Genomic DNA, 43947 nt, shown 5'->3' with positions numbered 1-43947 from the left:
GTGGGCGGGTGGGTGAGGAGATCCGTCTGGTGTCGATCAGCGTCGATCCACAGCGTGACGATTCCAGGCGCCTGGCCGGTTACGCCCGGGCATTCCAGCACGGGCCGGGGTGGAGCTGGCTGACCGGTTCACCCTATGCCATCAGCGAAACGCTCAAGGGGCTGGGCAGCTTCAGCGCCAACCTCAGCGAGCACCCGCCGTTGATCCTGGTGGGTGATGGGCGCAGCGGGCACTGGACGCGCTACTACGGCTTCACCGACCCCAACGTGCTGATCGGCGAGGTCAACCGCCTGAGCGCGCGTCGCGTGCACGCCAAGAGCACCGCCATCGCCGGTCAGGAGGTACAGCCATGAGCGCCCACACCTCCCGCCATGCCAGTATGCGCAGCCTTGACTGGCTGGTGCTCGGCGCCTGCCTGTGGATCCTCGCCTCGGTGGCGTTCGCCCACGAGGGCCACGCGCCGACGCCACAACCGGCGCCGCAGACCATGACCAGCGGCGGTGGCACCCGCGATGCGCAGACCTGGTTCACCGACACCGTGCTCAAGGACCAGGACGGCCGAGAGCTGCGTTTCTACAGCGATGTGCTCAAGGACAAGGTGGTGATGCTCAACGTGATCTTCACCCACTGCAACGATGCCTGCCCACTGATCACCCGCAAATTGCGCGAGGTGCGCGAGGCCATGGGCCCGGCACTGGCGGCGCAGGTGACGTTCGTGTCGCTGAGCAGCGATCCTCTGAGCGACACGCCAGAGGTACTCAAGGCGTTTGCGCAGAAGCAGGGGGTGGATGGTCCGAACTGGCTGTTCCTGACCGGCGACAAGGCCAGCGTCGATCTGGTGCTGGGGCGGTTGGGCCAGTTCCTGCCCAGCCCCGAGCAGCACTCGACGCAGTTGATTGCCGGTGACGTGGCGGGCAAGCGCTGGAGCAAGATCCGCCCCGACGCGCCACCCGCGGCGATCGCCCAGCGCATGCAACTGCTGGCACAGCCGTTGGCGGGGCGCTGACATCATGGCCGCCGCTGCCAAGTGGGTCCTGCTCCTGTTGTGGTGGTGCCTGTGCGGGGCAGTGCAACTGAGCGAGCAGGAACTCGCCGGCAAGCGCCTCTACCGCGAAGGCGTCTCCAGCAGCGACGCCCAGTTGCTGGCCCGGGTCGGCCCCGGGGACATGCGCGTGCCGGCCAGCGTGCTGCCCTGTGCTGGTTGCCATGGCAACGACGGGCGCGGCCGCAGCGAAGGCGGAGTGCGCCCGCCGAGCCTGGACTGGCAACGCCTGGCCCTTGGCTCCGGCAATCGCGAGGCCAACAACCGGCGCTACCCGGCCTACACCGATGCCAGCCTGGCGCGGGTCATCCGCAGCGGCACCGACCCCGCCGGCAATCGCCTCGACCCGGCGATGCCACGCTTCGACCTGAGCCTGGCCGACCAACGCAATCTCACCGCCTACCTCAAGCGCCTGGGTGAAGACCGTGACCCCGGCGTGGAGGAGGGCACCTTGCGCCTGGGCACCTTGCTGCCCGAGCAGGGCCCGCTGTCCGAGGCCGGGCGGACAGTGCGGGCAGTGCTGGAGGATGGTGTCGCGCAGTTGAACCAACAGGGAGGCATCCATGGGCGACGCCTGCAACTGGTCGCGCTGGACCCCGGGCAGGACCCGGCCAGCACCGCACAGGCACTGGACACGCTGACGCAACGAGAACGGGTGTTCGCCCTGGTCGCGCCCCTCGCACCACTGCTCGACAGCCGCCAGCTGGAGCAGGCCGGCCTGCCCCTGATCGGTGCCACGCCGCGTAGCGGTGGCAGCGCGCAGGTGTTCGATCCCTTGCCGGGCGTGCCCGCGCAATTGCTCAGCGTGGCGCTGCATGCCCGTGATGCCCTTGGCCTGGCGCCCGCTGCCTTGCGGGTGGTGTATGCCGGCGCAGAGCAGGCCGATGCGGCGCAGGTGCTGCAGCAGCGTTTGCTTCAACTGGGGGGCGCTACCGCGCCGCCCCTGGCGTTCATGGGCCAGGCCCCGGACGGCGAGGGTATCCTCTTCCTCGGCCACGCCCAGGCGTTCACCGCGCTGGCGTCGAGCCTGCAAGCAAGCGGGCGCAATCCTTACCTGTTCGCCGCGTCGGGCCAGGTGGCTGGTGCCGTGCCGGGGTTGGCGCCGTCGTGGTCGCAGCGGGTGCTGCTGGGCTATCCCTTCGTACCCGGCGACTGGACCACGCAAGGCCGGGCGACCCTTGCCGGGGTGCAGTTGCGCCAGGGGCTGGAGCCGCGCCAGGCATCGTTGCAGGTCACTACCCTGTGCGCCTGGCAGTTGTTGGTCGAAGCCTTGAAGCAGATAGGGCGCGACGCCAGCCGTGAGCAGTTGCTGGTCGCCCTGGAGCAGTTGCATGACATCGATACCGGGCTCACGCCGTTGCTCGGTTTCGGCCCCGGACGCCGCCACGGCATGACAGGTGCGCATGTGGTGGAGGTAAGCCTGCCGGGGCCTGGTTTCATTGAAGTGGCGCCGTACCGAGCGGTGCCGGATAGCCCTTGAGATTCAGGAGAAGATCACCATGCGCACCCTGATTGCCTGCCTGTTGTCGCTGCTCGCCCTGGCCAGCCACGCCGACACCCCGGCGGCGCGGGTCAATGGCGTGGAGATCGGGGTGCTACGCCTCGAACGCTACTTCAGCGAATACCTCCAGGCCCAGGGGCGGGCGGTGGCGAGCATCCGCAACCCCAATCTTTACCAGCGCCTGCGCGCGCAGGCCCTGGATGAACTGATCGACAAGGAACTGCTTTGGCAGGAGGCCCAGCGCCAGGGCATCGACATCAATGATGCGCTGGTGACGGCGCGGGTCAGCGAGGTTGAGGCGGCCTTCGGCAGCCCCGCGGTGTTCGAGCAGCGCCTGGCGCAAGCCGGCTTCGATCGGGCAGGCTTCGCTGACTACACTCGACATGAGATGGCCGCCCAGCAGGTTTTTGCCCGGCTGAGTGCGATCGAAGAACCCAGCAGCGCCGAAGTTGCGGCCTTCCATCAGGCCAACTGGCAAAGACTGCAAGGAATGCAGAACCAAAGTGATAATACTTCTGTCCTACCAGAACACGGCCTGCGCCTGGCCAGGGACGCGCTCGTCGCGCAACTCCAGGCCCAGGCCCGGCAAGCCGTACGCCAACGTTTGCGTGATTCCGCTACAGTGGAGCGCGTCGACTGAGGGGCGTGCAGGGCTTTCCCCATAGTTGGGGAAACCCTTCAGGGCAATGTGCCATCATCTTCCCCGGTTATGGGGAACGGCCAGCCGCCAAGGTCTGGGGTGACCGACGAGCTTCAACGATATCAGCGACTTGAAAGCGGTAAGCAGTGAATTTTCATGCCTGGCACGAAGCATGCTCAAGCCTCTACAAGGCCGCACTTCGCAGACCGGGAGACCGGGCAGTTCATGGGAGTGGACCTTGGTGAACAGAGTATTGGTAGTCGATGACGAACAGACCCTTGCGCAGAACCTGCAAGCCTATCTGCAGGCGCAAGGCCTGGAGGTCCATCTCGCCCACGACGGTACCACGGGTATCGAAGAGGCCGAGAGACAGGTACCGGACGTGATCGTGCTGGATTACCGCTTGCCCGACATGGAGGGGTTTCAGGTCCTGGAGACCGTGCGCAGGAACAGGCAATGCCATTTCGTGCTGATCACCGCCCACCCGACCGCCGAGGTCCGTGAGCGGGCCGCCGAACTGGGCGTGACCCATGTCCTGTTCAAGCCGTTCCCGCTGATGGAACTGGCCCGCGCCGTCTTCGACCTGATGGGCATCGAGCGCCAGCGCAGGAGCACCGACCAGCCGGCCGAAGGGTACGTCGAACGACGCCAGAACAGGAACGAGTCGTTCCCCTTGCAGTTGTACGATGGCAGCTGGGTCCTGGCCGACCGCCGACGCAATGGCGACAAGCCTGCCAAACCTGACGACGAACAACTGCTCACCGGGGAATAGCGGCGCCCAAGGCCCCCAGGCCCGCGGCGCCGCCCCTGAGCGGAGTCGCAGGCCATGTCCCAGGCATTCGATAAAGACCCACTGGACCCATCGCGGGGCTACCCCCGCGAACTCCTGGCCCAGGCCCGCCAGCAAGCCGGCCAAGAGCGTCTTCTGGCCTGCCTGGAACACCTGTCCAGCGACACCCCGGCCACCTTCACCCAGCGCCTGGCCATCACCCTGCATTACCCGGTGCTCGCCACCCAGGCCCTGTTCGCCTGCGCTCCGGCCTTTGACCGGGTCAGCCTGGCGCAGTGCCTGAAACACGAATTTGCCCTGGTCGAACACGACGGCGAGCGGGTCGGTGTGTTCGCCGACCCCTTTGACAGCGCCCGCCTGGCCTGGATCGACGACCGCCTGCAGGGCGCGCCGCTGTACCTGGCCCACGCCGCCGACCTGGCCGCGTTCTTGGCCCGCCACGAGGAAAGCTTCCACGCCGTCGAGGCCCTCGGCCACGAGGCTGAATCCGGCAGCGAGGCCGACCCGCTGCAGCGCCTGTCGCTGACCAGCATCAGCGAAGACCAGAGCCGCGTGGTCAAGCTGGTCAACTCCACCCTGTACGACGCGCTCAAGCTGCACGCCAGCGACATCCACCTAGGCATGACCGGACAGGGCCTGACCATCAAGTACCGCATCGACGGCGTGCTCAACGGTGCCGGCAAGGCCAGCGGCAGCGCCTTCGCCGAACAGGTGATCTCGCGGATCAAGGTGATGGCCGAGCTGGACATTGGCGAGAAACGCGTGCCCCAGGACGGTCGCTTCAAGGTGGCCATCGGCGAGCGGCAGATCGATTTCCGCGTCTCGATCATGCCGAGCATCTTCGGCGAGGACGCGGTACTGCGGGTGCTGGACAAGCAGGACCTGTCCGACCAGGTCAGCGGCGTGCAGCTGCAGGCCCTGGGCTTCGAGGCGCATACCTTGCAGGCCCTGCGCCGGCTGGCCGCCGAGCCCTACGGCATGATCCTGGTCACCGGCCCCACCGGCAGCGGCAAGACCACCACCCTCTACGCCATGCTCAGCGAGATCAACCATGGCATGGACAAGATCATCACCATCGAAGACCCGGTCGAGTACCAACTGCCCGGCGTGCTGCAGATCCCGGTCAACGAGAAGAAGGGCCTGACCTTCGCCCGTGGCCTGCGCTCGATCCTGCGCCACGACCCGGACAAGATCCTCGTCGGCGAGATCCGCGACCCGGACACCGCGCAGATCGCCGTGCAGTCGGCGCTCACCGGGCACCTGGTGTTCACCACCATCCACGCCAACAACGTGTTCGACGTGATCGGCCGCTTCAGCCAGATGCAGGTCGACCCCTACAGCTTCGTCTCGGCGCTCAATGCCGTGCTGGCCCAGCGCCTGGTGCGCCTGGCCTGCCCACACTGCGCGCAGGCCTGCGAGCCGGACGACGACTTGCTGGCCGCCTCGGGCCTGGCCCGTGACGCAGTGGCCGGCTGGCGCTTCGTGCGTGCCCAGGGCTGCGGCCAGTGCCGTGGCAGCGGCTACCGCGGGCGCAGCGCGATTGCCGAACTGCTGCACCTGGACGACGACCTGCGGCAGATGATCGTCGAACGTCGCCCGCTTTCGCAGATCAAGCAGCTGGCCTGCCAACGCGGCCTGCGCCTGCTGCGCGCCTCGGCCGTGGACCTGGTCCGCGATGGCCGTACCACACTCGAGGAGATCAACCGTGTCACATTTATCGCCTGATCGGTATTGCGCGGTGCTCGGCCCCGAGGGTGTCGGCCTGGGCCATTGGCACGGCCGGCAGCATCAATGGCTGGGTAGCCGAGCGTTTGCCTGCGACGCCGCCCAGCCGGCCTGGGCCCCGGCACTGCAGGCCCTGGCCGGGCTGCTGGGTGAGCATCCGGCACGCGGCGCGCAGTTGCGCGTGCTGCTCTCGGCCCGCTACAGCCGCTTCTGCCTGGTGCCCTGGAGCGATGCCATCGGTACTCCGCGCGAGCTCGATGCCTACGCCCGGGCCTGCTTCGAGAACCTTTACGGGCAGCCTCTGGACGACTGGCGCATCGTTCTTTCGCCGGAGCCGGCCGGCGCCGCGCGCATCGCCACGGCGCTGCCCGAGGCACTGCTCCAGGGCCTGCAGGCCCTGGGGCGGGAAAGCCGTCTGAGCCTGCGCTCGGTGCAGCCGTACCTGATGGCCGCCTACAACCGCTGCTCGGCGCAACTGACCCAAGGCGACTTCCTGTTCGTGCTGGCCGAGCCGCGCCGCAGCGTGCTGCTGCTGGCTTCAGGCGGTGCCTGGCAGCAAGTGCTCGCCCAGGGCTGCGCCGACAACGACCAGGCGCTGCAGGCGCTGATCGAGCGTACCTGCGAACTGTATGGCGAGCAGCTGCCTCGGGTGTACCTGCACGCCCCGGGACGTACGGCAGCCTCGCAGCTGGCCGCGGTGCAACTGTGCGCCGCCAGCGCCGAATCCGATCCGTTGTGCGCCATGTGGCGAGCGGTGGCCTGACATGCGCCGCCTCGACCTGGAATTCCAACCCCGCCACAGCAGCCCCCTGGCCTGGTCGTTGCTCGCCCTCGGCGGCGCCGTGCTGGCCGTGCTGGTGCTGGCCCAGCAGCAACTGGTGAGCGAGCAGGTGCACCTGGAAGGCCGCGTGCACCAACTCGAACTCAAGCTTGGCCGGCGCCCGGCCACCGCCGCAGTGCAGAGCAGCGCGGTGATCCGCGAGCAGGCCGAGCGCCTGGCGCAGATGCGCAGCGTCTCGCAGCAGTTGCAGCGGCCATGGCAGCAGCTGTTCGCCATGCTCGAGGCGATGCCACAGGAAGACGTGGCGCTGCTCAGCCTGACCCCCGATGCCCGCAAGGGCCAGGTACGCATCAGTGCCGAGGCGCGCAACCTCGAGGCCATGCTGCAGTACCACCAGCGCCTGGAGCGCAGCGCCGAGCTGTCGGACGTGTCGCTGCTCAACCACGAGGTGGTGGCCGGGCAGGTCGAGCACCCGGTGCGCTTCAACCTCACCGCCACCTGGGAGACCGGCCATGCGCGTCCGTAGCCTGATCGTCCATGAAGCGCTGCGGCGCCTGGGCCGGGCAGGGCTGGCCGCGGTGCTGGTCGGCGGCCTGGCCCTGGCGGTCGCGCTGGCCGGGGTGCTGCCCCAGTGGCAGGCGGTGCGCGAACTGCGTGCCAGCGAGGCCGATGCCAGTGCCCAGGTGCAGCGCCTGGCGCGTGGCGAGCTCAAGGTGCAGGCCAAGCCCGAGCAGCAGGCGCTGGACGACCTGCGTCAGCAGCTGCCCGGCCAGCCTCAGGCCAGCGAGCTGATCGAGCGCCTGTACCACCTGGCCAGTGCTGAGCGCATCAGCCTGGCCCGTGGTGAGTACGCCCTGGGCGTGGACCCGAAGACCCAGCTGGCGCGCTACCAGATCGTCCTGCCGGTGCGCGGCAGCTACCCGCAGATCCGTGGCTTTCTCAAGGCACTGCTCGGCCAACTGCCGACCTTGGTGCTGGAAGACCTCGAACTGCAACGCAAGCGGATCGGTGACCGGGAACTGACCGGCCGTGTGCGCATGACCCTTTACCTGTCGAGGTCGTGATGAACACTCAGCGTGCGGTGATGTGGGCCGGGTTCCTGGGGTTGAGCGCGGCGCTGGCGTGGGCGCCGGGGCGCTGGTTCGGCGTGGTGGAGGATGAGCTGGCAGGCCCTGTCGCGGAGCAAACCCGCCCCCAAGCGACACCCACGAACGTGGCAGCGGGCTTGCCCCGCGATGAAGCCAAAAGCCCTTCACGCGACCTGTTCCCCAGCCAGCAATGGACCCCACCCCAGGCCCTGGCCACCGTCACCGAACAACCCGTGGTCACCACCCCGGAACCCGCCGCACCTACCGCCCCGACACTGCCGTTTCGTTTCATCGGTCGCATGGGTGAGCGCGACGACCTGCAGATATTCCTGCAGAGCGGCGAAAAGCTCTACGTCGTGCGCCAGGGCGATGTGATCGACGACACCTACCGTCTGGACCGCGTCTCGGCCACCGAGCTGAGCCTGGTCTACCTGCCACTGCATCAGCCACAGACCCTGTCTGTCGGGAGCGCACCATGAAACCGTCGAAGTTGTGCAAGCCTGCGCCGTTCGTGCTCCTGGCCCTGTGCGTGGCCATCGCCGGATGCGGCTCGAGCGCCGCGCGCAAGGACAGCCAGGAACTGATCAAGGAAGGCCAGTACGAGGCCGGCATCGCTCGCCTGGAGGAAGCCCTGCGCGAAGATCCGCGCGACACCGAGCTGAACATCGCCCTGGCCCACGGCCGCCAGGCCGCGGTCGAGGCGCTGCTGACCCAGGCCGACAGCGACCGCGTGCGCCACGACTTCGCCGGCGCGCGCATGGGCTACGGTCGGGTGCTGACCATCGAGGCCAACAACCGCCGCGCCCAGGAGGGCATCCGCCAGCTGGAGCTGATCCGCACCCTCGACGACCGTGTCGCCCTTGGCCAGGCGGCGTTGCGCCAGGGTGATCTGTTCGGCGCCGAGCGCTACATGCGCGAGGTGCTGCGCCTCGACCCGCAGAACCAGAAGGGCCAGATGCTGCGCAGCGACATCGAGAACGTCCAGGCCCGTACCGCCACGCCTTACCCGCAACTGCGCAGCAAGCTGGAGCGCCCGGTCACCCTGGAGTTTCGCGATGCCGACCTGAAGACCATCTTCGAGGTGCTGGCCCAGGTCGCCGGGATCAACTTCATCTTCGACAAGGACCTGCGCCCGGACATGAAGGCCACCATCTTCGTGCGCGAGGTGCGCATCGAGGATGCCGTGGCCCTGCTGCTGGAGCAGAACCAGCTGCGCCAGAAGATCGTCAACGACAACACCTTGCTGCTCTACCCGGACTCGCCGCAGAAGACCAAGGACTACCAGGAACTGGTCATGCGCACCTTCTACCTGACCAGCATCGACGCCAACACCGCGCTGAACATGGTCAAGACCATGCTCAAGACCCGCGACGTGTTCGTCGACGAGCGCCTCAACACCCTGACCATGCGCGACACCCCCGACGCCGTGCGCATGGCCGAGAAGCTGCTGCAGTCCCAGGACCAGTCCAACCCCGAGGTGGTGCTGGAAGTGGAGGTGATGGAAGTGGCCACTTCGCGCATCCTCGACCTCGGCCTGCAATGGCCCAACACCTTCGGCGTGCTGACCAGCGACGGCAAGTCGGTGAGCGTGCTCGACCAGCTGCGCGGCATCGACTCCAGCCGCATCAGCATCTCGCCGGCGCCACAGGCCAAGATCAATGCCCAGGACAAGGACATCAACACCCTGGCAAGCCCGGTGATCCGGGTCAGCAACCGCGAACAGGCGCGCATCCACATCGGTCAGCGGGTGCCGATCATCAGCGCCACCTCGGTGCCCTCGACCCAAGGCCCGGTGATCACCGAAAGCGTCACCTACCTGGATGTCGGCCTCAAGCTCGAAGTGCAGCCCACCGTGCACCTGAACAACGAGGTGGCGATCAAGGTGGCCCTGGAAGTGAGCAACGCCACGCCCCTGGAGGCCACGCGCCAGGGCACCATTCCGGTCCAGGTCGATACCCGCAACGCCCAGACCAGCCTGCGCCTGCACGATGGCGAGACCCAAGTGCTGGCCGGCCTGGTGCGCAACGACCACAACGCCAGCGGCAACAAGATCCCGGGACTGGGCGACATTCCCGGCCTGGGCCGGCTGTTCGGCAGCAACAAGGACGACATGAGCAAGTCCGAACTGGTGCTGGCGATCACCCCGCGCATCGTGCGCAACCTGCCTTACCAGAGCCCGTCTGACATGGAGTTCGCCACTGGCACAGAATCGGCCCTGCAGGTGCGCCAACTGGCGCAACCGGCGCCGGCCAGCGCGCTGCCCGCCGACGCCCCGGCTGACGAGCCGGCCGCGGCGCCGCTGGTAGAGGGGCAGATGGCCGTGGTGCCTGCCGCCGCGAGGCCACGGCCATGACACGCCGCCAGCAGGGTTTCAGCCTGATCGAAGTGGTACTGACCCTGGCATTGCTCGGGCTGCTCGCCAGCATGGCCGCGCCCTTGACCGAGACCGTGGTGCGCCGGGGCAAGGAGCAGCAGCTGCGTGAGGCCCTGTATCAGCTGCGCGACGCCATCGACGCCTACAAGCGCGCCTTCGACGCCGGCTACATCGAGAAGCGCCTGAACGCCAGCGGTTATCCGCCGAACCTGCAGGTGCTGGTGGACGGCGTGCGCGATGTGCGCAGCGCCAAGGGTGCGAAGTTCTACTTCCTGCGTCGCATCCCCCACGACCCGCTGCGCGCCGCCAAGGACGACGACCAGGGCGGCTGGGGCCTGCGCGCCTACGACAGCGCGGCCGACAGCCCGCGTGAGGGCGAGGATGTGTTCGACGTGTATTCCAAGGCCAGCGGCAAAGGCCTGAACAACGTGCCCTACGGGCAATGGTGACGGCGATGAAAGCGAGCAGAGGCTTCACCCTCATCGAGCTGCTGGTGGTGATGGCGATCATCGCCACCCTGATGACCATCGCCATGCCGCGCTACTTCAACAGCCTGGAGGCCTCCCGCGAGGCCACCTTGCGCCAGAGCCTGGCGGTGCTGCGCGAGGCCCTGGATCACTACTACGGCGACACCGGGCACTACCCCGATTCGATCGACCAGCTGGTGGAGCAGCGCTACCTGCGCAACACCCCGGTCGATCCGATCACCGAGCGGCGCGATGCCTGGCAGCTGGTGCCGCCGCCCGAGGGCGTTTCCGGCGCGGTGGCCGACATCAAGAGCGGAGCAACCGGGAGGGCGCGCGATGGCAGCCTCTATGCCGAATGGTGAAGCCGGCTTCACCTACCTGGGCGTGCTGCTGCTGATCGCCGTCAGCAGCATGGCCCTGGCGGCCACCGGCACCCTGTGGGCCACCCGCGTGCAGCGCGAGCACGAGCGCCAGTTGCTGTGGGTGGGCGGCCAGTACGCCCAGGCCCTGCGCAGCTACTACCGCGCCTCGCCGGGCCTGGCCCAGTATCCGCAGGACCTTGGGGAGCTGGTGGAAGACAACCGTTTCCCGTCGCCGCAGCGCCACCTGCGTCGGCTCTACCCGGACCCTGTCGGTGGCGGCGAAGAATGGGGCCTGTTGCGCGCGGTCGATGGCCGCATCACCGGGGTGTACAGCCGCTCCGACGCCGCGCCGCTCAAGCGCAGTGGATTCGATGCCCAGTGGAGCGCCTTCGAGGGGCTGGAGCACTACAGCGACTGGCAGTTCGTCGCCGAGCAGGCCTTTGCCGAGAGCGCCGCTGGCGCCCGTCCACACGCCGGCCTGGGAGAGGCGCCATGAAACGCCTGGCCGCGCGGGTGTGCCTGTGCCTGGCCCTGTTGCATGGCCAGGCACAGGCCGGGGCCGAGGACGAGATGATGGGTTTCATCGTCGACAACACCATCTCGCACATCGGCCACGACTTCTATCACGCCTTCAGCGACCGGCTGCGCGCCACCAGCCGACTCGACTTCAACCTGGTGGTGCGCGAACGCCCGGATGCCCGCTGGGGCAGCCTGGTGACGGTGGAGTACGAACGCGAGGTGCTGTACCGGCGCTTCCTGCCGCCCAACACCACGCAACTGAATGACGAGGCCATCGCGGCCGCCGACCTGGTCAGGCAGCAGATCATCCAGCGCAAATTGCAACGGCTGCTGCAGGACACAACCGATCTGGAGAGGGACGAGCTATGAGCAACCACCTTGCACGACGCATCGCCGCCTGCCTGCTGGCCGCCGGCCTCGGTGGCCAGGCCCTGGCCACGGAGCTGGTGTACACCCCGGTCAACCCGTCCTTCGGCGGCAATCCGATCAATGGCGCCTGGCTGTTGAACAACGCCCAGGCGCAGAACGACTACGACGATCCCGACCTCAAGGACCGCAGCTCGGCATTCGCCGGCACCTCGGCCCTGGAGCGCTTCAGCAACCAGCTTGAGTCGCGCCTGCTCGGGCAGTTGCTGGACAACATCAGCAACGGCAACACCGGCAGCATGTCCACCGACGCCTTCCTGATCGACGTGATCGACGATTCCGGGGCGCTGAGCATCAAGGTCACCGACCGGGCCACCGGGGAAGTCTCGATCATCGAGGTCAGCGGCCTGAACCCCTGAGAGGGACGGGTCTTTACTGGGGAGAGAACGCCATGAAACGCCTGCTGAGCACACTGCTGATCCTCACCGCCCTGGCTGGCCTGCAAGGCTGCGGCCTGCGCGAGCCGATGCCCGCCGAACAAGACCCTGAGACCCCGACGCTGACGCCGCGGGCCTCGACCTACTACGACCTGGTCAACATGCCCCGGCCCCGTGGCCGGCTGATGGCGGTGGTATACGGCTTCCGCGACCAGACCGGGCAGTACAAGCCGACTCCGGCCAGCTCGTTCTCCACCAGTGTCACCCAGGGGGCGGCGAGCATGCTGATGGACGCCCTCAACGCCAGTGGCTGGTTCGTGGTGCTCGAGCGCGAGGGCCTGCAGAACCTGCTGACCGAGCGCAAGATCATCCGCGCCTCGCAGAAGAAGCCTGACGTTGCCGAGAACATCCAGGGCGAACTGCCGCCGTTGCAGGCGGCCAACCTGATGCTCGAGGGCGGCATCATCGCCTACGACACCAACGTGCGCAGCGGCGGCGAGGGCGCCCGCTACCTGGGCATCGGCCTGTCCCGCGAGTACCGGGTCGACCAGGTCACGGTCAACCTGCGGGCGGTGGACGTGCGCACCGGGCAGGTGCTGGCCAACGTGATGACCAGCAAGACCATCTACTCGGTCGGGCAGAACGCCGGGGTGTTCAAGTTCATCGAGTTCAAGAAGCTGCTCGAGGCCGAGGTCGGCTACACCACCAACGAGCCGGCGCAGCTGTGCGTGTTGTCGGCCATCGAAGCCGCGGTGGGCCACCTGCTGGCCCAGGGCATCGAGCGGCGGCTGTGGCAGGTGGCCGGGGACGGGGCGGGGGACAAGGCGGTGCTGGACAAGTACCTGAGTCAGTATCAGCAGCAGTAGCGGGCAACGGGGGCACGTGGTCCGTCGACGCCCCCGGCAGTCGGCATTTCAAAGCAAATCAAACTTTGCAGCCGTGGCGGTATCTCCATTGAACGCAACCAGGAGAAATCACCATGTCAGATCCACGCCAATCGCCGGCCAAGCAGGGCCCGCACTCATCCGAGCAGGCCACCGCGCCCGACGACCTCGGCTTCGACCCGGACTCGCCGGATGTCGATGACCCGCAGGTTGATCCCCAGGGGCCGGCCAAGCCACCGAGGGATGTCGAAAAGGAGGCCTGAATCATTCGGCGCATTGGTCATACAGCCGGCGCGCCAGAAGAATCGCCGGCATGTTCGACTCCGCCCACTGCGCCAGACGCTCCACCGTACCGCCCAGTGTCGCGCCCAGTTCGGTGAGGGCGTATTCGACGGTGGGCGGTACGCTCGGATGCACCTGGCGCTCCACCAGGCCGTCGCGTTCGAGCCGCTTCAGGGTTTGCGACAGCACCTTCTGCGATACACCGGCGATATCTCGGCGCAGCTGGTTGAAGCGCACCCGCTCACCGGCGCTGAGGCGGTCGATGAGCAACAGCACCCATTTGTCGGCGAGGCGGTCGAGCACCAGGCGGGCCGGGCAATTCGGGGCGAACACGTCGTAGGCGGGGCATTCGCGGTAATGGGCCATGGGTTACTCCAAGGTAATCAGGTGAGTGAAAAGTGCCTTCTTGAGCGCCTGGGCGGGACTGGTTAGGCTTTTATCCATGGTTCGCGGCCGCGCCATACCCACCCGTTGAACGCACTGAAGGAAACTGAGATGAACACCGAACCCAAGGCTTCGGCGCTGCGTGCTGGCCGCTGGATCACCCTGTTGCTGCTGAGCGCGGCGGCCAATCCGGGCAATGCCGGTGAGCTGGTGACTCCGGCCACCCTGGTCGTGGACCGGAGCCTGCCCAAGGCCCAGCTGGAGCAGCAGATCCTCGCCGCCCGCCGCTACGACACCTTCTGGAACACCGGCGACGAGGCCATGGCCCGCGCCGCGCTGGCCAGCGACTTTCGCGACAACACCCTGCCACCGGGACGGCCACAGGGCGTGGAAGGGCCATTGAGCGCTTCCAGGGCATTTCGCGCAGCGGTGCCGGACCTGCGCTGCGAGGTGCTGCAGATGATCGTCGCAGGTGACCGGGTCAGCGCGGCGCTGCGTTTCACCGGGCACTTCAGCGGCAAGCTGGGCGAGCACCAGGGGCAGGGCCAGGCCATCGATTTCATCGCCATGGATATCTACCGTGTCGCCGAGGGCCGGATCGCCGAGGACTGGCATCTGGAGGACAACCTTGCGTTCATGCGGCAGGCGGGGTTGGTTGGGCGTTGAACAACTGGCCCCATCGCCGGCAAGACCGCTCCCACAGGTACAGTGCATGGCGTGACATTTGCGCGCTCGGTGTGGGAGCCGGCTTGCCGGCGAAAGGGCGCTAAGCACCCCCTGTCGGTCAGACGAACACCCGTGGCGGATTGACCGGCGTATCGGCCTGGGCAAGGGCCCAACGGGCAATCTCGTCCTTGCGCATGAACGCCACGCCGGCATGGCCGCGGGCATAGGTGAAGAACTGGTCCAGCGCGCGCACCACGGTAGGTGTGCCGCCGATGCGGTCATGCGCCGACAGCGACATCAGCCGGCGCCGTTGGCGGCCTTCGGCATAAAGCACGTCGAACTCGTCCTTGAGCTCCTGCAACAGCGCGGCGCCGGTCATCGCCGTGGACCCGGCAATACGACCGATGTCGTTGTTGCGCAGGGTGTAGGGCACTACCGCGAAAGGCTTGCCGCGCACCGGGATGATCGAGGGTTCGTCGCGGGCCAGGTCGTCGATGTGGTAGAGAAAGCCGAGGTCCTGGAGGATGTTCAACGTTTCGCGGGAGTGACGCATCCAGAACGCGTTGAAACCCACCGGGCGTTGGCCGGTGACGCGCTCGATGATGGCGCTGGCCTGCTCGTACTGGCGATGCTCCTCTGCCGGCGTCAGGCTGTACTGCGGAGCCCAGTGCAGGCCGTGCCCGGCGGCTTCGTGGCCGCGCCTGACCACCTCGGCCGCCAGCTCCGGGTAAGCCTCCACAGCCTTGCCGACCATGTGCGAAGTGACCTTGATACCGTGCCGGTCGAACAGCGCGAGCAGGCGCGGCACGCCTTCCAGCGGGCCGTAGCGGTACCAGCTGGGGGCGATGGTGTCGGGATAGCGCGATTCCAGGGGCGGGAAGGGGCTTTCGGCGTGTTCCGGCTGGCCACCGGATTCGAATTGCAACGACACGGAAATCACCAGTTGCGCGCCATTGGGCCAGAACCCCTTGCCCTCGGCGCTATCGGGCGGCGCCCCGGTGCTGCCGCCTGGCTCTTTCGCCAGTACCGCGCCCGCCGCCACGGCGATGCCGCCGGCGAGGGTGCCTTTCATGAAATCTCTTCTGCTGGTCATCGGGTTGCTCCTGTACGGGTGTCGATGCCGGGCAGTGTAATTAGCGAGGAAATCCCCAATAATCAGGCGAAAGTCAAAATCATATTTCGGGAAAATCGAAAAGCATGCTGGATAACCTGGCGTTGTTCCTGACCATCATCGAAAAAGGCAGCCTGTCGGCGGCAGGCCGCGAGCGCGGGCTGTCACCGGCCACGGTGTCCGAGCGCCTGGCGGCGCTGGAGGCACACTACGGGGTGGCGCTGCTGACCCGCAGCACCCGTTCGCTGAGCCTCACCGACGCCGGCCGGCAACTCGCCGAGGGCGCACGGCGCCTGCTGGCCGAGGCCGACGAGCTGGAAAGCCGTCTCAGAGACGGCCAGCAGAAGATCTCCGGGTTGGTGCGCCTGAGCGCGCCGGTGGACCTTGGCCAGCACTGCATCGTGCCGCTGCTCGACCGTTTCCTGGCCGAGCATCCGCAAGTCTCGATCGACCTGGACCTGACCGATGGCTACGTCGACCTGGTGGGGCAGGGCATCGACTTCGCCATCCGCTACGGCACCCTGGCCGACAGTTCCCTGCGCGCACGGCCCCTGGGCGACAACCGCCGGGTGGTGTGCGCCGCGCCCGACTACTTGCATCGCCACGGCACGCCACTGCACCCGGACGACCTGGCCCACCACGATTGCATCGTCATGCGTTTCGGCATCCACGCCGAACGGGTCTGGCCATTTCGCCTGGACGGCGCGGCTTACCCGGTCGGCGTGCGCGGGCGGCGGGTTGCCAACAGCGGCGAGCAGGTGCGCCGCTGGGCGCTGGATGGGCACGGGCTGTGCCTGAAATCGCTTCGCGATGTGCGCGACGACCTCGACAATGGCCGATTGGTCGAAGTGCTGGAGGACTTCAGCGCCGGGCAGGTGGCGCTGCAGATCGTCTACGCGCCGACGCGGGTGCAGCCACGGCGGGTGCGGGCGTTGATGGAGGCAATCATCGAAGGCCTGCGGTAGGGTCTGTACGACATGTATCTGCACTCGCCCATACTGCGTTGAAACGGGGCTCGGAATGCTCATGTACTCCAGTACACTCCGCTTCCTCCCCCCGTTTCGCCTTGTCTGGCCTTCGCGCAGACACATTTCGTACAGACCCTGGCACGCCCTGTGGCAGTTGGCCGAACCATTGCCACAGGGCGGACCAGCATCAGCCTTCGGCTTGCCTGGCGGCCTCGACACCGGCGGACGACAGCTTGATCGGGTAGTTGACGCTGAGCGCGTGTCCGGATTCGACATTCACGCTGCCATCGTGGATCAAGCCTTGCTCCTGCAGGGTCTTGAGCATGCCGGCCACGGCTTTCTCGCCGCGGTAGTTGTCCAGCACTTCCTTGCCCAGCCCTTGTGGGTGGGCGTGCAACAGGCGGGTCAGGACTTCCGAACGCAGTGCATCATTGCTCATGGGAGTCTCGCTTTTTCAGTGGGGCGGGTTACTGGCCGTGCTTGGCCTGTAGTTCCTTGGCATGCTTCAAGTGCTCTTCGAGCTTGGGCAGGGTCTCGCCGGCGAAAGCCTTGAGTTCGGCCTTGTCGGACGAGGCAGCCTCCTTCCTGAACAGTTCCACGGCTTTCTCGTGGGCCTCGACCTGGTTGTTGACATAGGAGCGGTCGAACGACTCGTCACGCCACTCCAGGATCATCTTCTTGACCTTGTCGGTCAGCGCCGCTTCATCGGGCACGCTGATGTCGAGTTTGCGGGCGATGTCGCCGAGCTTCTGGTTGGCCTGTGTGTGATCGGTGACCATCTGCTGGGCGAAGGTCTTGATTTGCGGGTCCTTGCTCTTGTCCAGCGCCAGCTTGCCGGTCACCACCTCGGCGATGCCGGCCTCGGTGGCGGCGTCGACGAAGTCGTCCGACGAGGCGGCCATGGCCTGTAGCGACGCCATGCCCAGCACCATGGAAAACCCGACCCGCTTGAGGAACAGATTGCTCATCTGTGACTCCTTATCCGTTGGCGCGACGTCAGTGTCGCGTACGGTTGAGGGCCGGCGGCGGGCAAAGGTTTAATTTTTCTGCGCGCTTTGAACCGATGATGACAAGCAAGGCTCACACCTTCAAAGGTGCAGAGGAACCCGACCATGAGCATCGAACGCAGCATTCCCGAACTCGAGGCCTGGTACGCCCAGTACGACGATGCCAGCTATCGGCGCGAATCGCCCGACGCCTATCACCATGAATTGCTGCGCACGGCCGAGGCGCTGCGCGATGATGGCGCGATCGACTGGGACGACTGGCTCAAGCTCAAGGAGCTGGCCGACCAGGCCCACCTGGGGGCACTGCAAGACGCGGTGCAGGCCCGCGTGGACGACCCCGACGCATGAAAGCGCAGAAGATAGCCACGTTCAATGTCAACGGCATCCGCAGCCGGCTCGACAACCTGCTGGCCTGGCTGGCGCGTGAGCAGCCCGACATCGTCTGCCTGCAGGAACTCAAGGCCAGCGACGCGCAGTTTCCCGGTGAGGCCATCGAGGCTGCCGGCTACGGCTGCCTGCACTTCGGCCAGGCGTCATGGAACGGGGTCGCCATCCTCGCCCGCGCCAGCCAGCCCCTGGAGGTGCGCCGCGGCTTGCCGGGCATGGAGGATGACGGCCAGAGCCGTTATATCGAGGCGGCGGTGCACGGCGTGCAGGTGGCCTGCCTGTACCTGCCCAACGGCAACCCGCAACCGGGCCCGAAGTTTGCCTACAAGTTGCGCTGGTTCGAATGCCTGATCGCCCATGCCGAAACGCTGCGCGGCGCCGATCACCCTGTGTTGCTGGCGGGGGACTTCAACGTGGTGCCCACCGACCAGGACATCTACAACCCGAAATCGTGGCTCAAGGATGCGCTGCTGCAGCCCGAGTCACGCGCCTGCTACCAGCGTTTGCTGGCGCAGGGCTGGAGCGATGCGTTGCGGCAGTTGTACCCGCACGAGCGGGTCTACACCTTCTGGGACTATTTCCGTAACCACTGGCCGCGCAACGCCGGGCTGCGCATCGACCACCTGCTGCTCAACCCGGCCCTGGCGCCTTACCTGAAGGACGCCGGGGTCGACGCCTGGGTGCGCAACGAGGCGCACGCCAGCGACCACGCGCCGGTGTGGATCAGCCTCGGCACACGCAAGCGGCGCTGAACTATAGTCATTGGCGGCCAAGGGTCGATGACAAGGGACTTCAATGCGCGCAGTCAGGAAACAGACCGAGGACGGCCTCTTCCCGGTGACCGGCGAGGGCCGCGCCGTGTCGCTGTTCCGCCTGATGCTCAGCTTCATGGCGGTGGTGATGCTGGCTTTCGTGCTGGTCGAGGGCTGGCGGATCTGGCGCGACTACCGGCAGGTGTTCACCAATGCCGAAAACGCGGTCAGCAACCTGGCCCGGGCCACCGCCCAGCATGCCGAGGATGCCATCCGCCAGGTGGACGCGATCACCGCGGCCTTGGCCGAGCGCCTGGAGGGCGATGGCTTCGCCCATGTCGACCGCCCGCGCCTGCACGCGTTGCTCAAGCAGCAGGCGCAGATCATGCCGCAACTGCATGGCCTGTTCGTCTATGGCCCCGACGGCGGCTGGATCGTCACCGACAAGGATGACGTGCCAGCGGGTGCCAACAATGCCGACCGAGATTATTTCATCTATCACCGCACCCATCCCGACCGTCAGGTGCGTATCGGCACGGTGGTGCGCAGCCGCTCCACGGGTGACCTGATCATCCCCATCTCGCGGCGCCTGGAAAATGCCGACGGCAGCTTTGCCGGGGTGTTGCTGGGGACCATCAAGGTCGACTGGTTCGTGCGCTACTACGGCGACTTCAAGATCGACGAACGTGGCGCCCTGGTGCTGGCCAAGCGCGACGGCACCATCCTCGTGCGCCGGCCGTTCGTCGAGCTGGTGATCGGCCGCAGCCTGGCGGCCAGCGACATCTTCCGCAAGTACCTGCCCCATGCCAGCGAAGGGGTGGCCGAGGCGGTGGCGGTGGTCGATGGCACGCCGCGCCTGTACGGGTTTCGCGCACTGAGCAGCTACCCGCTGGTGGTGGAGGCGGGGTTGTCGCGCGAGTCGATCATCGCGCCGTGGCGCCATGACATGATCAAGTCGGTGGCGGTGCTGGTCCTGGTACTGATCGGCCTGGCCGGCTTCGGCTGGATCGTCCTGCGCCAGTTGCGCGAGCGCATCGCCATCGAGCGTGCCCTGCACCAGGCCCACCAGACCCTCAAGGCGCTGGCCTTGACCGACAGCTTGACCGGGCTGGGCAACCGCAGGCGGCTGGACGCGGTGCTGGAAGCGGAGATACGCCGGGCGCGGCGGCAGGGCTATGCCCTGGCCCTGGTGATGCTCGACCTGGACTGCTTCAAGGCCTACAACGACCGCTACGGGCATCCGGCCGGCGACCAGTGCCTGCGCCGCTTCGGCGAGCTGTTGCGCCAGGCGCTGAAACGCCCGGGCGACCTGGCGGTGCGTTATGGTGGCGAAGAGTTTACCTTGCTGCTGCCCGATACCGATGCCGCGGGGGCCAGCCAGATCGTGCAGGAGATCCTGCAGTTGCTGCGCCGGCAGGCCATCGAGCACGGTGGCAGTCCGTTCGGCCATGTCACGGCCAGCGCCGGAATTGCGGTGGGTGCGCCGACGTTGGCGACGGTGACCCCGGAAAACCTGATGGCGGCGGCGGATGCGGCGCTCTACCAGGCCAAGCGGCAGGGGCGTGATCGCTACTGCCTGGCGGCCAGTGTGGAGCAGCATCCGGCGCATTGAAGCCATCGCCTGAGGTCTGTCATGGCGCCAAGGCAGGGCCTTACTCCACCTCGACCAGCACCCCGTCACGGCCAATCCGATAGCGCGCCAGGTCCCGGGCCAGGGTCAGGTGCCCCTTGTAGTGCGCCAGCGCCTCATCGCGTACCTCCTCGATGGAACCGCCGCGCCCACCGCCCGACTGGTAGCGGGCGCTGAAGTGCGTCAGCACCAGGTTCTTCACCCCCACCATCTCGCCGAAGCGCGCCACAGCGGCGGCGGTGCTGTGGCCGAAGCTGGCCTGGGTGCGTTCGACCAACGGTTGGGTGAAGGTGGCTTCGTGGACCAGGACGTCAACGTTGGCGGCCAGTTCGCTCAACAATTCGGGGCGGTCGTTGTCACCACAGACGATGATGCGTTGCGCCGGGCGCGTCGGTTGCAGGTAGGCCTGCGGGTCGATCTGGCGACCTTCGTGCTCGACCGTTCGGCCACGGGCGATCTGCCCCCACAGCGGCCCGGCGGGGATGCCGTCGGCGCGCAGGCGCTCGGTGTCCAGGTGCGGTTGCGGGTCGCGCTCCTCGAACACGAAGCCGTAGGAGGGTACCCGGTGCGACAGCTCGACCACGCCGACCTGGATGTTACCGTGGCTCAAGCCACCAAAGGTCTCCAGCGCCTGCATCTGCAACTCGAAGGGCAGGTAGGTGTCGCTGACCGCCAGGCTCTGCCGGACCCAGGGGTGCAGGTCGGCCGGCAGGACCAGCACCAGTGGCTCCTTGCGCCCTGACATGCCGGCGCTGGCCAGCAGCCCCGGCAGGCCGAAGCAATGGTCGCCGTGTACATGGGTGATGAAGATGGCGCGCAGGTCGCGCACCGACAGCGGGCTGTGCAGCAGCTGATGCTGGGTGCCTTCGCCGCAGTCGACCAGGAACCAACCGGTGCCGGTGGCCTCGATGACCGCGGTCGCGCTGACGTTGCGGGCCTTGGTGGGCACCCCGGAGGAGGTGCCCAGAAACTGCAGGTCCATTGCCTGACTCCTTGATTCGACGTTGTCGCGACCCCGCAGGGCGGGGCGCGCGGAGGCTAGCATGGTGCTGCCGGGCGAGCCAGCAGTGCTTTACCGGATCGCCCCAACATCGAGCTTACGCGCTACAAGGCCAGGCTAGTAGACACCGCCCTGGGCGATGGCGGCGGTCCCTGCCTTGAACGTGCCCGCCAACCCCTGCAAGCCGCGCATCAGCACCGTGGTGTCGACCCCCACCGCGACGAACGCCGCGCCCAGTTCGATGTAACGTCGGGCCAGCGTCGCGTCGGCGCTGAGAATACCTGCCGCCTTGCCGGCCCGCGCGATGCGCACGATGGCATCCTCGATGGCCGCCTGGACCTCAGGATGCCCCGGATTGCCCCGCTGGCCCATGGCGGCGCTGAGGTCGGCGGGGCCGATGAACACGCCATCGACACCTTCGACGGCACAGATCGCGTCGAGGTTGGCCAGCCCTTCGCGGTTTTCCACCTGCACCAGCAGGCACATCTGCTCGTCGGCCTGGTCCAGGTAGCCGGGGATGCTGTTCCAGCGCGACGCCCGCGCCAGCGCGCTGCCGACACCGCGCACGCCGTGGGGCGGGTAGCGCATCGCCCGCACCAGTTGACGTGCCTGCTCGGCGCTTTCGACCATGGGCACCAGCAGGGTCTGCACGCCGATATCGAGCAACTGCTTGATCAGCGCGGTATCGCCGATCACCGGGCGCACGATGGGCTGGGCCGGGTAGGGCGCCACCGCCTGCAACTGGCCGAGCAGGCTGCGCAGGTCGTTGGGCGCATGCTCGCCGTCGAGCAGCAGCCAGTCGAAGCCGGCGTTGGCCGCCAGCTCCGCGCAATACGGGTCGGCCAGGCCGAGCCACAGGCCGATCTGCGCCTGGCCGTCGCGCAGGCGTTGCTTGAAGGTGTTGATGGGCATGTCCATGGGCGCTCCTCAGACGAAACGGCAGGCGATCGAGCCGAGTTGGTCGTAGTCGACGTGGAAGGTGTCGCCGGGACGGGCGGCCACCGGGCGGGTGAACGAGCCGCCGAGAATGAGCTGGCCGGCTTCCAGGCTCACGTCATGTGCCGCCAGCTTGTTGGCCAGCCAGGCCACGCCCTTGGCGGGGTGGTTGAGCACCGCCGCCGACACGCCGGATTCCTCGATCACGCCGTTGCGGTACAGCACCGCCGGGACCTTGCGCAGGTCGATATCGCCCGGCCGCACCGCACGCCCGCCGATGACCACGCCAGCGTTGGCGGCGTTGTCGGAGATGGTGTCGAAGACCTTGCGGGTGACACCGCTGAGTGGGTCGACCTGCTGGATGCGCGCATCGATGATCTCCAGCGCCGGGATCACCCACTCGGTGGCGTCGAGCACCTCGAACAGGGTCACGTTCGGCCCCTTGAGCGGCTTGCCGAGGATGAACGCCAGTTCCACCTCGACCCGGGGCACGATGAAACGCTCGAAGGGAATGTCGCTGCCTTCCTCGAACAGCATGTCGTCGAGCAGCGCGCCGTAGTCTGGCTCGGTGATGTTCGAGGAGACCTGCATGGCCCGGGAGGTGAGGCCGATCTTGTGGCCGACCAGCTTGCGGCCATCCTTGATCTTCTGCGCCACCCAGGCACGCTGGATGGCGTAGGCGTCCTCGATGCCGATCGAGGGATGTTCCAGGGAAAACTGGCCGACCTGTTCGCGGGTGCGTTCGGCCTGGTCGAGGCGGGCGGCGGCTTGCTGGATGATGCGGGCGTCGAACATGGAGACCTCAGGGCTGGCGGGTGAACAGAGGGTGCAGGCTGCTGTGCTTGGCGTCGTAAACCTGGGCCTGGCTTTCGTCGATCTGCAGGGTCACGCCGACCGGGCGACGTTCCAGCAGCGCGTCCAGGTGCCGGCGCAACACCGCCAGCAGCGCGTCACCGACCTGCTGGTGCACAGCGGCGCTGCGGCCAGCGCCCATGCGCAGGTTGGCGTAGACGAAACCGTAGGCACCGCGGCCATCGGCGATTGCCGCATGGGCGGCGGGGTAGGCCAGCACACGGGTGCCGCCGGTGGGGAACACCTGGCGATGGTGTTCGTCGCGCTGGGCGAGCATGCAGTCGGCCAGGGCGCGGCATAGGCCTGGCATATCGGCGTCGGCTTCGATATCCGGGCTGTAGAGCAGGACCAGATGGGGCATGGTGATGCTCCTTACAGGCGGCTTGTGGAGGTGACGCCGGCCCGGTTCGAGGCCTGGGCGGCAGGGATCGCGCTGCCATCCTGCGGGGTGACCGGGAAGATCGCGTTGATCTGGCCGGTGCCGGAGGAGCCGAAGTACGGCGTCACCACCTCGGCCTTGCCGTCGTATTTCGACCAGCCGAGCGCGCCGAGCAACATGGCGGTGTCGTGCATGAAGCCTTCGCCGTGGCCCTTGACCGCGTACTCGGGCAGCATTGCGCAGAAATCGGCCCAGTCGCCGTCCTGCCACAGGCGCACCACGCGGTGGTCGAGGGTTTCCAGGAACGGGCTCCAGACCTTGGTGGCAAAGTCCGGGGCCTGGCCGTTCTGGGCGAAACGGTGCGACAGCGAGCCGCTGGCCAGGAAGGCCACGGTGCCGTCGTAGTGTTCCTCGACCGCCTTGCGCATGGCCCAGCCCAGGCGCGCGCTGTCGTTGAGGTAGTGCGAGGTGCACAGCGCCGAGACCGAGATCACCTTGAAGTGCTGGTCGGTGTTCATGTAGCGCATCGGCACCAGGGTGCCGTACTCAGGCGCCAGCGTGGTGGCGTCGTGGGCCATGGTTTCCACGCCCAGGCGATTGCACTCGTCGGCGAGGATGCGTCCCAGCTCGGGGTTGCCGGGGAAGCCGTAGTTCATGTTGGCGATGAAGTGCGGCAGTTCGTTGCTGGTGTACAGGCCTTCGAAGTGCGCGGCGCAGTTGATGTGGTAGTTGGCGTTGACCAGCCAGTGGGTGTCGAACACGACGAGGGTGTCGACGCCCAGTTCGCGGCAGCGCCGGCCGATCTCGAGGTGGCCGTCGATGGCCGCCTGGCGAAAGCCCTGGCGCGGGCCCGGCAGTTCGGACAGGTACATCGACGGCACGTGGGTGATCTTGGCGGCGAGAGCGAGTGTGCCCATGGGAGTCTCCGGTAACGAGTTGTTGTTATGTATCCATGGCGAGGGCTTCGCCCTCGTTTCGCCGGCAAGCCGGCTCCTACAGTGTGCGGTGATCCCTGTGGGAGCCGGCTTGCCGGCGATGGGCTGCTCAGCAGCCCCGCGTTACACCCCCCAGCGCGGAATGTGATGGCTACCCATGGATATACACACGTTCTTGATCTCGGCGAAGACCTCGAAGCTGTATTGCCCGCCTTCGCGGCCGGTGCCCGAGCCCTTGACACCGCCGAACGGCTGGCGCAGGTCGCGCACGTTCTGGCTGTTGATGAACACCATGCCTGCCTCGATGCCACGGGCCAGGCGGTGGGCCTTGCCGATGTCCTGGGTCCAGATGTACGAGGCCAGGCCGTACTCGGTGTCGTTGGCCAGTTGCAGCGCCTCGGCCTCGTCCTTGAACGGGATCAGGCACACCACCGGGCCGAAGATCTCTTCCTGGGCGATGCGCATCTTGTTGTTCACATCGGCGAACACCGTCGGCTGGATGAACTGCCCCATGGCCAGGTGCGCCGGCAATCCGGCCGGGCGTTCCAGGCCACCGGCCAGCAGGCGCGCGCCTTCTTCCAGGCCGATGCGGATATAGCCGGTGACCTTGTCGTAGTGCTGCTGGGTGATCATCGAGCCGACCTGGGTCTTCGGGTCGGTCGGGTCACCGACGATCAGGCGCTTGGCACGGGCGGCGAACTCGGCGACGAACTGCGGGTACACGCTCTCCTGGATGAAGATGCGGCTGCCGGCGGTGCAGCGTTCGCCGTTGAGCGAGAAGATGGTGAACAAAGCAGCGTCCAGCGCACGCTCGAGGTCGGCGTCCTCGAAGATCAGTACCGGCGACTTGCCGCCCAGTTCCATCGAGTATTTCTTCAGGCCGGCGGTCTGCATGATCTTCCGGCCAGTGGCGGTGCCGCCGGTGAAGGAGATGGCGCGCACGTCCGGGTGACGCACCAGGGCATCGCCGGCGGTGGCGCCATAGCCCTGGATGACATTGAGTACGCCATTGGGGATGCCGGCCTCCACGGCCAGGCGCCCCAGCTCATTGGCGGTCAGCGGCGACAGTTCGCTCATCTTCAGCACCGCGGTATTGCCCAGCGCCAGGCACGGCGCGGTCTTCCAGGTGGCGGTCATGAACGGCACGTTCCAGGGCGACACCAGCGCGCACACTCCAACCGGCTGGTAGAGCGTGTAGTTGAGCATCTGGTCGTCCACCGGGTAGCTGTGGCCGTCCATACGTGTGCACACCTCGGCGAAGAAGTCGAAATTGTGCGAGGCGCGGGGGATCAGCACGTTGCGCGTCTGGTGGATCGGCAGGCCGGTGTCCAGGGTTTCCAGCTCGGCCAACTGCGGCACGTTCTGCTCGATCAGCTCACCCAGGCGGCGCATCAGGCGCGCGCGCTCCTTGGCCGGTGTATTGGCCCATTTCGGGAAGGCTTGCTTGGCCGCGGCCACGGCCAGGGCGACTTCCTCGGCGCCGCCGCTGGCGACTTCGCCGATGGCCTCGCCGGTGGCCGGGTTGTAGTTGACGAAGGTGTCGCGGCTTTCGACTTCGCGGCCATCGATCCAGTGCTTGATCATGCTGTTGCCTCTTGTGCGTTGCGGGCGAAGAACTCGGCTTCGCTGACGATCCGGTTGACCAGGCGGCCGACGCCTTCCACTTCCACCACCACCTCGTCGCCCGGGACCACGTCGGCCAGGCCTTCCGGGGTGCCGGTGGCGATCATGTCGCCGGGTTGCAGGGTCATGAAGCTGGAGAAGTATTCGATCAGGTAGGGGATGTCGAAGATCATGTCGGCCGTGGTGCCTTGCTGTTTCAGCTCGCCGTTGATCCAGGTGCGCAGGGTCAGGTTCGACGGGGCCGGCACATCGGCGGTGTCGACGATCCACGGGCCTACCGGGGTGGTGGCGTCACGGTTCTTCACCCGCAGGTTGGGGCGGTAGTAGTTCTCCAGGTAATCGCGGATGGCGTAGTCGTTGCACACCGTGTAGCCAGCCAGGTAGTCGAGGGCGTCCTCGCGCTTGACGTTGCGCGCCGGCTTGCCGATCACCGCCACCAGTTCGCACTCGTAGTGCATGTACTTGACGTTGTCCGGGCGCCAAGTGACCTGCTTGTGCCCGGTGTAGGTGCCGGGCGACTTGACGAAGGCCAGCGGCTCGGTGGGCGGGGTGAAGGCCAGCTCGGCGGCGTGGTCGGCGTAGTTCAGGCCCAGGGCGAACATGCTGCCGGTAGCCGGCGGCAGCCAGGTGACCTGGTCGGCGCCGACCAGGCGGCCATCGGCCAGACGCAGTTGCTGGTCGTTTTCGACGGTGACCGCGTGGACCTGGCCGTCGAACAGGATACGGGCGTGCTTCATGGGGCGAGTCCTTGTTCGGCGACGATGGAGTTGGTCAGCTGGCCGAGGCCGTCGATCTCGACCGTCACCCGGTCACCGGGCAGCACATCGACACGGCCTTCCGGTGTGCCGGTGATCAGCACGTCGCCGGCATGCAGGGTCATGAACTCGCTGATCTCGGCGATCAGCCGGGCCACGCCGCGCACGCAGTTGGCGGTGTTGTTCTGCTGGCGCAGCTCACCGTTGACCCACAGGCGAATGCCCAGCGCGTCGGGGTTGCCGACCTGCGTGGGCGGCACCAGTTGCGGGCCGAGCGGGCAGAAACCGTCGCGGCATTTGGCCTTGACCGCCGGGCGGTAGTAACTGTCTTCGGGCAGGCTGAACTCGTTGACGATGGTGTAGCCCGCCACGTGGTCCAGGGCGTTGTCCAGGCTGACGCGACTGGCGTCCTTGCCGATGACCACGCCCAGTGCAGGGCCCGCTTGCAGGCGTTCGACTGCCGAGGGGTAGGTCACTGGCTGGGCGTGACCGTTGCGGGTGTTGGGCGTCTTGATGAACAGCACCGGCTTGACCGGCGGTTGCTGGTACGGCGCTTCGTGGAAGGACGCCAGATGCTGTTGCAGCAGGCCCTGGTAGTTCAGGGCGACGCCGAACAGGCTGCCGCTGGCGACCTCGTGCAAGGCACGGCTCATGCATTTCTCCTGCAGTGGGCGAAGCGACCGGGGGCGCTTCGTGGTGTTTTTGTTAATGTGTTAACGTTATATTTAATATGTTAACGATCGTCAAGGCATTCGCCGCTGGTCGGTGGTGCTAGGATGATTTCCCCCCGGCGCGTTTCACCGCTGCGAGAACAACAATGAAAGAACGACAGCCGATCCCCAACATCAACATCGGTCAGGTCTACGACCAGCGCTACAGCGACAGCGAGGTGCATTACGACCGGCTGGGCAACCTGGCCGGATTCTTCGGCCGCAACATGCCGGTGCACCGGCACGACCGTTTCTTCCAGGTGCACTACGTGAAGACCGGCAGCGTGCGGGTGTACCTGGACGAGCAGCGTTACCACGAGTCCGGTCCGATGTTCTTCCTCACCCCACCCACCATTCCCCATGCTTTCGTCACCGAGCCCGATGCCGACGGCCATGTGCTGACCGTGCGCCAGCAACTGGTCTGGCAACTGCTGCAGGCCGAGCCTGGGCTTGCGCTTGGCCCACGCCTGCAGCCGGCATGTGTCGCGCTCGGTCATCTGCGGGGGGCGGCGGCCGAGGAGGTGCAGCGCCTGGAGCAGCTGTTCGACCTGCTGGGCGGCGAACTGGGGCATGGCCAGGCCGGGCAGGGCACCGCCGTGCAGGACCTGGCCCGCCTGGTGATGATCAGCCTGTTGCGCCTGTGCGCCAATTCGCTGGAGGCCACGCCCGCGCGGCACGAGGACCTGCAGCTGTTCCACCGTTTCAACGAACTGATCGAGCGCCACTACCTCGACCACTGGACCCTGCCGGCCTACGCGGCAGCCCTGGGCGTGACCGAGGCGCGCCTGAACGACGTGTGCCGGCGCATGGCCGACCTGCCGTCCAAGCGCCTGGTGTTCGAGCGGCTGATGCAGGAGGCGCGCCGCTTGCTGCTGTACACCGGCGGCTCGGCCAACGAGATCTGCTACCGCCTGGGGTTCAAGGACCCGGCGTACTTCAGCCGCTTCTTCCAGCGCCATGCGCAGATGACGCCGGGTGAGTACCGCCAGCGCCAGGCGGGGTTGCGTTGACATGCGGCGACGGGTCCGGGCGGTGGGCTGTCGGCAGATCGTGCTACGGGGAAGGCATCGCGGGAATGGGTGATTGCCAGGAGCGCTGGTACTTTTCACAGGGCTGGACAGCCCGGGTGAAAATGTATTTCACTTTATTAATATCTTAATAAAACAGCCCTTGATCCTGATGACCCAACCAAGACCCTCCCTGACCTTGACCCTGCTGCAGGCCCGCGAAGCGACCATGGCGTTCTTCCGCCCGGCCCTGAATGCCCACGACCTGACCGAGCAGCAATGGCGGGTGATCCGTATCCTGCGCCAGCAGGGCGAGCTGGAAAGCCACCAGTTGGCCGACCAGGCCTGCATCCTCAAGCCGAGCATGAGCGGCGTGCTCAAGCGCCTGGAGCGTGACGGCCTGGTGGCGCGGCGCAAGTCGCCGGAGGACCAGCGGCGCATCTTCATCAGCCTGACCGTGCGTGGGCAGCAGGCGTTCCTGGCGATGAGCGAGGAGATGGAGCGCAACTACCAGGAGATCCAGCGCCAGTTCGGCGCGGACAAGCTGGAGCAGTTGATGGGGTTGTTGAACGAGCTGAAGAAGGTCAGGCCCTGAAATCAAGGGGGCCGCTGTGCGGCCCATCGCCGGCAAGCCGGCTCCCACAGGGTTGGCAGTTGGCGCGGACATTGTGGGAGCCGGCTTGCCGGCGAGGGGTTGCACAGCAACCCCATGGTTTACTGTCCAGCCAATTGCAGCGAATCATCGAGAATTTTCAGCAACGACGCTGCCCGCCGCGCATAAACCGCCGGGGGCGCGTACAGCAGCTCTACATGCAGGCTGTCGATGATTCCCAGGTACGCATCGCCGTACAGCTCCAGCTTGTTGCCATCGCTTTGGGCCCAGGCGTGGCGCTCGCGCAGGGCCTGGCAGAAGCCCAGGCGGATCCGCTCCAGGTACGCCTCGAAGCCGGTGGTGACAGTCGAGCGGATCGGCGCCGGCGGCAGGAATGCACTGCGCAGCACGAAGCGCAGGTTGGCCGACGCCGCGTAGCGCTCGGCCAGGTGCAGCGGATGCCAGTGCCCCGGCGCCTCGCGGCCCGCCGCTTCATGGCCGAAGCCCGCCTCGACGTAGGCGGTTTCGTCGGCCAGGGCCCGTTCGAAGGCGCACACGAATAACGCGTCCTTGTTGGCGAAGTGGGCGTACAGCGAGGCCTTGCGCATGCCTGCCAGGGCGGCGATCTCGTTCAGCGACGAGCCGTCGTAGCCGTGCTCGGCGAAATGCTCCACGGCATGCTCGCAGATGCGCGCGGCGGAAGGGGTCAGGGCTTTCAAGGCGGTCACTCCGGGTTGACGCAGCAGGGCGAGGCGCTGATTGTCTTTGCCACGGCGGCGCGGGTCAAACCGACGATGACCACGGCCGCCGCCGCCAGTAACCAGGCCCAGGCCAGCGGGCCCAGGGTGGCCAGGTGCCCGGCCAGGGGCGTGGCGCTGGACGAGATGACCAGTTGCAGCGCGCCGAGCAGGGCCGCCGTCGAGCCGACATCGCGCTGCTGCGATGACATCGCCAGGGCCATCAAGGTGGCCTCGCAAACCCCCAGGCCGAACAGCGCCAGCACCACGCCCGCCAGCAGCAGCGGCAGGCCCGCGGTGGACAGGCCGGCAATTACCGCCAGGGCTGCGCCGGCACCCATGCACAGCGCCCCCCACCAGGCCACCTGGGCCACGCCGTGCCGGCTGACGCAATAGCCGGACAGCGCCGCGCCGAGCAGGATGGCAACGCCGCAGCCGCCGAACAGCAGGCCGAAGTGCGTGCTGGAGAGGCCGAAGTGCTGCTGGTACACATAGGCCGAACCGGCGATGTAGGCAAACAGGAAGAAGAACACCGCCGACAGGGCCAGGGCCGGGCGCAGGAAAGCGCCGTCGGCGGCTATGCGGCCATAAGTACGCCATACCGTTGCCGGTGCCAGGCGTACTCGATGCGTCGGCGGCAGGGTTTCACCGAGTGTCACGGCCGAATTGACCAAGGTCAGCAGACCGAGGCCGGCCAGTACCAGCATGATCGCCCGCCAGCCGTACGCAGCGTCGATCACCCCGCCCAGCGCCGGGGCGAGGATCGGCGCCAGGCCCTCGATGGTCATCAGCAGGGCGAAGATCTGTGCCGCCCGTGCGCCATCGGCGCTGTCGCGGACCATGCTCATGATCACCACCAACGTCAGCGCGCTGGCCAGGCCCTGCACCAGGCGCGCCACCAGCAGCGCGTCCAGCGACGGCGCGGCCGCCGCGGCCAGGGAGGCGATGCAGAACACCAGCAGGCCGGCGAGCAGCGGGCGACGCCGCCCCAAGGCATCCACCAGTGGCCCGAACAGCAGTTGCCCGGCGCCCATGGCCAGCAGGAACACGGTCAGCGTCAGCTGAACCTGGGTATAGCCGGTGGCGAAGTCGCGGGCCATTTCCGGCAGGCTGGCCAGGTACATGTCGATGGCAGACGGGCCAAGGGCGCCGATCAGGGCGAGGGAGGCGGCGAAGCGCAAATGTGAAGCGGGCATGAGCGAGGGTCCGTGAAAGCAAAATATAAATCTACCGACCGGTAGGTTGGCGAAGTATGCCAGATATCTGCCGGGGTCAACGCAAAGTCTGCCCACCGGGGATCCGCTTGCGCCCCAAATACACCGTCGCCGCTTGTTTAGCGCCACCGGTCCGATCCGCTCGGAATAATCCGAATCCCTCTTTATCGCCGTACTCCCAATCCATGTACGGCACCTCGCCGTGCAACCCTTAGCCACACGAGGTTTTTGCAACCATGGCCAACAAAGACAGCAACATGACCGGTCGCCAGGACACCAACAAGCAGGACGCCAACAAGACCGGCAGCCAGGGTGGAACGAAGAACCCAGGCAATTTCGCCAATGACCGCGAAAAAGCGTCCGAAGCCGGTCGCAAGGGCGGGCAGAGCTCCGGCGGCGGCAATCGCCAGAGCGAGTCCGGCCACAAGGGCGGCCGCTCGTAAGTGAGGGCACGCGGTGCCGGGTTCGCCTGGCACCGCGCACACCCCACCAGGAGGTTCCCATGCGTATCGCACCTCTGATCTGCCTGTTGGGTAGCCTGAGCCTGCTGGCTGGCTGCTTCGACCGCGACAACGACCATCCGGCGAAAGACGCCGACCCGAGCAAGCCCTCGCTGCAGATGCAGCAACCCGATTCCCCGACCAGCAACCCGTCTCCCGAAACCAAGCCCCAGAATCCATAGCGCGAGGTGACCGGCATGGTGGCGATGATCCGTGAAGGCGTGCGTTCGCAAGCCAGGCACGACATGACTGATGATGTGGCGCATCGCTACCAGGCGTTGCTGGCAGGACGCGATGCCACTGCTGAGCACTGGCTGGAAACACAACTGCGCCGTGTTCGTGACCGGGAAGACGACCTGCCGGAAGAGCCGAACCTGTTGCCCCAATGGGCCGAAAGCCATGCCGCCCAGGTCGCCCACGACCATGCGCATTACCTGCGGCAGCGGCGTGAAGGAGCGCCCCGGCGCTATTTCGCCACCCGCGCCCAGGCCTTGTGGTTCCTGCAGCAGGTAGCGCCGACCAAGGCGGTCGACGGTGCCTGGTTGCACGGTACCCTGCGGCACTGGCGCGACCCGCGTTACCACGGGTTGATCCGCACCTTTCTCGAAGAACTGGGCGACGGCGACCCACGCTGCAACCATGTGCTGATCTACCAGCGCCTGCTCAGCCGCCTGGGGTGCCTGCAAGGGCTGCCATTGGAGCCTCCACGCTTCGTGCAGGGCGCCGTGCAATTGGCCCTCGGTCAGCACTGCGAGCGCTTCCTGCCCGAGGTGATCGGCTACAACCTGGGTTATGAACAGCCACCGCTGCACCTGCTGATCACCACCCATGAGTTGGCCGAACTGGGTATCGACGCCCATTACTTCCAGTTGCATGTGACCATCGACAACGCTGCCAGCGGCCATGCCCGGCGTTCGCTGGAGAGCCTGCGGCTGTTGGCGCCAGCGGGCGATGAGGATTTCTATGCGCGTGTCAGGCACGGCTACCGGCTCAACGACCTGGGTCTCGACACACCTTCGCTGATCGCCAGCTTCGACCTGCAGGGCGAACTGCTCGCCGCGCTGGAGCGCAAGCGCGTGTTCGGCCAGTTCATGCACTCCGATCGCTGCCGCCTGCAAGGGCGCACCATCAACCAGTGGCTAGCCGAGCCGGAGACGATGGCCAAGTTCCTGGAGGCCCTGCAAGCCCAGGGGTGGATCAAGCGTGACAGCGACCCGATGCAGAGCCGCTTCTGGTCACTGATCGACGGCCCCGGCGCGGCAATGTTCGGCGTGTTCAGCGCCTACGAGAAACAGCTGTGGCATGACTGGATCGCCGGTAGCTGGCAAGGGGCCGGGCCTCGGCGTGTGCCGCCAGGGCAGTGGGAGCAGGCGTTGGCCCTGCAGGCGGAGGCGCCCGGCCGGGCCCGAGCCTCGGAGATCGCCACGCTGATCGAGGCCATGGCCGGTAACCGGCACGCAGAACCCACGGGCCTGCGTGCCACACGCGACTACATCGCTGCCACCGGGCTGTTCCAGGGAGGGCCGCGGTGATGCAACTCGACCAGAAGCAAATCCGTGCCGATGAGGCTTTGTTACAACTGGGCCGCAGGCTGCATGCCGACGGCTACCGTTTCACCTGCGTCACCCCGGCGACCCAGGCGCGGGTCAATGCCCGAGCTCAGGCCCGGCGCGCATGCACGCTGCGAGATGTATTCGGCTGGAGCCGGCCGTTCCCGGCTTCGCTGATCAGTGCCGACGAGCTGGAACAACTGGGCACGGCCGGCGTGCTGGAGGCGCACGGCGAGCTGTGGCGCAGCCGAGTGCGCTGGTCAAGCCTGGATGACCTGTTGCTGGTGCATTCGGCCTGGCCGACGGACAGCAGCGACGCGGTGTTCTTCGGGCCGGACAGCTACCGCTTCGCCCAGTTGATCGAGGATCACCTGCGGCGCAGCCCCCGGCGCGTGCAGCACGCCGTCGATATCGGCTGCGGCAGCGGTATCGGCGCTTTGCTGATTGCCCGGGCCGCACGCCATGCGCAGGTCAGCGCGCTGGACATCAATCCGCTGGCGCTGCGCTACACCGCCGTCAACGCCGCCCTGGCCGGGCTGGCCAATGTGTCGGTCGAGCCCAGCGACCTGCTCACGGGCATCACCGGCAGCTTCGACCTGATCGTCGCCAACCCGCCCTATATGCTCGATGCCAGCCAGCGCGTCTACCGTCACGGTGGCGGGGCGCTCGGCGCCGACCTGTCGCAGCGTATCGTCGAACAGGCCTGTGAGCGCCTGACACCGGGCGGCACATTGCTGCTGTACACCGGGGTGGCGATCGTCGAAGGGCGCGATGCGTTGCTCGAAGCGGTTCGCCTGCGCCTGGCCGGCCCTGACTTGAGCTGGCACTACCGCGAGCTGGATCCGGACGTGTTCGGCGAGCAGTTGCTCGAGCCCGGCTATGAACAGGTCGAGCGCATTGCCGCCGTGGCCCTGACCGTCACCCGTCGCGGCGGATGAACGCATGGGGCGGCCCTGCACGTTCGGCATCGAGGAGGAGTACCTGCTGGTGGCGCTGGACAGTGGCCGGGTGCTGTCCTCGCCGTCGACGGCACTGATCCGTCTGTGCCGTGAGGTGCTGGGGCCGTGTTTCGCCGAAGAGATGTTCCGCAGCCAGATCGAGCTGGCCTCGCCGGTGTTCGAGACGCTGCACCAGGCCCGCGCCTTCTTTACCGAGCATCGCCAGCGCCTGAGCCAGGCGTTGGCCGCCGAGGGGGTTGGTCTGTACTGTGCGGCAAGCCACCCCAGCGCCCAGTGGTTGCGCCAGCATCCACGCGCAACGCCGCACTTTCGCCAGTTGTTCGACGCCTACCGGCTGGTGGCCCGGCGCAGCTTGTTGAACGGCCTGCACGTGCATGTCGGGGTGCCACCGGGCCTGGATCGCATGCAGGTGATCAACCGGGTCCTGTACTGGCTGCCCTTGCTGTTGTCGCTCAGCACCTCATCTCCCTACTGGTGCGGCCAGGACACCGGCTACATGAGCTACCGCCGCGTGGTGTGCGGAGAGTGGCCGCACATGGGCCTGCCGGAGCCGCTGCCGGACTGGAGCGCCTACGAGCGTTATCGCGCGCTGTTGCAACGCAGCGGCACGTTGGCCGAGGACGGCGACTTCTGGTGGGCGATCCGCCCGTCGATGCGCTTCCCTACGGTGGAACTGCGCATTTGCGATGGTTGCCCGCGGCTGGAGGATGGCCTAGCCATCGCCGGCCTGTTCCGGCATCTCGTGGAACAGGCCATCGCAAGGCACGACAGCATGCCGCTCAGCCGCGAAATGCGCTGGATCACTCAAGAGAACTACTGGCGTGCGATGCACCATGGGCGCCTGGGGACCTTCATTGGCCTGGTCGAGCAGCAGCCGGTGAGCGCCGAGGGTTGGCTGGCGCAACTGCAAGGGCAGTGTCCGGCCGACAGCGCCGACGCCGAGCGCGCCTTCATGCAGGCCTGGCGCATCCTGCGCGAGGGCACCAGTGCCGATCGACAGCGTAGTTGGTTGGCGCAGGCGAACGAGCTGGTCAGCGAAAGGCGTAAGGCTATGCAGTGGGTGGCGAGCCAGGTTGTGCGCGAGGCCTCTGCCAATGGGGCGTTTGGGTGATCGTCGTGAGAGGGACCTGGCAAATTTGCCAGTTGTCAGTGATGTTGCAAATGCTGAAGCTCTTGCCTATGCGAGCCCGCCCCTACAGAGGTGTCGGACGATCAGTATGTTTGCTCAGGGGAGAGACCCGATGCTGTTGATGACGGACCAGATGCGGACCTGTATCGGAACTGCGTTGATCACCAGCGGGTCCAGCATCAGCTATACCGCCTTTGGCTTTGACTCGGCAGGGGCCAATTCCCGGCCAGGAATACGATTCAATGGCGAGGTGCGAGAAGTTGATCTGGGAGGTTATCTGCTGGGTCGCGGCTATCGGATTTACAATCCAGTTTTGATGCGATTTATCTCCGCCGACACGCAGAGTCCGTTTTCATCTGGAGGGATCAATTGTTATGCCTATTGTTTAGGTGATCCAGTGAATTTAAGTGACCCCACTGGAAAAAGTGGGCGCGGTCGGGGGGGCACTAACCGTCGGAGAACTGGGGGACAACCAGCACGGGCCATTGAACAGGCTGCTCCACCTGGGGGACAACCAGCACGGGCTATTGCGCAGGCTGCTCCACTTGCTGAACAACCTGCTGTACCCAACCGTTTTCGAATCGTCCCAGTTGAACCGGATCACCAAGTACAGCAACTTTTAGCGGAACAGGAACAGCATAAGAGCATGGCGCTAATAATAAACGGCGCGGCAGTTCTTAGTACTGAAGCCAGAGGTGTAGTTTTGAGCGATGAAAGCCGAGGACAGTTGAATGCATCTAGTATGAAGATAGCGAAAAACATCTCTCCCGAGTTTTTAGAGCGATACCTTGATGAATACTTGGCAAGTATTAGAAGTTCGGTGCAAGACTTTGTGCGCTCAGCAAATGACCAGAGTATTAATCCGCGGTAATACCTACCTTTCGTCGGTGTTAATGCAAATGATGCAAACCATGGTTTCTCGCCGTAACTCGAAGTGTGGCAGGCCCTGACTGGATCTGAACCCCCCCATCTTCGAGTAGGAGTCCAGCCCATGTCTGGTAAGCCGCAGGACCGCGTCGATCCAGTCCTACCTGTCATCGGCCACGCTGCTTGACTACGCCACCACCAAGGCCGCCATTGTCGCCTTCACCAAGGCCTTGGCCAAGCAGATGATCGAGCGCGGCATCCGGGTCAACGCGGTGGCCCACCGGGGGCAATCCGCTGCCGTAGGGCAAAGCCGAATAAACCTTCCGCGCGCCGCGCAGTCAGTCCTTGTAAGCGCCCCGTCGATGTGGGCCAAGGAGGTGGCTGATGAAACTCGTCTGCCTGCTGCGTGGCTGCCAATGGCGCAGCCTGTTGTTCCATGAAGTCGCCGGGCTGCAATGCCACTGCTGCGAACGCTGCGGTGCGTTGCGTTACAGCCAGCCCGGCCTGACCCCGAACACTTAGGAGCCAACCATGGCCAGGGCGATCTGGAAAGGCGCGATCAGTTTCGGTCTGGTGCACATTCCGGTGTCCCTCAACACCGCCGTGCGCAGCGAGCGGGTGGATTTCGACTGGCTGGACAAGCGCAGCATGGAACCGGTCGGCTACAAGCGGGTGAACAAGGTCACCGGCAAGGAAATCGACAAGGACAACATCGTCAAGGGCGTGGAGTACGAGAAGGGCCGTTACGTGGTGATCAGCGAGGAGGAAATCCGCAAGGCCCGGCCCGAGGCGACCCAGACCATCGATATCTTCTCGTTCGTCGAAGCCGGGGAAATCCCCCTGCAACAGTTCGACACGCCGTATTACCTGAGCCCGGACCGCCGGGGCGGCAAGGTCTACGCCTTGCTGCGCGAGACCCTGGCCAGCACCGGCAAGGTGGCCCTGGCCACGGTGGTGCTGCACACCCGCCAGCACTTGGCGCTGCTGCGCCCACTCGACGAGGCGCTGGTGATGATCACCTTGCGCTGGCCGGAGGAAGTGCGGGGCCTGGAGACACTGGAGCTGGACAAGAGCGTGACCGACAGCAAGGTCGACAAGCGCGAGCTGGACATGGCCAAACGCCTGGTCGAGGACATGAGCGGGCCGTGGAAGCCCGATGACTACCACGACGCGTTCCGCCAGACCATCCTCGACCTGGTCGAGGAGAAGGCCAGCAAGGGCAAGATCGAGACAGTGGAGAAAGGCGAGGGCGTCACGGCGGAGAAGGGCGCGGACATCATCGACCTTACCGAGCTGCTCAAGCGCAGCCTGGGTGGCAAGAGCAAGGCGAAAAAGCCTGCGGCCAAGCGCCCACGCAAGGCGTCGTGATCCGAGCGCCGTTCTACAGGATCTGGCCTTCCAATCCGCTGAGGTAATCGCCGAATCCCTGCCGCGCCCGGCTGTCCCTGCGGCTGCTGGTGGCCACGCTGTGCCTGGCGGTCCAGACGATCTGCGCGCCGATGGCTTCCAGTGCCAGCACCAGTTGCACATCCTCGTGGGCCGGCAGCGGCTGGAAACCGCCGACCTTGGCATAGGCCTTGGCGCATACCCCAAGGTTGGCGCCGTGAATATGCCGGTGGCCTTCCATTGCCTGGTAGCGGCTGTGGTACAGCTGACGCAAGGCGGCACCCTGCCAGGGTTGCCAGCGCTCGATATGTACCGTGCCGCACACCGCGTCGGCATGCCATTGCAACTGCGACAGCAGCCAGTGGCCAGGCACGCGGCTGTCGGCGTCGGTGAACGCCAGCCACTGGGCGCCGCGCTCGATCATCCACGCCGCCCCCAGGCGCCGGGCAATGCCGACATTGCCGGCCTCCAGCGCCAGCGTGTGCACGCCATGGCGCCTGGCGATGCGCGCGCTGGCATCGGTACAGCGATCGAGCACCACCAGCACCTCGACCTCCAGGCCCGCGGCTTCGGCCCGCGCAGCTGCCACCCCCACGGCCTTCAGGCAGTGTCCGAGGCGCCGGGCCTCGTTATGGGCGGGAATGATCACCGCGATCATGGGCAAGTCTCGTCCAGGTCGACCACCCGGGGCTGGCACGACCAGTACTCGAGCAGGAAGTCCGCCTCCTCATGGCGCAACTGCGGATACAGCGGCAGGTGCCTGGCCAGCAGGGCGTGCACTTGGCCGCCGTCCTGCGGGCAGCCGGCAATCGGATGGCGCCAGTGGCAGGCCAGCAATCCGCCGTCGCCAGCCAGGCAGGCCACGGACTGTTCAATCACCTGCAACCAGTCGGTGGGGTCGAGGTAGTAGCCGATCTCGCTGAGCACGATCAGGTCGAACTGCCCGCCCGGCCAATCGCCCGGCAGGTGTCCCTGTTCGACGCGGGCATGATCGACCCCTGCCAGGCGTTGCCGGGCCAGCCTGACGGCAGTGGCGTCGATGTCCTGGCACAGCAGGCTGGCGCAGCGCTCGGCCAGCAGCACGCTCAGCTCGCCGTTGGCGCAGGCCGGCTCGAACACCCGGCCGTAGCACTGGCTGGGCAGGCTGGCCATCGCCAGGTCGCGCTTGCGACGTTCGTACCAGCGGGTGCGAAAGGCCCAGGGATCGTCGTTGCCGGCATACAGGTCGGCGAAATACTGCGCGTCGAGGCTCATGGCGACTCCATTACAGGAAGACCAGTTCGAAAGGCTGCAACAGGCAGGTCTGCAGGGTGACGGGCAGCACCGGAGGATGCTCCCCGTCTGGCTGCAACTGGCTGGCGTGGGCGGCCAAGGCCTGGCGTTTGCGCGCCAGGCGGGTGTCGTCGAGCTGTACCCGATGGGCCTGTGGCCAGGGCAGGCGCGGGTCATCGGGCGTTGCCCAATGCCACGCCCACACCGGGACCTCGGCCAGTTGCACCCGGCGTGCCTGGGCCGCCTGGGCAGCAGCGCGGCCGGCCGCCTCGTGGTCGCAGTGGCCGTCACCGCGCCAGGTGGTCAGCAGCAGGTCATCCGGTTCGAGCAGTTGCTCCAGGTAGTTGGCCAGGAACGCTTCATCGCGGGGCAGGGCGCCATCCTTGAGGTTCAGGCGCCGCCAGTCCAGGCGGTTGAGGTCCAGATCAAGCTGTTGCAGGGCGTGCCGGCTTTCCTGGGGGCGCTGGTGGCGCAGACGGTGCTCGGTCCAGTGGGCGGAATGGGGATGGCTGCCTTCGCCGTTGGTGGCGGAAATCAGCACCAGGTCCTGCTCGCGCCCGTGGAAACCGGCCAGCAGTCCGCCGGCCATGAGGATTTCATCGTCCGGGTGAGGGGCCAGCAACACCAGGCGCCGGCCGGGCGGACAGAGCTGTTCGGGCTTGAGCCACTTGGCGCGGGCCAGGTGCGCGGATTGCTGCCAGTCGCGCCAAGGGGTGCCGGCAGCCGCCTGGATACGGTTCTCGCTCATAGCTGCCAGGCTCCCGCCGGCATGCCGGTCACTTGCCTGCCCAGTTCGGCCAGGTCGCGTTCGGCATGGCTCTGGCGCAGGTAGACCGGCAGGTCGGCGCTGAGCCGGGCGAAATGACTGCTGCGACAGAACGGCGTGGCACCCAGCGCCCTGCCGACATGGCGGATCACCTGCTCGACCGCCTGTTCGACCTGGGCGCGGGCGCGGCGCACTTCGAAGCTGGCGTCGGCGTGGGGCTGCTGGTCGATCCAGGCGGCGCATTCGCGAAGCGCGGCGCGGGCGCCGTACAAGGCGGCATCCACCGCTCCCAGATGGGCATCGGCGTGCGGATCGGGCCGAGGCATGCGGCAATGCTCGCGCAGGTAGTCGGCCAAGGCCTCGGCCGCTCCGTACCAGCACGCGGCGATGCCGGCGCCGCCATGCCAGAAACCAGGACGTGCCAGGTACTGGCCGGGCAGGCCGACGGCCAGCCCGGGCGTGTCGTCGAATTCGATGCTGACGCTGGTGGTGGTGGCCATGCCCACCGCCTGCCACTGGTCGGCCTGGATGCGCTGGCTGGGGTGCGACAACTCGATGGCCACCAGCTGCGGCTGGTCATTCTCCCATGCAGTTATCAGTGCCCGGTCGATCTGCAGCGCGCCCGAGCACCAGGCCTTGCGCCCTTGCAGACGTACCTGCCCGTCGTGCCGCTCGACGATACGGGCACGGGCATCCGGCGGCTCTGCGGCCCACATGCCCCAGATCCCGTCCTGGGCGTGGTGGGCGGCACCGCATTCGGCCAGGATCGCCAAGGCATCGGTATGGCCTTCATAGAGCTTGGCCAGGGTCAGGTCGCAACCGGCTACCCGCGCGAGCGTCTGCCAGCGCTTGAGGGTCTGGCCCTGGCCGGGCAGGGGCAACAGATCGAGGTGGTCGGCCTGCATGGCCTGCAGCAGCTCCGGCAGCAAGGTGTCGAGGTCGATGGCCTGCGGTCGGGCGCCGAAGCGGCGCAGCAGGCGGTCGAGGTTGGTCAGGTCGAAGTCCTGGATGATGCTCATGAATACGTTCCCCTTGGCCTCAATCGATGCCCAGCTGTTTGCGCATGCGCACGGTGATGGACTGCCGGGTCTTTGCCATGTCCGCCCAAGGGTCGTCCACCTCGGCCAGCCGCGCCTGCAGATTGCCGATGTGCCACTGGTTGGCGCCTTTGAGCTGGGTCAGCTCTTCGCGCCAGATCGGCACCGACACCGCCAAGCCTTCGCGGGCACGCAGCGAATACGCCGCGACTGTGGTGGCGCCCTTGCCGTTGCGCAGGTAGTCGATGAAGATCCGCCCGACCCGGTTACGGGGCCCGGAGACGGCGCTGAGCCGATCCGGGAACAGGCCCGCCATATGCTCGACGAGGGCATGGCTGAAGTCCTTCACCTCGTCCCAACCGGCGCTGCGGGTCAGCGGCACCACCAGGTGCATGCCCTTGCCGCCACTGGTCTTGAGGAACACCTTCAGGCCCAGCTCATCGAGCAGGGTGAGGGTCAGTTGGGTCGCTTCGAGCATGGCTTTCCAGGGCAATGCCGGATCGGGGTCGAGGTCGAGGACGAAGCGGTCGGGCTTGTCGAAATCCTTGTCGGTGGCATTCCAGGTGTGCAGTTCGAGCATGTTCATCTGCACCGCGCCCAGCAGGCTGTCGGCGCGGTTGAGCACCATCGCCGCCTGGCCGGCCTGCGCCTTGCTGTAGCTGCGCACCGCCGGGATGTGCAGCTGGCCGGCATTCTTCTGGAAGAACAGTTCGCCACCCAGTCCGTCCGGTGCGCGCACCAGCGCCACGGGGCGGTCCTTGAGCTGCGGCAGCAGCCAGTCGGCGACCTGGGCGTAGTACTCGGCGACCTGGCGCTTGGTGGTGCCGGTGCTGGCGTCGACCACGCGGTTGGGGTGGGTCAGGCGCAGGCTGCTGTGGGGCTCGGCGGGTGGCTGCGCGGCGCGCTTGGCGGGCATGGCTCGCTCCAGGTCGATGGCGGTGGCGGGCTTGTCGTCGCGCAGGCCGTGGAACACCGAGTGGCGCACGATGCCTTCGCGGGTCATCTGGGCGTAGGCGACTTCGGCCAGCAGTTGCGGCTTGAGCCAGTGCACGCCACGGGTGTCGGCGCCGCGGGGCGGCTTGGGCAAGGCCGGCTTGTCGACTTCCAGCGGCTTGAGGCGCGCATGCAGGCTTTCCAGCGTGGTGGCGCTGAAACCGGTGCCGACCTTGCCGGCATAGCGCAGCTGGCCGCTGTCGGTGTCGTGCAGGGCCAGCAGCAGGGCGCCGAAGCCGTTGCGGCTGCCTTTGGGGTCGGTGTAGCCGACGATCACGAACTCCTGGCGCTGCTTGCACTTGAGCTTGACCCAATCACTGCTGCGCCGGCCCACGTAGGGGCTGTCGGCGCGCTTGCCGATCAGGCCTTCGAGCTTGAGGCGGCAGGCGCTGTCGAGCAGCGAGTCGACAGGCTCGGTGAAGTCGGCGGAGAACTTGAGGAGGTCCGACGGCGTGTCTTCCAGCAGTCGGGACAGGGTGGCGCGTCGCGCCTGCAGGGGTAGCGGGCGAAGGTCCTCGCCACCCAGGTACGGCAGGTCGAACAGGTAATAGGTGATGCGTTCGTCGTGCTCGGTGTCGAAGGCGTTCTGCAAAGCCTGGAAGTCGGCCACACCCTGTTCGTCGACCACCACCATCTCGCCATCGAGCCAGGCCGAATCAAGCCCCAGCGCTTTCAAGGCCTCGACCTGACGCGGCATCTTCGCACTCCAGTCGTGGCCATTGCGGGTGAACAGGCGCGCATCCTCGCCTTCGATGCGGGCGAGGATGCGGTAGCCGTCGAACTTGACCTCGTAGTGCCAGTCACCGCTGGGCGGCGAATCGACCAGGGTGGCGAGTTGCGGCTGGAGCTTGTCCGGCAGGGCGACGGGGTTGGCCTTGGCCGTGCGTTTGTTGGCAGTGGCTGTTTTCGCCGGCCGGCGCGGCAGCAGTGTACGGTCGCTCAGCACACTGTCCGGCAAGGCTTCGACAATGCTGTAGTCGGTTTCGCTGCGGGCCTGGCCATCGTGGGACTTGACCAGCATCCACTGCTCCTTCTTGCCGGCCAGGTGGGTGCGGAACAGGTTCCAGACGCCCGACAGTTTCTCGCCCTGCAGACGAAAGCGCAGTTTGCCCTTGGCGTAGGCCTGGCGTGGATCGCCCTCGGGCTCCCAGACACCGCGATCCCAGACGATCACGTCACCGGCGCCGTAGTGGCCTTCGGGGATATTGCCTTCGAAATCGGCGTAGTCCAGCGGGTGATCCTCCACATGCACCGCCAGGCGGCGGACCTTGGGGTCGAGCGAGGGGCCCTTGGGAATGGCCCAGCTTTTCAAGGTGCCATCGAGTTCCAGGCGAAAGTCGTAGTGCAGGTGGCTGGCGTCGTGTTTCTGGATGCAGAACTGCAAGGCATGGGCCTTGCCCGTGCGGCCGCGCTTGCCGGCAGGCTCGGGCGTGGCGTTGAAGTCGCGCTTGCGCTGGTACTCCAGCAGGGGCTTGGCCATGGCGGGCTCCGAAACGGTTCGCGGGGTCTCTAGGTTGGGAGGCGAGGGGGCTGGGCGGAGTTCAAAAAAAGCGTGGGCAGGTGCTGCCTGCAGAAACTCTGAATCATTGACTGGCAGGGGGAGTCGACCGAATGAGCCCACAAATCGGAGAGCGATCATGCCCATTCCCAGAGACCCTAAACCGGCCGTCGAGATCGACGACACGCAAGACCGCATGGGCAGTGTCCATGAACTGGATTTCAGCGAGCGCCGCGATGAGCGCCAGGGCCGGATTGGCGACGAACGACCGGCGCGGGAGGTGGAAGAGGAGTATCCACCCAGACGCGTTGCCGAAAGTGGCATGACCGGTGGCGAGGCGCTGAGTGACAGCCTGCACGAGGACAATGTCACCCTCGACGACCTGAGCCCTGACACGCTGCTGGACGAGACCGGTGCGCGCGATCCGCATGAGCCGGGTACGGCAGGCGGCCCGGCGGACCAGACCCTGCGTCATGTCGAGGCGCACGAGATCGGTGGCGGCATCGGCCTGGACGAGGCCGAACTGGCCCGCTCGGCGCCGTTGGACGGCGAGCCATGGACCGACGAGGTCACCCCTGAAGACGAGCGGAGAGAACGCTGATGAACGAGCAACGTTGTTCCTGCAACCACTGTTCCTGCACCGTGGATGCCAATGCCGTGGTCCAGGATGGCAAGGCGTACTGCTGCGAAGCGTGTGCGACGGGGCACCGTAATGGTGAGCCTTGTCGCATGGGGGATTGCAAATGTGGGGAGGTGAGTCAGCCGAAAGAGAGTAATGTCGATAACGCGTTGGATGAGACTTTTCCGGCGAGCGATCCTATTTCACCTTGATATTCAATATGCAGCAGCCCTGTCATTAATTAATTCGACGATAGGGCTGCTGGTCACTACAATTACATACCTTCACCACACTAAAGCCTTCAACTCTTGCTCTTGCTCTTGCTCTGCTTTTGCTTCTAAGTGCGCGATAGTTCAGGCGACACAAATTGCGACTTCAGGAGGCCGAACGGAGGTCTTGCGGAGGGAGGTGACGGGCATGGATGCCCGTCAAGCGCTGCGCCCCAGGATGGGGCGTTCAGCGCGGTCC

The 43947-nt window shown here is 66.5% G+C and carries 53 protein-coding genes and 2 pseudogenes; 36 read left to right on the top strand and 19 right to left on the bottom strand.

All coding sequences use genetic code 11. The features are described 5' to 3' along the window. From AC3WL2_RS23425 to AC3WL2_RS23340, 18 genes are all read left to right on the top strand, one after another. A partial coding sequence (locus tag AC3WL2_RS23425) for an SCO family protein (protein ID WP_173877794.1) occupies nucleotides 1-353 on the top strand: 353 nt, incomplete at its 5' end. Beyond that, nucleotides 350-1006: an SCO family protein gene (locus AC3WL2_RS23420; RefSeq protein WP_102685103.1), complete on the top strand. Its 657-nt coding sequence runs from the start codon at nucleotides 350-352 to the stop codon at nucleotides 1004-1006. The genes AC3WL2_RS23425 and AC3WL2_RS23420, both read left to right, overlap by 4 nt. Nucleotides 1007-1010: 4 nt before the next feature. After that, the gene (locus AC3WL2_RS23415) at nucleotides 1011-2522 is read left to right on the top strand and encodes a cytochrome c/ABC transporter substrate-binding protein (RefSeq protein WP_102685104.1); all 1512 of its coding nucleotides are present in this window, start codon (nucleotides 1011-1013) and stop codon (nucleotides 2520-2522) included. Nucleotides 2523-2541: 19 nt separating this feature from the next. Further along, nucleotides 2542-3183, top strand: a complete 642-nt coding sequence (locus tag AC3WL2_RS23410) for a SurA N-terminal domain-containing protein (protein ID WP_102685105.1) — start codon at nucleotides 2542-2544, stop codon at nucleotides 3181-3183. 238 nt (nucleotides 3184-3421) lie between these two features. Continuing rightward, nucleotides 3422-3955 carry a response regulator gene (locus AC3WL2_RS23405; protein WP_173862474.1) on the top strand — a complete coding sequence of 178 codons (534 nt, stop codon included), beginning with the start codon at nucleotides 3422-3424 and terminating at the stop codon, nucleotides 3953-3955. Between the two features lie 54 nt (nucleotides 3956-4009). Further along, nucleotides 4010-5698 (top strand): GspE/PulE family protein, encoded by a 1689-nt coding sequence (locus AC3WL2_RS23400; protein ID WP_102685106.1) that lies wholly within the window; start codon nucleotides 4010-4012, stop codon nucleotides 5696-5698. After that, nucleotides 5679-6461 carry a hypothetical protein gene (locus AC3WL2_RS23395; RefSeq protein WP_102685107.1) on the top strand — a complete coding sequence of 261 codons (783 nt, stop codon included), beginning with the start codon at nucleotides 5679-5681 and terminating at the stop codon, nucleotides 6459-6461. Before AC3WL2_RS23400 ends, AC3WL2_RS23395 begins: the two co-directional genes overlap by 20 nt. 1 nt (nucleotide 6462) lies before the next feature. Further along, complete coding sequence (locus AC3WL2_RS23390; protein ID WP_046855693.1) at nucleotides 6463-7005, top strand: pilus assembly protein; 543 nt, start codon at nucleotides 6463-6465, stop codon at nucleotides 7003-7005. Further along, nucleotides 6992-7543, top strand: coding sequence for a GspMb/PilO family protein (locus AC3WL2_RS23385; RefSeq protein WP_046855692.1), 552 nt, complete (start codon nucleotides 6992-6994; stop codon nucleotides 7541-7543). The genes AC3WL2_RS23390 and AC3WL2_RS23385 overlap by 14 nt, the downstream gene beginning before the upstream one ends. Then, complete coding sequence (locus tag AC3WL2_RS23380; RefSeq protein ID WP_102685108.1) at nucleotides 7543-8046, top strand: hypothetical protein; 504 nt, start codon at nucleotides 7543-7545, stop codon at nucleotides 8044-8046. Before AC3WL2_RS23385 ends, AC3WL2_RS23380 begins: the two co-directional genes overlap by 1 nt. After that, a complete protein-coding gene (locus AC3WL2_RS23375) occupies nucleotides 8043-9920 on the top strand; it encodes a secretin GspD/PilQ domain-containing protein (RefSeq protein WP_046855690.1) in 1878 nt (625 codons plus the stop codon). Before AC3WL2_RS23380 ends, AC3WL2_RS23375 begins: the two co-directional genes overlap by 4 nt. Beyond that, the gene (locus AC3WL2_RS23370) at nucleotides 9917-10390 is read left to right on the top strand and encodes a type II secretion system protein (protein WP_102685109.1); all 474 of its coding nucleotides are present in this window, start codon (nucleotides 9917-9919) and stop codon (nucleotides 10388-10390) included. Before AC3WL2_RS23375 ends, AC3WL2_RS23370 begins: the two co-directional genes overlap by 4 nt. 5 nt (nucleotides 10391-10395) lie before the next feature. Continuing rightward, complete coding sequence (locus AC3WL2_RS23365; protein WP_102685110.1) at nucleotides 10396-10770, top strand: type II secretion system protein; 375 nt, start codon at nucleotides 10396-10398, stop codon at nucleotides 10768-10770. Further along, nucleotides 10745-11266, top strand: coding sequence for a type II secretion system protein (locus tag AC3WL2_RS23360; RefSeq protein WP_102685111.1), 522 nt, complete (start codon nucleotides 10745-10747; stop codon nucleotides 11264-11266). The genes AC3WL2_RS23365 and AC3WL2_RS23360 overlap by 26 nt, the downstream gene beginning before the upstream one ends. Continuing rightward, nucleotides 11263-11658, top strand: a complete 396-nt coding sequence (gene csgE, locus AC3WL2_RS23355; protein WP_102685112.1) for a curli production assembly/transport protein CsgE — start codon at nucleotides 11263-11265, stop codon at nucleotides 11656-11658. Before AC3WL2_RS23360 ends, csgE begins: the two co-directional genes overlap by 4 nt. Beyond that, nucleotides 11655-12074 carry a curli assembly protein CsgF gene (locus tag AC3WL2_RS23350; RefSeq protein ID WP_023632251.1) on the top strand — a complete coding sequence of 140 codons (420 nt, stop codon included), beginning with the start codon at nucleotides 11655-11657 and terminating at the stop codon, nucleotides 12072-12074. Before csgE ends, AC3WL2_RS23350 begins: the two co-directional genes overlap by 4 nt. 32 nt (nucleotides 12075-12106) lie before the next feature. Then, nucleotides 12107-12958: a CsgG/HfaB family protein gene (locus tag AC3WL2_RS23345; protein WP_102685113.1), complete on the top strand. Its 852-nt coding sequence runs from the start codon at nucleotides 12107-12109 to the stop codon at nucleotides 12956-12958. A gap of 113 nt (nucleotides 12959-13071) precedes the next feature. Further along, a complete protein-coding gene (locus AC3WL2_RS23340) occupies nucleotides 13072-13239 on the top strand; it encodes a DUF6021 family protein (protein ID WP_173862475.1) in 168 nt (55 codons plus the stop codon). A 1-nt stretch (nucleotide 13240) separates the two neighbouring features. Here AC3WL2_RS23340 and AC3WL2_RS23335 read toward each other — a convergent pair whose 3' ends face one another. Next, complete coding sequence (locus AC3WL2_RS23335; RefSeq protein WP_102685114.1) at nucleotides 13241-13624, bottom strand: winged helix-turn-helix transcriptional regulator; 384 nt, start codon at nucleotides 13622-13624, stop codon at nucleotides 13241-13243. A gap of 129 nt (nucleotides 13625-13753) precedes the next feature. Here AC3WL2_RS23335 and AC3WL2_RS23330 point away from each other — a divergent pair, with 129 nt between their 5' ends. Then, nucleotides 13754-14308, top strand: coding sequence for an ester cyclase (locus AC3WL2_RS23330; protein ID WP_102685115.1), 555 nt, complete (start codon nucleotides 13754-13756; stop codon nucleotides 14306-14308). A 118-nt stretch (nucleotides 14309-14426) separates the two neighbouring features. On the opposite strand, the gene AC3WL2_RS23325 is transcribed toward AC3WL2_RS23330, so the two are convergent. Then, nucleotides 14427-15401, bottom strand: coding sequence for a polysaccharide deacetylase family protein (locus AC3WL2_RS23325; RefSeq protein WP_102685116.1), 975 nt, complete (start codon nucleotides 15399-15401; stop codon nucleotides 14427-14429). Nucleotides 15402-15505: 104 nt separating this feature from the next. Between AC3WL2_RS23325 and AC3WL2_RS23320 the strand changes: the two genes are divergently transcribed. Continuing rightward, the gene (locus AC3WL2_RS23320; protein ID WP_102685117.1) at nucleotides 15506-16384 is read left to right on the top strand and encodes a LysR family transcriptional regulator; all 879 of its coding nucleotides are present in this window, start codon (nucleotides 15506-15508) and stop codon (nucleotides 16382-16384) included. Nucleotides 16385-16574: 190 nt separating this feature from the next. Here AC3WL2_RS23320 and AC3WL2_RS23315 read toward each other — a convergent pair whose 3' ends face one another. Together AC3WL2_RS23315 and AC3WL2_RS23310 are read right to left on the bottom strand one after the other, a co-directional pair. Beyond that, the gene (locus AC3WL2_RS23315) at nucleotides 16575-16826 is read right to left on the bottom strand and encodes a hypothetical protein (protein ID WP_102685118.1); all 252 of its coding nucleotides are present in this window, start codon (nucleotides 16824-16826) and stop codon (nucleotides 16575-16577) included. Nucleotides 16827-16854: 28 nt separating this feature from the next. Next, entirely contained in the window at nucleotides 16855-17355 is a 501-nt protein-coding gene (locus AC3WL2_RS23310) for a DUF4142 domain-containing protein (RefSeq protein ID WP_023631357.1), read from the bottom strand. A gap of 144 nt (nucleotides 17356-17499) precedes the next feature. Here AC3WL2_RS23310 and AC3WL2_RS23305 point away from each other — a divergent pair, with 144 nt between their 5' ends. The 3 genes from AC3WL2_RS23305 to AC3WL2_RS23295 are packed head-to-tail and all read left to right on the top strand — an operon-like array spanning nucleotide 17500 to nucleotide 20145. Beyond that, a complete protein-coding gene (locus tag AC3WL2_RS23305) occupies nucleotides 17500-17742 on the top strand; it encodes a hypothetical protein (RefSeq protein ID WP_102685119.1) in 243 nt (80 codons plus the stop codon). Beyond that, nucleotides 17739-18533: an exodeoxyribonuclease III gene (xth, locus tag AC3WL2_RS23300; protein WP_102685120.1), complete on the top strand. Its 795-nt coding sequence runs from the start codon at nucleotides 17739-17741 to the stop codon at nucleotides 18531-18533. The genes AC3WL2_RS23305 and xth overlap by 4 nt, the downstream gene beginning before the upstream one ends. 43 nt (nucleotides 18534-18576) lie before the next feature. Then, nucleotides 18577-20145 (top strand): sensor domain-containing diguanylate cyclase, encoded by a 1569-nt coding sequence (locus tag AC3WL2_RS23295; protein ID WP_102685121.1) that lies wholly within the window; start codon nucleotides 18577-18579, stop codon nucleotides 20143-20145. A gap of 40 nt (nucleotides 20146-20185) precedes the next feature. On the opposite strand, the gene AC3WL2_RS23290 is transcribed toward AC3WL2_RS23295, so the two are convergent. The 8 genes from AC3WL2_RS23290 to AC3WL2_RS23255 all read right to left on the bottom strand — a co-directional run bounded on the left by AC3WL2_RS23290 (nucleotide 20186) and on the right by AC3WL2_RS23255 (nucleotide 27296). Beyond that, nucleotides 20186-21145, bottom strand: a complete 960-nt coding sequence (locus AC3WL2_RS23290) for an MBL fold metallo-hydrolase (RefSeq protein ID WP_102685122.1) — start codon at nucleotides 21143-21145, stop codon at nucleotides 20186-20188. A 135-nt stretch (nucleotides 21146-21280) separates the two neighbouring features. After that, nucleotides 21281-22081, bottom strand: coding sequence for a 4-hydroxy-2-oxoheptanedioate aldolase (gene hpaI / locus AC3WL2_RS23285; RefSeq protein ID WP_102685123.1), 801 nt, complete (start codon nucleotides 22079-22081; stop codon nucleotides 21281-21283). Nucleotides 22082-22090: 9 nt separating this feature from the next. Continuing rightward, nucleotides 22091-22894, bottom strand: a complete 804-nt coding sequence (gene hpaH / locus AC3WL2_RS23280) for a 2-oxo-hept-4-ene-1,7-dioate hydratase (RefSeq protein WP_102685124.1) — start codon at nucleotides 22892-22894, stop codon at nucleotides 22091-22093. Nucleotides 22895-22901: 7 nt separating this feature from the next. Continuing rightward, nucleotides 22902-23312, bottom strand: coding sequence for a 5-carboxymethyl-2-hydroxymuconate Delta-isomerase (locus AC3WL2_RS23275; protein WP_102685125.1), 411 nt, complete (start codon nucleotides 23310-23312; stop codon nucleotides 22902-22904). A gap of 11 nt (nucleotides 23313-23323) precedes the next feature. Continuing rightward, nucleotides 23324-24247 (bottom strand): 3,4-dihydroxyphenylacetate 2,3-dioxygenase, encoded by a 924-nt coding sequence (gene hpaD / locus AC3WL2_RS23270; protein ID WP_102685126.1) that lies wholly within the window; start codon nucleotides 24245-24247, stop codon nucleotides 23324-23326. 141 nt (nucleotides 24248-24388) lie between these two features. Then, a complete protein-coding gene (gene hpaE, locus AC3WL2_RS23265; protein WP_102685127.1) occupies nucleotides 24389-25849 on the bottom strand; it encodes a 5-carboxymethyl-2-hydroxymuconate semialdehyde dehydrogenase in 1461 nt (486 codons plus the stop codon). Beyond that, nucleotides 25846-26625 carry a fumarylacetoacetate hydrolase family protein gene (locus tag AC3WL2_RS23260; protein WP_102685128.1) on the bottom strand — a complete coding sequence of 260 codons (780 nt, stop codon included), beginning with the start codon at nucleotides 26623-26625 and terminating at the stop codon, nucleotides 25846-25848. Before AC3WL2_RS23260 ends, hpaE begins: the two co-directional genes overlap by 4 nt. After that, nucleotides 26622-27296 (bottom strand): fumarylacetoacetate hydrolase family protein, encoded by a 675-nt coding sequence (locus tag AC3WL2_RS23255; RefSeq protein WP_102685129.1) that lies wholly within the window; start codon nucleotides 27294-27296, stop codon nucleotides 26622-26624. Before AC3WL2_RS23255 ends, AC3WL2_RS23260 begins: the two co-directional genes overlap by 4 nt. A 164-nt stretch (nucleotides 27297-27460) precedes the next feature. Between AC3WL2_RS23255 and hpaA the strand changes: the two genes are divergently transcribed. Together hpaA and hpaR are read left to right on the top strand one after the other, a co-directional pair. Next, nucleotides 27461-28363, top strand: coding sequence for a 4-hydroxyphenylacetate catabolism regulatory protein HpaA (gene hpaA, locus AC3WL2_RS23250; RefSeq protein WP_102685341.1), 903 nt, complete (start codon nucleotides 27461-27463; stop codon nucleotides 28361-28363). Between the two features lie 169 nt (nucleotides 28364-28532). Further along, nucleotides 28533-28955, top strand: coding sequence for a homoprotocatechuate degradation operon regulator HpaR (hpaR, locus tag AC3WL2_RS23245; protein ID WP_023632900.1), 423 nt, complete (start codon nucleotides 28533-28535; stop codon nucleotides 28953-28955). Nucleotides 28956-29074: 119 nt separating this feature from the next. On the opposite strand, the gene AC3WL2_RS23240 is transcribed toward hpaR, so the two are convergent. Both AC3WL2_RS23240 and AC3WL2_RS23235 read right to left on the bottom strand, forming a co-directional pair. Then, on the bottom strand, nucleotides 29075-29671 hold the full coding sequence (locus AC3WL2_RS23240; protein ID WP_173862483.1) for a TetR/AcrR family transcriptional regulator: 597 nt from the start codon (nucleotides 29669-29671) through the stop codon (nucleotides 29075-29077). Nucleotides 29672-29676: 5 nt separating this feature from the next. Beyond that, nucleotides 29677-30885: a multidrug effflux MFS transporter gene (locus AC3WL2_RS23235; RefSeq protein WP_102685339.1), complete on the bottom strand. Its 1209-nt coding sequence runs from the start codon at nucleotides 30883-30885 to the stop codon at nucleotides 29677-29679. A 338-nt stretch (nucleotides 30886-31223) separates the two neighbouring features. Here AC3WL2_RS23235 and AC3WL2_RS23230 point away from each other — a divergent pair. From AC3WL2_RS23230 to ku, 9 genes and pseudogenes are all read left to right on the top strand, one after another. After that, nucleotides 31224-31346, top strand: a pseudogene (locus AC3WL2_RS23230) (con-10 family general stress protein); the annotation flags it as partial. A gap of 59 nt (nucleotides 31347-31405) precedes the next feature. Beyond that, a complete protein-coding gene (locus AC3WL2_RS23225; protein ID WP_102685338.1) occupies nucleotides 31406-31585 on the top strand; it encodes a hypothetical protein in 180 nt (59 codons plus the stop codon). A 24-nt stretch (nucleotides 31586-31609) separates the two neighbouring features. After that, a complete protein-coding gene (locus AC3WL2_RS23220) occupies nucleotides 31610-32935 on the top strand; it encodes an iron-containing redox enzyme family protein (RefSeq protein WP_256582574.1) in 1326 nt (441 codons plus the stop codon). Beyond that, nucleotides 32935-33891, top strand: a complete 957-nt coding sequence (locus AC3WL2_RS23215) for a methyltransferase (RefSeq protein ID WP_102685336.1) — start codon at nucleotides 32935-32937, stop codon at nucleotides 33889-33891. Before AC3WL2_RS23220 ends, AC3WL2_RS23215 begins: the two co-directional genes overlap by 1 nt. A 4-nt stretch (nucleotides 33892-33895) precedes the next feature. Continuing rightward, a complete protein-coding gene (locus tag AC3WL2_RS23210; RefSeq protein ID WP_102685335.1) occupies nucleotides 33896-35023 on the top strand; it encodes a carboxylate-amine ligase in 1128 nt (375 codons plus the stop codon). Nucleotides 35024-35153: 130 nt separating this feature from the next. Then, nucleotides 35154-35912, top strand: a complete 759-nt coding sequence (locus tag AC3WL2_RS23205; protein WP_256582572.1) for an RHS repeat-associated core domain-containing protein — start codon at nucleotides 35154-35156, stop codon at nucleotides 35910-35912. Nucleotides 35913-36051: 139 nt separating this feature from the next. Beyond that, a pseudogene (locus AC3WL2_RS23200) lies at nucleotides 36052-36186 on the top strand (SDR family NAD(P)-dependent oxidoreductase); the annotation flags it as partial. 106 nt (nucleotides 36187-36292) lie between these two features. Continuing rightward, nucleotides 36293-36430 carry a PSPA7_2676 family Cys-rich small protein gene (locus AC3WL2_RS23195; RefSeq protein ID WP_173862482.1) on the top strand — a complete coding sequence of 46 codons (138 nt, stop codon included), beginning with the start codon at nucleotides 36293-36295 and terminating at the stop codon, nucleotides 36428-36430. A gap of 9 nt (nucleotides 36431-36439) precedes the next feature. Continuing rightward, a complete protein-coding gene (ku, locus tag AC3WL2_RS23190; RefSeq protein WP_102685333.1) occupies nucleotides 36440-37276 on the top strand; it encodes a non-homologous end joining protein Ku in 837 nt (278 codons plus the stop codon). A 13-nt stretch (nucleotides 37277-37289) separates the two neighbouring features. Here ku and AC3WL2_RS23185 read toward each other — a convergent pair whose 3' ends face one another. Genes AC3WL2_RS23185 through ligD form a run of 5 tightly spaced genes read right to left on the bottom strand, consistent with a single transcriptional unit; the run spans nucleotide 37290 to nucleotide 42842 of the window. Beyond that, nucleotides 37290-37952, bottom strand: coding sequence for a glycosyltransferase (locus tag AC3WL2_RS23185; RefSeq protein WP_102685332.1), 663 nt, complete (start codon nucleotides 37950-37952; stop codon nucleotides 37290-37292). Then, nucleotides 37949-38548 carry a class I SAM-dependent methyltransferase gene (locus AC3WL2_RS23180; protein WP_102685331.1) on the bottom strand — a complete coding sequence of 200 codons (600 nt, stop codon included), beginning with the start codon at nucleotides 38546-38548 and terminating at the stop codon, nucleotides 37949-37951. The genes AC3WL2_RS23185 and AC3WL2_RS23180 overlap by 4 nt, the downstream gene beginning before the upstream one ends. A gap of 10 nt (nucleotides 38549-38558) precedes the next feature. Then, a complete protein-coding gene (locus AC3WL2_RS23175) occupies nucleotides 38559-39314 on the bottom strand; it encodes a PIG-L deacetylase family protein (protein WP_102685330.1) in 756 nt (251 codons plus the stop codon). Continuing rightward, nucleotides 39311-40351 (bottom strand): acyl-CoA dehydrogenase family protein, encoded by a 1041-nt coding sequence (locus AC3WL2_RS23170; protein WP_102685329.1) that lies wholly within the window; start codon nucleotides 40349-40351, stop codon nucleotides 39311-39313. Before AC3WL2_RS23170 ends, AC3WL2_RS23175 begins: the two co-directional genes overlap by 4 nt. A 19-nt stretch (nucleotides 40352-40370) precedes the next feature. Beyond that, nucleotides 40371-42842 (bottom strand): DNA ligase D, encoded by a 2472-nt coding sequence (gene ligD / locus AC3WL2_RS23165; protein ID WP_102685328.1) that lies wholly within the window; start codon nucleotides 42840-42842, stop codon nucleotides 40371-40373. 157 nt (nucleotides 42843-42999) lie between these two features. Between ligD and AC3WL2_RS23160 the strand changes: the two genes are divergently transcribed. Both AC3WL2_RS23160 and AC3WL2_RS23155 read left to right on the top strand, forming a co-directional pair. Continuing rightward, a complete protein-coding gene (locus tag AC3WL2_RS23160) occupies nucleotides 43000-43461 on the top strand; it encodes a phosphotransferase system, HPr-related protein (protein WP_102685327.1) in 462 nt (153 codons plus the stop codon). Continuing rightward, a complete protein-coding gene (locus AC3WL2_RS23155; protein ID WP_081941252.1) occupies nucleotides 43461-43691 on the top strand; it encodes a metallothionein in 231 nt (76 codons plus the stop codon). Before AC3WL2_RS23160 ends, AC3WL2_RS23155 begins: the two co-directional genes overlap by 1 nt. Nucleotides 43692-43947: the final 256 nt, after the last annotated feature.

Source organism: Pseudomonas sp. FW305-96, from assembly GCF_058783825.1.
The sequence above is the reverse complement of the archived record's forward strand: the minus strand, read 5'-3'. Positions and strand labels throughout refer to the sequence as shown.

Coding starts and splice junctions, on each gene's coding strand:
- AC3WL2_RS23295 (WP_102685121.1), top strand. CDS start 18,577: ATGCGCGCAGTCAGGAAACAGACCGAGGACGGCCTCTTCCCGGTGACC.
- AC3WL2_RS23340 (WP_173862475.1), top strand. CDS start 13,072: ATGTCAGATCCACGCCAATCGCCGGCCAAGCAGGGCCCGCACTCATCC.
- AC3WL2_RS23235 (WP_102685339.1), bottom strand. CDS start 30,885: ATGCCCGCTTCACATTTGCGCTTCGCCGCCTCCCTCGCCCTGATCGGC.
- AC3WL2_RS23195 (WP_173862482.1), top strand. CDS start 36,293: ATGAAACTCGTCTGCCTGCTGCGTGGCTGCCAATGGCGCAGCCTGTTG.
- AC3WL2_RS23275 (WP_102685125.1), bottom strand. CDS start 23,312: ATGCCCCATCTGGTCCTGCTCTACAGCCCGGATATCGAAGCCGACGCC.
- csgE (WP_102685112.1), top strand. CDS start 11,263: ATGAAACGCCTGGCCGCGCGGGTGTGCCTGTGCCTGGCCCTGTTGCAT.
- hpaI (WP_102685123.1), bottom strand. CDS start 22,081: ATGGACATGCCCATCAACACCTTCAAGCAACGCCTGCGCGACGGCCAG.
- AC3WL2_RS23305 (WP_102685119.1), top strand. CDS start 17,500: ATGAGCATCGAACGCAGCATTCCCGAACTCGAGGCCTGGTACGCCCAG.
- AC3WL2_RS23185 (WP_102685332.1), bottom strand. CDS start 37,952: ATGATCGCGGTGATCATTCCCGCCCATAACGAGGCCCGGCGCCTCGGA.
- AC3WL2_RS23170 (WP_102685329.1), bottom strand. CDS start 40,351: ATGAGCATCATCCAGGACTTCGACCTGACCAACCTCGACCGCCTGCTG.
- hpaE (WP_102685127.1), bottom strand. CDS start 25,849: ATGATCAAGCACTGGATCGATGGCCGCGAAGTCGAAAGCCGCGACACC.
- AC3WL2_RS23255 (WP_102685129.1), bottom strand. CDS start 27,296: ATGAGCCGTGCCTTGCACGAGGTCGCCAGCGGCAGCCTGTTCGGCGTC.
- AC3WL2_RS23210 (WP_102685335.1), top strand. CDS start 33,896: ATGGGGCGGCCCTGCACGTTCGGCATCGAGGAGGAGTACCTGCTGGTG.
- AC3WL2_RS23420 (WP_102685103.1), top strand. CDS start 350: ATGAGCGCCCACACCTCCCGCCATGCCAGTATGCGCAGCCTTGACTGG.
- AC3WL2_RS23225 (WP_102685338.1), top strand. CDS start 31,406: ATGCGTATCGCACCTCTGATCTGCCTGTTGGGTAGCCTGAGCCTGCTG.
- AC3WL2_RS23365 (WP_102685110.1), top strand. CDS start 10,396: ATGAAAGCGAGCAGAGGCTTCACCCTCATCGAGCTGCTGGTGGTGATG.
- AC3WL2_RS23310 (WP_023631357.1), bottom strand. CDS start 17,355: ATGAGCAATCTGTTCCTCAAGCGGGTCGGGTTTTCCATGGTGCTGGGC.
- AC3WL2_RS23390 (WP_046855693.1), top strand. CDS start 6,463: ATGCGCCGCCTCGACCTGGAATTCCAACCCCGCCACAGCAGCCCCCTG.
- AC3WL2_RS23220 (WP_256582574.1), top strand. CDS start 31,610: ATGATCCGTGAAGGCGTGCGTTCGCAAGCCAGGCACGACATGACTGAT.
- xth (WP_102685120.1), top strand. CDS start 17,739: ATGAAAGCGCAGAAGATAGCCACGTTCAATGTCAACGGCATCCGCAGC.
- AC3WL2_RS23155 (WP_081941252.1), top strand. CDS start 43,461: ATGAACGAGCAACGTTGTTCCTGCAACCACTGTTCCTGCACCGTGGAT.
- AC3WL2_RS23375 (WP_046855690.1), top strand. CDS start 8,043: ATGAAACCGTCGAAGTTGTGCAAGCCTGCGCCGTTCGTGCTCCTGGCC.
- hpaR (WP_023632900.1), top strand. CDS start 28,533: ATGACCCAACCAAGACCCTCCCTGACCTTGACCCTGCTGCAGGCCCGC.
- AC3WL2_RS23345 (WP_102685113.1), top strand. CDS start 12,107: ATGAAACGCCTGCTGAGCACACTGCTGATCCTCACCGCCCTGGCTGGC.
- ligD (WP_102685328.1), bottom strand. CDS start 42,842: ATGGCCAAGCCCCTGCTGGAGTACCAGCGCAAGCGCGACTTCAACGCC.
- AC3WL2_RS23400 (WP_102685106.1), top strand. CDS start 4,010: ATGTCCCAGGCATTCGATAAAGACCCACTGGACCCATCGCGGGGCTAC.
- ku (WP_102685333.1), top strand. CDS start 36,440: ATGGCCAGGGCGATCTGGAAAGGCGCGATCAGTTTCGGTCTGGTGCAC.
- AC3WL2_RS23160 (WP_102685327.1), top strand. CDS start 43,000: ATGCCCATTCCCAGAGACCCTAAACCGGCCGTCGAGATCGACGACACG.
- AC3WL2_RS23290 (WP_102685122.1), bottom strand. CDS start 21,145: ATGGACCTGCAGTTTCTGGGCACCTCCTCCGGGGTGCCCACCAAGGCC.
- AC3WL2_RS23330 (WP_102685115.1), top strand. CDS start 13,754: ATGAACACCGAACCCAAGGCTTCGGCGCTGCGTGCTGGCCGCTGGATC.
- AC3WL2_RS23415 (WP_102685104.1), top strand. CDS start 1,011: ATGGCCGCCGCTGCCAAGTGGGTCCTGCTCCTGTTGTGGTGGTGCCTG.
- AC3WL2_RS23315 (WP_102685118.1), bottom strand. CDS start 16,826: ATGAGCAATGATGCACTGCGTTCGGAAGTCCTGACCCGCCTGTTGCAC.
- AC3WL2_RS23335 (WP_102685114.1), bottom strand. CDS start 13,624: ATGGCCCATTACCGCGAATGCCCCGCCTACGACGTGTTCGCCCCGAAT.
- AC3WL2_RS23380 (WP_102685108.1), top strand. CDS start 7,543: ATGAACACTCAGCGTGCGGTGATGTGGGCCGGGTTCCTGGGGTTGAGC.
- AC3WL2_RS23410 (WP_102685105.1), top strand. CDS start 2,542: ATGCGCACCCTGATTGCCTGCCTGTTGTCGCTGCTCGCCCTGGCCAGC.
- AC3WL2_RS23320 (WP_102685117.1), top strand. CDS start 15,506: ATGCTGGATAACCTGGCGTTGTTCCTGACCATCATCGAAAAAGGCAGC.
- AC3WL2_RS23205 (WP_256582572.1), top strand. CDS start 35,154: ATGCTGTTGATGACGGACCAGATGCGGACCTGTATCGGAACTGCGTTG.
- AC3WL2_RS23215 (WP_102685336.1), top strand. CDS start 32,935: ATGCAACTCGACCAGAAGCAAATCCGTGCCGATGAGGCTTTGTTACAA.
- AC3WL2_RS23325 (WP_102685116.1), bottom strand. CDS start 15,401: ATGACCAGCAGAAGAGATTTCATGAAAGGCACCCTCGCCGGCGGCATC.
- hpaD (WP_102685126.1), bottom strand. CDS start 24,247: ATGGGCACACTCGCTCTCGCCGCCAAGATCACCCACGTGCCGTCGATG.
- hpaA (WP_102685341.1), top strand. CDS start 27,461: ATGAAAGAACGACAGCCGATCCCCAACATCAACATCGGTCAGGTCTAC.
- AC3WL2_RS23360 (WP_102685111.1), top strand. CDS start 10,745: ATGGCAGCCTCTATGCCGAATGGTGAAGCCGGCTTCACCTACCTGGGC.
- hpaH (WP_102685124.1), bottom strand. CDS start 22,894: ATGTTCGACGCCCGCATCATCCAGCAAGCCGCCGCCCGCCTCGACCAG.
- AC3WL2_RS23350 (WP_023632251.1), top strand. CDS start 11,655: ATGAGCAACCACCTTGCACGACGCATCGCCGCCTGCCTGCTGGCCGCC.
- AC3WL2_RS23180 (WP_102685331.1), bottom strand. CDS start 38,548: ATGAGCCTCGACGCGCAGTATTTCGCCGACCTGTATGCCGGCAACGAC.
- AC3WL2_RS23175 (WP_102685330.1), bottom strand. CDS start 39,314: ATGAGCGAGAACCGTATCCAGGCGGCTGCCGGCACCCCTTGGCGCGAC.
- AC3WL2_RS23260 (WP_102685128.1), bottom strand. CDS start 26,625: ATGAAGCACGCCCGTATCCTGTTCGACGGCCAGGTCCACGCGGTCACC.
- AC3WL2_RS23370 (WP_102685109.1), top strand. CDS start 9,917: ATGACACGCCGCCAGCAGGGTTTCAGCCTGATCGAAGTGGTACTGACC.
- AC3WL2_RS23385 (WP_046855692.1), top strand. CDS start 6,992: ATGCGCGTCCGTAGCCTGATCGTCCATGAAGCGCTGCGGCGCCTGGGC.